Origin of the sequence: Lactococcus cremoris subsp. cremoris KW2, assembly GCF_000468955.1 — a bacterium.
Classification (GTDB): domain Bacteria; phylum Bacillota; class Bacilli; order Lactobacillales; family Streptococcaceae; genus Lactococcus; species Lactococcus cremoris.
In genome coordinates, this window is sequence record NC_022369.1 from 1499455 (window position 1) to 1557125 (window position 57671).

48 protein-coding genes (2 of these 48 only partly in view) are annotated in these 57671 nt (G+C 36.9%); 6 read left to right on the forward strand and 42 right to left on the reverse strand.

Going from position 1 to position 57671, the window contains the following annotated elements:
• The 20 genes from KW2_RS07115 to KW2_RS07200 all read right to left on the reverse strand — a co-directional run.
• On the reverse strand, positions 1-342 hold the 5' portion of the coding sequence (locus tag KW2_RS07115; protein WP_244878731.1) for a glycosyl hydrolase 115 family protein. 1515 nt of this gene lie to the left of the window's left edge; only the first 342 of its 1857 coding nucleotides appear in the window; the start codon lies at positions 340-342; its stop codon lies off the left edge, out of view.
• Between the two features lie 45 nt (positions 343-387).
• Positions 388-900, reverse strand: a complete 513-nt coding sequence (locus KW2_RS12270) for an alpha-glucuronidase family glycosyl hydrolase (protein WP_021037456.1) — start codon at positions 898-900, stop codon at positions 388-390.
• Between the two features lie 22 nt (positions 901-922).
• Positions 923-1621, reverse strand: coding sequence for a DUF624 domain-containing protein (locus tag KW2_RS07120; protein ID WP_021037457.1), 699 nt, complete (start codon positions 1619-1621; stop codon positions 923-925).
• Positions 1622-1740: 119 nt separating this feature from the next.
• On the reverse strand, positions 1741-3375 hold the full coding sequence (locus KW2_RS07125) for an ABC transporter substrate-binding protein (RefSeq protein ID WP_021037458.1): 1635 nt from the start codon (positions 3373-3375) through the stop codon (positions 1741-1743).
• A 71-nt stretch (positions 3376-3446) separates the two neighbouring features.
• Complete coding sequence (locus tag KW2_RS07130; RefSeq protein ID WP_011834941.1) at positions 3447-4310, reverse strand: carbohydrate ABC transporter permease; 864 nt, start codon at positions 4308-4310, stop codon at positions 3447-3449.
• 10 nt (positions 4311-4320) lie between these two features.
• Positions 4321-5211, reverse strand: a complete 891-nt coding sequence (locus KW2_RS07135) for an ABC transporter permease (protein ID WP_021037459.1) — start codon at positions 5209-5211, stop codon at positions 4321-4323.
• A gap of 333 nt (positions 5212-5544) precedes the next feature.
• Positions 5545-7086 carry a glutamine-hydrolyzing GMP synthase gene (gene guaA / locus KW2_RS07140; RefSeq protein WP_011834939.1) on the reverse strand — a complete coding sequence of 514 codons (1542 nt, stop codon included), beginning with the start codon at positions 7084-7086 and terminating at the stop codon, positions 5545-5547.
• 209 nt (positions 7087-7295) lie between these two features.
• The gene (gene scrK, locus KW2_RS07145) at positions 7296-8171 is read right to left on the reverse strand and encodes a fructokinase ScrK (protein ID WP_021037460.1); all 876 of its coding nucleotides are present in this window, start codon (positions 8169-8171) and stop codon (positions 7296-7298) included.
• A gap of 73 nt (positions 8172-8244) precedes the next feature.
• Complete coding sequence (locus KW2_RS07150) at positions 8245-9114, reverse strand: ROK family protein (RefSeq protein ID WP_011676447.1); 870 nt, start codon at positions 9112-9114, stop codon at positions 8245-8247.
• 41 nt (positions 9115-9155) lie between these two features.
• Positions 9156-10595: a glycoside hydrolase family 1 protein gene (locus tag KW2_RS07155; RefSeq protein ID WP_021037461.1), complete on the reverse strand. Its 1440-nt coding sequence runs from the start codon at positions 10593-10595 to the stop codon at positions 9156-9158.
• Between the two features lie 32 nt (positions 10596-10627).
• The gene (locus KW2_RS07160) at positions 10628-11236 is read right to left on the reverse strand and encodes a YesL family protein (protein ID WP_021037462.1); all 609 of its coding nucleotides are present in this window, start codon (positions 11234-11236) and stop codon (positions 10628-10630) included.
• 102 nt (positions 11237-11338) lie between these two features.
• Positions 11339-11845, reverse strand: coding sequence for a discoidin domain-containing protein (locus KW2_RS12275; protein ID WP_021037463.1), 507 nt, complete (start codon positions 11843-11845; stop codon positions 11339-11341).
• 15 nt (positions 11846-11860) lie between these two features.
• Entirely contained in the window at positions 11861-14110 is a 2250-nt protein-coding gene (locus tag KW2_RS07165) for an endo-beta-N-acetylglucosaminidase (protein WP_021037464.1), read from the reverse strand.
• Between the two features lie 21 nt (positions 14111-14131).
• On the reverse strand, positions 14132-15724 hold the full coding sequence (locus KW2_RS07170) for a glycoside hydrolase family 13 protein (RefSeq protein ID WP_041168645.1): 1593 nt from the start codon (positions 15722-15724) through the stop codon (positions 14132-14134).
• The gene (locus tag KW2_RS07175) at positions 15721-16692 is read right to left on the reverse strand and encodes a family 20 glycosylhydrolase (protein ID WP_021037466.1); all 972 of its coding nucleotides are present in this window, start codon (positions 16690-16692) and stop codon (positions 15721-15723) included. The genes KW2_RS07170 and KW2_RS07175 overlap by 4 nt, the downstream gene beginning before the upstream one ends.
• A 78-nt stretch (positions 16693-16770) precedes the next feature.
• Positions 16771-18222: an ABC transporter substrate-binding protein gene (locus KW2_RS07180; protein WP_021037467.1), complete on the reverse strand. Its 1452-nt coding sequence runs from the start codon at positions 18220-18222 to the stop codon at positions 16771-16773.
• A 103-nt stretch (positions 18223-18325) separates the two neighbouring features.
• A complete protein-coding gene (locus tag KW2_RS07185; RefSeq protein ID WP_021037468.1) occupies positions 18326-19246 on the reverse strand; it encodes a carbohydrate ABC transporter permease in 921 nt (306 codons plus the stop codon).
• 54 nt (positions 19247-19300) lie between these two features.
• Complete coding sequence (locus KW2_RS07190; protein WP_021037469.1) at positions 19301-20233, reverse strand: ABC transporter permease; 933 nt, start codon at positions 20231-20233, stop codon at positions 19301-19303.
• Positions 20230-22908, reverse strand: coding sequence for an alpha-mannosidase (locus KW2_RS07195; protein ID WP_021037470.1), 2679 nt, complete (start codon positions 22906-22908; stop codon positions 20230-20232). The genes KW2_RS07190 and KW2_RS07195 overlap by 4 nt, the downstream gene beginning before the upstream one ends.
• A gap of 34 nt (positions 22909-22942) precedes the next feature.
• On the reverse strand, positions 22943-24259 hold the full coding sequence (locus tag KW2_RS07200) for a glycoside hydrolase family 125 protein (RefSeq protein WP_041168647.1): 1317 nt from the start codon (positions 24257-24259) through the stop codon (positions 22943-22945).
• 216 nt (positions 24260-24475) lie between these two features.
• Here KW2_RS07200 and KW2_RS07205 point away from each other — a divergent pair, with 216 nt between their 5' ends.
• Together KW2_RS07205 and KW2_RS07210 are read left to right on the forward strand one after the other, a co-directional pair.
• Entirely contained in the window at positions 24476-25513 is a 1038-nt protein-coding gene (locus KW2_RS07205; RefSeq protein ID WP_021037472.1) for a GntR family transcriptional regulator, read from the forward strand.
• Entirely contained in the window at positions 25510-27663 is a 2154-nt protein-coding gene (locus KW2_RS07210; protein WP_021037473.1) for a GH92 family glycosyl hydrolase, read from the forward strand. Before KW2_RS07205 ends, KW2_RS07210 begins: the two co-directional genes overlap by 4 nt.
• 87 nt (positions 27664-27750) lie before the next feature.
• On the opposite strand, the gene KW2_RS07215 is transcribed toward KW2_RS07210, so the two are convergent.
• From KW2_RS07215 to xylA, 13 genes are all read right to left on the reverse strand, one after another.
• Positions 27751-30219: a phosphoketolase family protein gene (locus tag KW2_RS07215; protein WP_021037474.1), complete on the reverse strand. Its 2469-nt coding sequence runs from the start codon at positions 30217-30219 to the stop codon at positions 27751-27753.
• An 84-nt stretch (positions 30220-30303) separates the two neighbouring features.
• Positions 30304-31677: a sugar porter family MFS transporter gene (locus KW2_RS07220; protein ID WP_021037475.1), complete on the reverse strand. Its 1374-nt coding sequence runs from the start codon at positions 31675-31677 to the stop codon at positions 30304-30306.
• A gap of 196 nt (positions 31678-31873) precedes the next feature.
• A complete protein-coding gene (locus KW2_RS07225) occupies positions 31874-33127 on the reverse strand; it encodes a trypsin-like peptidase domain-containing protein (RefSeq protein WP_021037476.1) in 1254 nt (417 codons plus the stop codon).
• Positions 33128-33147: 20 nt separating this feature from the next.
• A complete protein-coding gene (locus KW2_RS07230; RefSeq protein ID WP_021037477.1) occupies positions 33148-33735 on the reverse strand; it encodes a hypothetical protein in 588 nt (195 codons plus the stop codon).
• Between the two features lie 36 nt (positions 33736-33771).
• On the reverse strand, positions 33772-34362 hold the full coding sequence (locus KW2_RS07235) for a hypothetical protein (protein WP_021037478.1): 591 nt from the start codon (positions 34360-34362) through the stop codon (positions 33772-33774).
• A gap of 157 nt (positions 34363-34519) precedes the next feature.
• Complete coding sequence (locus KW2_RS07240; RefSeq protein WP_021037479.1) at positions 34520-35122, reverse strand: sugar O-acetyltransferase; 603 nt, start codon at positions 35120-35122, stop codon at positions 34520-34522.
• A gap of 27 nt (positions 35123-35149) precedes the next feature.
• Positions 35150-35980 (reverse strand): aldo/keto reductase, encoded by an 831-nt coding sequence (locus KW2_RS07245; protein WP_021037480.1) that lies wholly within the window; start codon positions 35978-35980, stop codon positions 35150-35152.
• A 50-nt stretch (positions 35981-36030) separates the two neighbouring features.
• The gene (locus KW2_RS07250; protein WP_021037481.1) at positions 36031-37710 is read right to left on the reverse strand and encodes a glycoside hydrolase family 43 protein; all 1680 of its coding nucleotides are present in this window, start codon (positions 37708-37710) and stop codon (positions 36031-36033) included.
• Positions 37711-37735: 25 nt separating this feature from the next.
• Positions 37736-39211, reverse strand: a complete 1476-nt coding sequence (locus KW2_RS07255; protein WP_021037482.1) for an MFS transporter — start codon at positions 39209-39211, stop codon at positions 37736-37738.
• A gap of 69 nt (positions 39212-39280) precedes the next feature.
• Positions 39281-40285: an aldose epimerase family protein gene (locus KW2_RS07260; protein WP_021037483.1), complete on the reverse strand. Its 1005-nt coding sequence runs from the start codon at positions 40283-40285 to the stop codon at positions 39281-39283.
• 2 nt (positions 40286-40287) lie between these two features.
• A complete protein-coding gene (gene xylB, locus KW2_RS07265; protein WP_021037484.1) occupies positions 40288-41793 on the reverse strand; it encodes a xylulokinase in 1506 nt (501 codons plus the stop codon).
• Positions 41794-41868: 75 nt separating this feature from the next.
• On the reverse strand, positions 41869-42693 hold the full coding sequence (locus KW2_RS07270) for a glycoside hydrolase family 11 protein (RefSeq protein ID WP_021037485.1): 825 nt from the start codon (positions 42691-42693) through the stop codon (positions 41869-41871).
• 106 nt (positions 42694-42799) lie between these two features.
• Positions 42800-44119: a xylose isomerase gene (gene xylA, locus KW2_RS07275; protein ID WP_021037486.1), complete on the reverse strand. Its 1320-nt coding sequence runs from the start codon at positions 44117-44119 to the stop codon at positions 42800-42802.
• A gap of 110 nt (positions 44120-44229) precedes the next feature.
• Here xylA and KW2_RS07280 point away from each other — a divergent pair, with 110 nt between their 5' ends.
• Complete coding sequence (locus KW2_RS07280) at positions 44230-45162, forward strand: AraC family transcriptional regulator (protein ID WP_021037487.1); 933 nt, start codon at positions 44230-44232, stop codon at positions 45160-45162.
• A 157-nt stretch (positions 45163-45319) separates the two neighbouring features.
• Here KW2_RS07280 and purK read toward each other — a convergent pair whose 3' ends face one another.
• From purK to purD, 4 genes are all read right to left on the reverse strand, one after another.
• Positions 45320-46426 carry a 5-(carboxyamino)imidazole ribonucleotide synthase gene (gene purK / locus KW2_RS07285; RefSeq protein WP_021037488.1) on the reverse strand — a complete coding sequence of 369 codons (1107 nt, stop codon included), beginning with the start codon at positions 46424-46426 and terminating at the stop codon, positions 45320-45322.
• 55 nt (positions 46427-46481) lie between these two features.
• Entirely contained in the window at positions 46482-46967 is a 486-nt protein-coding gene (gene purE / locus KW2_RS07290) for a 5-(carboxyamino)imidazole ribonucleotide mutase (protein WP_021037489.1), read from the reverse strand.
• Positions 46964-47692 (reverse strand): HAD-IIB family hydrolase, encoded by a 729-nt coding sequence (locus KW2_RS07295; RefSeq protein ID WP_021037490.1) that lies wholly within the window; start codon positions 47690-47692, stop codon positions 46964-46966. The genes purE and KW2_RS07295 overlap by 4 nt, the downstream gene beginning before the upstream one ends.
• 71 nt (positions 47693-47763) lie before the next feature.
• Positions 47764-49005, reverse strand: a complete 1242-nt coding sequence (gene purD, locus KW2_RS07300; protein WP_021037491.1) for a phosphoribosylamine--glycine ligase — start codon at positions 49003-49005, stop codon at positions 47764-47766.
• A gap of 393 nt (positions 49006-49398) precedes the next feature.
• Here purD and KW2_RS07305 point away from each other — a divergent pair, with 393 nt between their 5' ends.
• Together KW2_RS07305 and KW2_RS07310 are read left to right on the forward strand one after the other, a co-directional pair.
• On the forward strand, positions 49399-50025 hold the full coding sequence (locus tag KW2_RS07305; RefSeq protein WP_021037492.1) for a TetR/AcrR family transcriptional regulator: 627 nt from the start codon (positions 49399-49401) through the stop codon (positions 50023-50025).
• Between the two features lie 103 nt (positions 50026-50128).
• Complete coding sequence (locus KW2_RS07310; protein ID WP_021037493.1) at positions 50129-51526, forward strand: MDR family MFS transporter; 1398 nt, start codon at positions 50129-50131, stop codon at positions 51524-51526.
• Between the two features lie 36 nt (positions 51527-51562).
• Here KW2_RS07310 and KW2_RS07315 read toward each other — a convergent pair whose 3' ends face one another.
• From KW2_RS07315 to KW2_RS07330, 4 genes are all read right to left on the reverse strand, one after another.
• Positions 51563-52255, reverse strand: coding sequence for a YjjG family noncanonical pyrimidine nucleotidase (locus KW2_RS07315; protein ID WP_011834928.1), 693 nt, complete (start codon positions 52253-52255; stop codon positions 51563-51565).
• A gap of 118 nt (positions 52256-52373) precedes the next feature.
• Complete coding sequence (gene purH, locus KW2_RS07320; protein WP_021037494.1) at positions 52374-53930, reverse strand: bifunctional phosphoribosylaminoimidazolecarboxamide formyltransferase/IMP cyclohydrolase; 1557 nt, start codon at positions 53928-53930, stop codon at positions 52374-52376.
• Between the two features lie 176 nt (positions 53931-54106).
• Positions 54107-54649: a hypoxanthine phosphoribosyltransferase gene (hpt, locus tag KW2_RS07325; protein WP_021037495.1), complete on the reverse strand. Its 543-nt coding sequence runs from the start codon at positions 54647-54649 to the stop codon at positions 54107-54109.
• Between the two features lie 134 nt (positions 54650-54783).
• Complete coding sequence (locus KW2_RS07330; protein ID WP_021037496.1) at positions 54784-55821, reverse strand: NAD-dependent epimerase/dehydratase family protein; 1038 nt, start codon at positions 55819-55821, stop codon at positions 54784-54786.
• A gap of 126 nt (positions 55822-55947) precedes the next feature.
• Between KW2_RS07330 and KW2_RS07335 the strand changes: the two genes are divergently transcribed.
• Entirely contained in the window at positions 55948-56478 is a 531-nt protein-coding gene (locus KW2_RS07335) for a TetR/AcrR family transcriptional regulator (RefSeq protein ID WP_011834925.1), read from the forward strand.
• A 51-nt stretch (positions 56479-56529) separates the two neighbouring features.
• Here KW2_RS07335 and KW2_RS07340 read toward each other — a convergent pair whose 3' ends face one another.
• Positions 56530-57671: the 3' portion of an ATP-binding cassette domain-containing protein gene (locus KW2_RS07340; protein ID WP_021037497.1), read on the reverse strand. It continues 448 nt past the right edge of the window; only the last 1142 of its 1590 coding nucleotides appear in the window; its start codon lies off the right edge, out of view; its stop codon occupies positions 56530-56532.

A 57671-nucleotide genomic window follows, 5' to 3' on the forward strand; every position in this document is an offset into this window, starting at 1 on the left:
GTCCCCATTACCACGCATTCCAAGAGTAAAAATATCTTCAGTCTGATAAGAACGCTCAATTCCTTGTCGAAAATATTTATCTAATCCCTCCTGATTACTCTCGTAATCCCATTCTCCATCACCATATTGTTCATGATTACGAATCCATTCTTGGTGATTACGGCCCATTGGTTCATGGTGTGATGTTCCAATAACGACTCCCATCTTTTGGGCTAATTTAGAATTCTCTGGGTCATCAGCATAAAAGGTTGAACCCCACATGGCAGGCCAAATGAAATTTCCTTTTAAACGAAGTAGCAAATCAAATAATTTTTCATAATAAAGGTGATTAAAAGGATTCATTTTTTCGCCTTTTTCATTCATTAAATGTCCAAAATGCTTAGTCGCTCAATTTCCTGCAGCTGGCCACTCATCATTGATAAAAAAACCACGCATTTCTACTTTTGGGCCATCAATCAAAAAGAAAGGCTCATTTAGGTAAAGCTCCGCTTGCTTTTTAATTGGCACATCCATCCAGTAATGCCACGGTGAAACACCAATCTGACTTAAAAATTCATAAATCGCATAAATCGTTCCTCTTCTATCATTACCAATCAATTGAAGTTGCCCTTCAAAAACGGTGATAATATATTGTTCTTTTTTATTTAGAGCCTCTCTTAAGATCTCATAATTTTTTTGCGATTTTGCTAATGAAGTATCGATTGTTGCAACAATAATCTTAGAATTTTTGCTCTCAGTTGCAAGAATTGCTTCTTCGCCTAAAACATTCGTTAAATCATTTTTTAGATTTATTAAAGCATACTTAGTTATTGCTTCATCATCTTTTTTATCATAAGTAATCTTTACAACTCCGCTAATAAGCATTGAAGTTTTTGTTTGACTAACAATTTGGCTTTTCATAGATAATAATTTCTCCTATTTTTTATACTTCTGTACTACTTTTACCTTCCTGCGTATAATTTTTCCAGACCCAATCTAGCATTTTAGTTGATTCGTAGCAGATAAGATAAAGATAAGTGCTGCTTAAGACGAAAATCAAAAAACCACTCACAAAAAACATGATTCCTAATAATCCTAGGCTTAATATAATAACTTTAATGATCGAACTTGGAAAAGCCATTGTCCAAACCAGACTGATTTTAAACATATCTCGTATTCTAAATCTGAACTTAATATTAATCAATCCAACAAAAACTGTGAAGACTAATAAAACAAGGAGTAATAAGATAAAGAACCACGAAAATATCGGAGTCGAAGATTTTTGCATCGAGGCAATATCAATCAGAATGATTGAAGCAGCTAGAATCACTGGAATTCCAATTTTTAGAGCATCTAAAAATAATTTTCTATATTGTTTCCAAAAATATATCCCTAAATGCTTTACATCTTCACTTTCTAAAACATAAAGAGTCGCCGAGCTTAAAGCCGCTAATGCCGGAGCCATTAGAAAAAATAAAGGAGTCATGAAAATAAAATTTCCAATCTCATATTTAACAAACAAAAATGAGAGAGGAATTGGAAAAATAGAAATTATAAACATTAATTGTAAAAATATGATATGCCCAATTTGTCCAGCTAGCTTATAATAAACCGATTCGGTAACATCTTTTTTAGGATTCATCTTACTTTCCTTTATATACAGAATATTTTTTAAGACAGTCTTTAATCAAGAATTATTAAAGACTGTCCTAAAAAATTAAGCCATTGAAGTTTCCTTCTGGCTTAATTGTCTAATGATACTTATTTTGCCGCCTTATAGGCTTTATTAACCATATCAATAAGTTTTGCCGAATTCTTAGCTTGTACGTCTTTCACGTAAGAACTCCATTGGGACATTGGACGTTGCCCACTTACAAAAGCTTGTGTTTGAGCGGTAACGAAGTCTTTCAAAGGCGTATCAAGTAAAGAAAATTGTTCAAGGTCTGTTGAACTCATTGGATAAACAGGTGCAGTTGCAACAATTTTTGCATTCTTATCCATTGCTTGTGAAAATTCTTTAGTTACATCATTATATTGAGAGTAAATCAAAGCTTTTGAACCAGAGCCAACAGCATAGAAGACACCATTACGGAAACCAAAATCTTTTTGCAGGTCTTTTGTACCACTTGGGTTCAAGCCTAAGGTATTAACATCTTTTGCCAAAGTGTAAGTGTCTCCAGATTTAGTATAAGTTGTACCTTCAACTCCCCAGCGCGCAAAGGTTTGTCCAGAGTCTGAATAAAGTAACCAGTCAATAAATTGGAGGGTGGCAAGGAAGTGGTCGCTATCTTTCAATTTAGAAGATAACATCATACCAGCAACGGCTGCAATCCGGTTATCTTGAACCATCAAACCATTTTGTCCAGCAGGAACTGTCATCATTGCTACTTTTTCATCTGGGTGTTTTGCTTGTAGGTTCTTTTGTAAAGTTGTAAATTCAGAACCATTTGTACCAATGACGAAGGATTGCCCATTGATGAATTTTGCTGTTGCTGTATCATCTGTTTGGGTTAATGATTCTTTATCTATCAAGCCCTTTTGGACTAAATTACTATAGTAACTTACAAATTTTTTATAATCTGGTGTTGTACCAGTAAAGACAAACTTGTCAGCTCCTTTGTCATAAGTGGCATTTGAATAACCCCAACCAGCACTAGTATTAAACTGCGGTGCAACAATATTTGGAATGGCATTAAACTGCCAACGGTCTGAATATGGTGTTACACTTGGATATTTTTCTTTGAGTGTTTCAAGCGCTTTAGTGAATTCATCCAAAGTTGTTGGGGCTTTGATACCAGCTTTTTCAAAAATGTCTGAACGATAGGCAAAAGTATAATCGTAAGTTGGAACTTCACCAATTTGAGGTAAGATATAAACTTTGCCATCTTTTTGCTTATGAGAATTAAATAGGTCTGTTAATTTCCACTCTTTTAGGCGTGCAGAAAGATTGGGCATATATTTTAGATAATCTGAAACAGGGAGAATTTGTCCACCTGCGACAAATTGTGTTTCTTCACCAGGGGCTACTGCTGTTACGATGTCTGGCGTTTGACCAGCTGCAATCAAAGTTGAGCGTTTTTGTGGATAATCAGATAAAGGAATGTCTGTTCTTTTAAAAGTAACGTTCTGATTTTTCTCTAGTTCAGACCACAACATCCAACTGTTTTTAACTGGATAATTAGGGGAATCACGATACATCATTGAAAGATTTAATGCCGAAGTTGCTTTAAAAGTTTCATCAGCTTTGAAATTTTTCATATAGCCTTTTTGGCTTGACATATTAATCACACCAGCTTTTGCATTTGATGTTGATTTGCTGTTCGATGAACAAGCGACCAACATCACTGAAGCGCCAATCACTGCCGCTCCAACCAATAAATTTTTCCAAGATTTCATTCTTGTGCTCCTTATGTATTTATATAATCTGAACTAAAACGTATCAGTTTTAATTCAAGAAACTGACTAACTTAACCCTTAACAGAACCAATCATGATTCCATTAACAAAGTATTTTTGACAAAATGGATAAACGATTAGTACAGGTAATACTGTTAAGACCATGGTTACTGCCTTAATGTTTGAACTCACCTGACTCTGTTCATCAGCACTTTGTGCCTCGGCACCCGTTGCTCCTTTGACTAGATTTCGTAGATATACTGAAACCGGAAAGAGATTCTTGTTATCCATGTAGAGGAAAGCTCCAAACCAAGCATTCCATGCTCCAACCGCATAGAATAAGACCATGGTTGCTAATATTGGTTTAGATAATGGCAAGATGATTCGCATCAAAATTTGAAATGGAGTTGCTCCATCAATAATCGCTGCTTCTTCTAATGCATCTGGCATGGATTCAAAGAAAGACTTCATAATCAACATATTGAAAATAGAAAGTGCTCCAGGTACTGTGACTGCCCACATCGTATTCATCCAACCTAATGATTTAATCAACAAGTAGTTTGGAATCAATCCTCCAGCAAAGAACATAGTGAAAACAGAAAGTCCAATGAAAAATTTACGCCCTGGAAGATATTTTTTTGAGGTGACATAAGCAAGTGTCGTCGTCAAAAATAAAGAAATTGCTGTTCCAACAACTGTATAAATAATGGTGTTTTTATAATTAATCCAGAAAATAGGGTCGCTCATAACGTATTTATAGGTTTCTAAATTAAAACCAACGGGTGTTAGAACAACATTTCCTGCTGTGATTGCATTTTCACTTGAAAATGACTGAACGACAACATTCCAAAAGGGATAGACTGTTGCAATGACAATCAAAATCAAAATAATTGCATTGATCACTTTGAAAATTTTATAACCGATACTATCTTTCATTTTATCCTCCTTACCATAATGAAGTCTTGGTAATCTTCGCAGAAATTCTGTTAGAACCCAGTACTAGAACTAAACCAATAATCGCTTCAAAAATACCAATCGCTGTCGCATAAGAAAAGTTTGACGAAAGTATCCCTACTCGATAGAGGTAAGTTGAAACAACATCTCCTGTTGAGTAAACCAACGGATTTTGAAGGAGGAGAACTTTTTCAAAACCAACTCCTAAAATAGAACCAACATTTAGAACGAGCATCGTGATAATTGTAGGTAAAATTCCGGGTAAGGTGACATGGAGCATTTGTTGCCAACGATTGGCTCCATCCATCTTAGCAGCTTCATAAAGCGTATCATCAATATTTGTCAATGCTGCCAAATACAGAATTGAACCCCAACCTAAGGTTTGCCATACTTGCGAAATGACATAAATCGGTTGGAACCATTTCGGGTCTTGCATAAAAAGAATACGAGTTCCACCAAAGAAATGAATGGCGTTATTAATAAAACCATTGCTTGAGGTAAAATCTAAAATCATTCCCGCAATAATGACAATTGATAAAAAATAGGGAAGATAAGAGGCTGTTTGAATGAATTTTTTAAAGATCCTGTTTTTAACTTCATTCAGTAAAAGAGCGAAGATAATAGGTAAGGGGAAGGTAAAAATCAATGTCCAAATCCCAATAGAAAGTGTGTTAAGAAAAACTTGCCAAAAGGTCGCATCTCCAATAAACATCTGGAAATACCGAAGTCCAACCCAATCCTGTCCAAAGACAGAACCTCCCGGTAAATAAGTTCTAAAAGCAATCACATTCCCAAGCATCGGAATATAGCGAAAAACTAAAAGATAGACTGTTGGGATAGCCACAATTAAATATAGCTGCCAATATTTTTTAATAGATTTCATATTAAAAATTTTCCTTCTAAGGAGATGAAGCATCTCTAGGTTAGTTCAAAACTTTCATTTTCTAAAGATAAATTATTTTTTCATCCCTATATTTATTACAAAACTAATATATTAGTATTTGCGTTAATAGAATTATAGCGCTTTCATTTTTACTTTTTTACCTAATATTATGATATTCATTAGGAAATGTTGTCTATGTTACTTCTAATGTACTTACCTACCTCTTAATATCTTGCATGTTCTTGATAGCAAAAAACGCCAGTTTAAACTAACGCTTCTTATTTTTAATAACAAAAAAACTGATAACAATAAGTTGCTATCAGTTTTTTTATTCTATTGCCACTCAACAGTTGCTGGTGGTTTGCTCGTAATATCGTAGACGATGCGATTGACGTGGTCAACCTCATTGACGATACGTTTTGAGATTTTTTGGAGAAGATCCCAAGGAAGTTGGGCAAAGTCAGCTGTCATTCCATCAATTGAAGTGATGGCACGGATGGCTAATGTATAGTCATATGTCCGTTGGTCTCCCATGACACCGACTGATTTCACGTCTGTATTTACTGTGAAATATTGCCAAACATCACGTTCAAGTCCTGAAGCAGCAATTTCTTCGCGAAGAATTGCATCTGATTCACGAACAGTTTCTAGTTTTTCTTCTGTTAAATCACCAAGGACACGAATGGCAAGTCCTGGACCTGGGAAAGGTTGACGCCAAACGATTTCATCAGGCATTCCAAGTTGTGTTCCAAGCGCACGAACTTCATCTTTGAAAAGTGTGTTCAATGGTTCAATCAATTGGAATTGCATGTCTTCTGGAAGTCCACCAACATTATGGTGTGACTTAATTGTTTGAGCTGTATCTGTTCCTGATTCGATGACATCGGTGTAAAGTGTTCCTTGAGCCAGGAAGTCAACACCTTCTAATTTGTTTGCTTCATCATCAAAAACATAAACAAATTCGTTACCGATAATTTTGCGTTTTGTTTCTGGGTCTGAAAGGCCAACAAGTTTGTCCATGAAACGTTTTTGAGCATCTACTTTGATGATATTAAGACCAAATTTTCCGCCCAATGTTTCCATGACTTGGTCAGCTTCGCCTTTACGAAGGAAACCGTGGTCAACAAAGATTGATGTCAATTGGTCACCAATGGCACGTTGTAAAAGAACACCCACAACTGATGAATCTACACCGCCTGAAAGTCCAAGGAGTACTTTTTTGTCGCCAACTTTTTCACGAATATCTTTGATTTGCATATCAATGAAGTTTTCCATTGACCAGTTCCCTTTGGCTCCACAGATGTTAAGCGCAAAGTTTCTGAGCATTTCTGTTCCGTGAACTGAATGACGAACTTCTGGGTGAAATTGGATGCCGTACAAGTTGCGTTCTGTATTTTCAACAGCAGCAAATGGACTGTTTGGTGAAGTTCCGACAACGTGGAAACCTTCAGGAATAGCTGTTACACGGTCACCATGGCTCATCAAAACATCTTGAACTTCTGGAGTTCCTGCAAACAATGCTGATTTTTCAGTGAGTTGAAGTGGTGCAACGCCGTATTCGCGTTCGCCTGCTGCTTCTACCATACCGCCAAGTTTGTAGCTCATCAATTGCATGCCGTAGCAAATACCAAGAACTGGCAAACCAAGTTCGAAGATTTCAGGGTCAATATCGAATGAACCTTCATCATAAACTGAATTTGGACCGCCTGAAAGAATAATACCGATTGGATTAATCTCACGAATTTCTTTGGCTGTGACTTTGTGACTCATGAGTTCTGAGAAAACACCGATTTCTCGGATACGACGCGCAATAAGTTGATTGTATTGTGAACCATAGTCGAGTACAATGATTTTTTCAAGTGTAGTGTCGGACAAGGGACCCTCCTCTTATAAGGTGCAAAAGTCCGAATTCCTATTGGAAAGTTCGAACTTTTGTTCAAATATTTTATTAGACTTATTCTAACATATTTTCTTCTATTTTGCAGAGATATTTATGAATAAATAAAATAATTTTTGGGAAAATCGTATGATAGTGATTACATTTATTTTTTACTGACGAAAATGAAAAACTACTGACAGAGCTGTCAGTAATTTTTTTCATCTAATTCTTTTGCCAAAGCAAAATTGCCTACTGTCGCTGAACCATTATTAGCAACTGACGGAGTCATAATATAATCTGTCAGTAAATAGGGAACATGGACATAACCGGCCATTAGTTTTGTGAATTCTTTGCGCACCCGCTCAATCATGTGCGTTTGAGTCATGACACCACCCCCAAAAACAATTTTCTCAGGCGCAAGTGCTAAGGTTGTATTAACAGCGATTTGGGCAATGTAGAAAGCTTGAATCTCCCAAACTTTGCTGTCAGTTGGAATATCTTCTCCACGAATACCTAAACGGGCTTCAAGTGATGGGCCAGCTGCAACTCCTTCTAGACAATCGCCGTGAAATGGACAAACTCCTGCAAACTCGAGGTCATCTGGATGACGTTTCACATACTGATGACCCATTTCTGCATGAGAAAATCCACCAATAAATTTCCCATCTTGCACAGCTCCTCCGCCAATTCCTGTTCCGATTGTGAAGTAAACCAATGATTTTCCGCCAGTCACAATCATTTCACCGTAAGCTGAACTATTAACGTCAGTAGTGAAAACCATGGGAATATCAAGTGCGGCTTTGAGTTTTCCTAAGAGGTCAACATTAGCCCAACCAGCTTTTGGCGTGGTTGTTATATAGCCATAGGTCGGGCTTTCGGGTTTGATATCAATCGGTCCAAAAGAACCAACTGACAAAGAACTGACAGGATTTTCTTTGAAAAATTCAATTGTTTTAGAAATTGTTTCTTCAGGTGTCGTTGTTGGAATTTGGTTTGTTTTTAAAATGTTAAAATGCTCATCGCCAATCGCAAGAACAAATTTTGTTCCGCCTGCTTCAATTGAGCCATAATGTTTTGTCATAATATTTTCCTATATTTTGGTTACTTTTTAGATTTTATTTCCTATATTTTAGTGAAAGACTTTCTGTCAGTGATTATTTATTATAAGTTTGTGAAAAATCTACTGCTGCACCAATTAAATTGGCAGAGTTTCTAAATTCACAGGTTACAATTTCTGGCATAAAAGTGGCGACTTCAATAATTTCCATAATTTTTTTCAATTGTTTTTGAAGTTCTGGAATTAGCCATTCTGCTTGGGATACCCCTCCCCCGATAATAACTCGTTCAGGGTCAAAAGAATAGGTCAGGTTGAAGATTCCTTTGGCGACATTGTATAGAAAAATATCTTTTTCTTCATTCGCAATTTTATCGCCATTAAAGGCTTTTTCAAAGATTTCAATAGCATCAAGCTCTTCTCCTGTGCGTTTATTATAGCGCTCAGCCATCCGTATGGTTGTTCCTAAATCTGAAAACGAATGTTCATCATCCATGAGCATAAAACCAAATTCACCACCAAAGAGATGTTTCCCATGATGAACCTTCCCGTTCATTACAACAGAGCCTCCAACGCCCGTACCAAGAACAAGTAAAAGGACATCTGAAAGACCTTTTGCCGCGCCAAATTTCACCTCAGCGAGGGCCGCGCAATTGGCATCATTTTCAATCGATACGGGTAGACCAAAGCGTTTTTCAAGTTCAGCATGAATTTCAAAATCATGAATATAAGGTAGAGCACTTGCTCCTTCAATCACGCCAGAAGCCTTGTTAACTGCTCCAGGAGAGCTAATTGCTACTCCACAAACATCAGAATTTTCTTTAAATTGCTCAACTACTGCCGTTAGAGACTGATAAAACTGTTCTAAATTATCAGGAGTACCAAAAGCACCTTCTTCTCCTAATTTTCCGTCAGCAAATCTTGCATATTTAATGCTGGTTCCACCAATATCGATTGTTAATAATGACATTTTTTTCCTCCTAAAGTTCTTCTATGAATTTTTGCCTCTACTTAATTTTTTAAAACTTCATCATACTTTTCTAAAATCGAATTGGGAACTTGTAAAAGTGATGAATCAGTTAAATTTTTATACCAATAAGCAGATTTTTTTAAAGTTTTGACTTGAGTATGAACATTTAAGCTAATCAAGCCATAGCGGTTTTTATAAGAATTTCGCCAACTCCAACAGTCAATTGGTGTCCACACATGATATCCAAAACAATTTGAACCTTCTTGAATTGCCTTATGTAGCCAATAAAGATGTTCTGTCGTAAAAGTAATTCGATAATCATCTTGAATTTGACCCTCTTCATTTTTAAAACGTTCTTCATTTTCCACGCCCATCCCATTTTCAGAAATAAACCAAGGAATATTTCCATAATCTTCTTGGATTCGCTTGGCAATTTCATAAATGGTTTGAGGATGAATTTCCCATCCCCTGTCAGCATTCATGCGCACCCCTCGTTTATTGTAAGTGGCATAATATTTATCTGGACGCCAATCTTGTGCTAGACTATCACTGGAATATTCAGGTCCTTGCAGACGACTTGGATGATAATAATTGACTCCTAATAGGTCAATTTTATTTTCTTTTATACATTTTATATCTGCTGATTCTGCTGACCATAAAACATTTTCTTCTGACAGAATTTTGACTAATTCCTCAGGAAATTCTCCTGTTACTGACGCATCTAAAAAGAGTCGATTCTGCCAGAGGTCCGCCATTTCTGCTGCTTTTAAATCTTCTATTTTTTCAGTGGCTGGATAAGCAGGAGTTAGATTTAAAATAATCCCAATTCGTCCTTCAGGATTTTGATTGATTTTTCGGTATTGCTCTATTGCAAGAGCTGAAGCCAGTTGCAAATGATAAGCTACCTGAACAGCCTTTTCCCCATCCACAATATCAGGATAATGAAAACCTAAGAGATAACCACATTCAACGACGACCATTGGCTCATTAAAAGTAAACCAATCAACCACTCGGTCACTAAATTCCGCAAAGCATTTTGCAGCAAAGCCAACATATAAATCAACGACATGACGACTTTCCCAACCTCCATAACGATGTAATAATTCGACAGGTAAGTCAAAATGATTCAAATTTATCATCGGACGAATGCCTTGAGCTATAAATTCATTGATCACAGCATTGTAAAAATCGACTGCTTTCTCATTTAAGGCATTTTTTTCTAAGTCATCAATCAAGCGAGACCACTGGATACTTGTTCTTATAGACTTTAGACCAGCAGCTTTCATTAATTTTATATCTTCACGAAAGTCATTAAAAAAATTACTGGCAGTGTCTGGACCTATTGCTCCCCAGAAGCGCTCTTGATAATGGTCAAAATCATAATCAAAAACATTGTCATGCTGTTTTTTAAATCGTCCCTCAGTTTGAGGGCCACTTGTCGCAGCTCCCCAAAGGAAATTTTCTTGGAATTTCAATTCCATTGTTAATCGTCCTCTCAAATATTTCTTAATTTTTATTCTGCTAATTGTTCTTCTATTTTCAAGCGCCAATCTTTTGTGACACTTAAAGAATAAACTTGTAGTAGGCCGATTAATCCAAATAAAATTAAGCCTTTAAAACGCCAAGTTAAAACACAAATTACCACTATTCCAAATAAGAGTTTTAGGTAGGTTTTAAAACTAATAAAATTAGAAATAAAACTCATTTTTAATAAATTGCCAAAACTGATATCAAACTGACTATCAAAAATCATTGAATATTCAAAAGCGGTCATCAGATAAGTTATGCCAAAAAATAATATAAAGTCAATCACTATAAACATCAATCCTTGAATTTGAACGGAAAGATAAAGATTATAGGCTAATAGCAAACTCAATGCTGTATAAAACCAGAAGATTAAATTTGCCCGTAAAAAATCTCGCTTAAAGATCTGATAAGCCTGTTTAACTGAGATTGACTTATATTCAAAGCCATGCTCTAAATAGAGCTCTGTTACTACTTTAAAGGCTGGACCAATCCCTAGGACAAGGAGTCCTGAAAGAGCTAAGAGCCAAAATATCAAGGTCAATTTGACAACGACCCAAATTCGAATGAAGAATTCTTCTAGTGCTTTTCCAATCATTTTTCTATAACTTTCTAACTTTTATTACTTCATTATAACACTTTTCCAATGAAATGTTAGGGTTTTCATGATAGCCTTTTCATTATTTATCTAATTGCATTTTTAGCTATTTTTTAATCCTAAAACTTGTATTTCATAAAGACGAACAGCGCTATCTGCTCCTTGTGTTGGTTTAATGGCTGTGATTCTAACATAGCGGGCTTCTGTTTGTTTGAAAGAATCTTTTGTTTCGCCAAGTTTATTTTTCTTCACATTGACTACTTCTGTCCAATTCTGATTATCATTTGAAAGCTCAATGGTGTAATCAGAAGTATTCATATCTGGCGATTCTCCCCCTTTTTGGGCATGGTCAATCAGGACTTGATTGATTTTTTCAGATTTTCCAAGATCAATCGTAATATTATGTTTACTTGGACCGACGGCACACCACTTGGTATCTAATTTTCCATCTACCGCCTTGGGACCTGATTCAGATTCATTCGTAAAGCTGTCTACTTTTACTGATTGATTCAAAGCAAAATTAGTCAATTCTACTGGCTGATCGAGTACGGTAATCAGGGCGGTTTGGCTTATTGTATTTTCTTGTCCTTTTTCATTAATCGCGGTCAATTTGACTGAGTAAGTTCATGCTTTAGCAAAACTTACTTGAGGATTTTTTTCAGTTGAAGTAGCTGGACTTGCCCCTTCAATTTCCCATTTGTACTTAGTCGTAGCCAGATTAGACTGATTAAGTAATGTCACTTGTTCACCCACTTTTACAACTGTTTTATCTGCCACAAAAGCTGCTTTTGGTAGTGAATTATCTGGCCACTTAATAGAAGTAGTCACTGAATGACCAGCCTCTCCAGATTTGTTAATTGAGACAATTTCAAATTTTGTCGAATTGATGTTTTTCCCCCGTTTTAAAGCATTCACAAAGAAAGCATTAATATTACTTGCTCCTAAAAATTCCTTACTTCCATCATCATTTAATTGATAAATCTCATATCCATAAAGATTATTTTTATTTGCATCTGATTGCCAAGAAAGTCTAAAACCACCTACAGTTCCTTCTTCTTCAAAAGCTTCATCGGTTACTTTCGCATCAGAGAGCGAAATTTGTTTCACTTTTTGACCATTAGTTAAGGTCATTTCGCCCAAATTAATGGCCTTGAAATCCATTGATTTTTCAGCGGTCAGTTTTAAAGCAATTTTCTCAATCTTTTGGTCTTCATATTTTTTAATATCAAAATTCACTTCTGACCATTTATCAGTCAGCTCCTTATCACCTGCAATGCTCACTTTTTTCCCATTTGCTAGTTCTAAGATTGTCGATACTTTTACAGCTTGGTCTGAACGCATATTGACGGAAAATTTTGCTCCTTTAGCGATATGTAAATCGCTAGCAAACAGGGTCACTGTTGAAGCTTTTCCAGCAGCTAAGTGTTCAGCCATAAATTTAAGTGAATTGCCCCCATTATAAGCATTTGCAAAATCAAAGCTTGGAGTGATTTTATTATCTCCCTCATTATCAATCGTCCAACGATAAGAAGGTAAAATTCCTGCTAAGCTTCGATCGTTCCAGTCCATTTCGGAAATTTTTTGACCATCTTTAAAATAGTTATAACCATTTCCGAGGTTAAAATTCGTTTTGAATTCATCACCGTTTATTGCTGATTTTTCCAGTACATATTTGGAAAGCCCTGTCCACGATTCGTTGACGGAGGTATCAACTTGACGAGGGTCTGCTTTTTGATTCACCCAGAAGGCTGACTCTCGATTTTGAAAATCATCCCAACTGCTTGCGTTAGTATAGGTCGCACTCGCTGCATATAGACCAATTGACGTTTGGGTTTCCTGACTTCCTTTTTCTAAAAGGTTCCATTTAACTGGCGTTTGAACATCTTTTGCTTGCACATCTATTCCGGCATAAATATTATATGGGTCAATATTGTGACTTTTAGCATAGAGATTTGATTTTTCAAGTAGCTTTTGGTCAGCCAAATTATTTTCAGTCCACCAGAAATTTAAAAACATTGCATCTGCTGCTTTATCCTGAACAAAAGTTGCATTTTGGTCATTCAATTGATTTTGCCAATCAACTTTACCGTCTTTAGTCATGGCATCATACCACATAATTTGCAGGTTTGGGTCTGCTTTTTTAACTTGTTGAATCAAGGCTTTCATATTAGCCGCATCTTCAGCATTTAATCCTTGAGTCTCTTCATTGATAAACCAACCTTCAAAACCATAAGTTTTCGCAATGTTTACCATCTGCTTGGCAAATGGATATTGACCATTTGCATCTTTTTTGAGCATTGTTTTGACCCAATCCACTTTTCCACCGTATTCTTTAGGTGGCAGGAAAATTGTTCCAAGAACTGGGACGCCATTTCTATGTGCTTCGTCAATAACATCCGCTGATGGTGTCACAATAATACCTTCTCCAGCAGAACCGCCCCAGTAAACCAAGGTATCAATATATTGCCAATAATCAAATGTATAAGAGTCAAATTTTGTTGAGCCACGTGAAGGATTTCCTGAAGTTTGCGAGTTCATCATTGACAAAGCGACAATTTTTGTTTTCTTATTTTGATTTTGATTAGAGGGACTTAATTTTTCAGAGGAAATTCGCTTAGCCAGCGGAACAGTGGATTTATTGTAAAGTAAATCTTTATCATTTTCTGCTGACCATGCTAAAAATTTATCCGGCATCCAATAGGAAGAAATTGGGGCATTTTTACTCTGGAAATCGGGTATAGCCTCGGCCGTGACTTTATAATTTGCTTTGACATGAGTTGCTGAACCACCGCTACAAGCTGATAGAAGGGTGATAGAAGCTAGAAGCCCTGTGGAAAGGCACAATTTAATAAAAGTTTTTCTCGACATTTTCATGGAATCCTCCAATAAAATTTATTAATCAACATTTTCAATTTCCAGAGCAAAAGCTTGCCAAGGTTTAATTTCTAAGTCTGTCAGTAAATTTGGAAAATTGTCATTACTGATAATCTCATTTTTTTTGACATAAGAACTTTGAAAATGCTGTGGTGATTTTGATAAATTTGCCAGAACAAGAAAACTTCTTGTCCCTGTTTTTCTTAAGTAAGCAAAGATTTTGTCAGTAGTTTCAATTAATTCAAAGTCTGCTTCTACTAACCAATCTTCTTTGTGACGAAGTTCAATTAACTTTTGATAAGTGTAAAAAATAGAGTCAGAATCACTGACAGCTTGATCAGCATTGATTTCTGCGGCATTGGGATTAACAGTCAGCCAAGGTTTACCATTTGTAAAACCAGCCTTTTGCTCACTTGTCCATTGCATGGGCGTCCTCGCATTGTCCCGACTCATTTCTCGTAAAATTTTTATGATTTCTGCTTCTGTTTTTCCTTCATTTTTCTTGTCAGTAAAATATTCATGGGATTCAAGGTCGTTAATTTCTGACAGGTTTTCAAATGGAAAATTGGTCATGCCTAACTCTTCTCCTTGATAAATAAATGGTGTCCCACGCATCAAATGAAAAAGAATTGCAAAGGCTTTGGCTGATTTTTCTCTATTTTCTCCTTCATCTCCCCAAAATGATACAATTCGTGGTAAATCATGATTTCCTAAAAAGAGAGAGTTCCAAGCCTCATTCGGATTCAGTTTTTGCCAAGCCGCCATCGCTTCTTTAAATTTTGAAACGTTCAAAGGTAATTTTTCCCACTTATTGCCATTTCCTGCCGAAGTCAATAAATGCCAAAATCCAAATACCATTGAAAGTTCCTGACGATTAGGACTACTGTATAATTTTGCTAATTCTGGTGAACTTGACCAAGCTTCGCCAACGGTCAAACAATCTTTAGCTCCAAAAGTTGCTAAATTCATCTCTTTTAAATACTCATGAAGTTTAGGACCATTAACCGTAATTCCCTGATCTGGTTGTTTCCCAATCAGATCAATCACATCTAATCTAAAACCGCTTATTCCCTTATCCAACCAAAAATTCATCATCTTATAAATTTCTTTGCGAAGCTCCTCATTTTCCCAATTTAAATCTGGTTGTTGAGGGCTAAAAAGATGAAAATAATATTGCTGAGTGCTTGAATCATAGGTCCAATTTCTGCGCTCACCCACAGGCTGATCACGCCATATATAAAAATCTCTTTTGGAATTATCTTTGGATTTTCTGGCTTCTTTAAACCACAAATGCTGGTTAGAAGTATGATTCACCACCAAATCCATGATAAGTCGAATCCCAATATTTTTAGCTTTTTCTAAAAGTTCATCAAAATCACTCATTTTTCCAAATAATGGGTCTATTTTATAGTAATCACTGATATCATAGCCATTATCGACCATAGGAGATTGGTAGAGCGGCGAAAGCCAAATGGCATCTATTCCTAGCTTTTTAAGATAATCTAGTTGCTCAGTAATTCCATTGATATCGCCCACCCCGTCATCATTTGAATCTTTGAAAGAGCGAGGGTAAACTTGATAAATGACAGCCTTTTTCCACCAATTTTTCATTATTTTTCTCCATAAATTTTCGTAAATATTGGAAGTATTTTTGTGAGTTCATCTAATATTTCACTGACAGACTTAGCATTAGGCTCATCTGCCCAAATTGAAAAGTAAGTTCCTCTGACAGACTTCATTTCGTTTTTATTTAACCATTGCTGACCAGAAAATTTTTGAATATTTCCCTCATTTTCTAGTTTTTTTGCAGTTGGATAAGAATATCCTGCTTGTTCTCCCAAAACGTAATAAAGGTCATTGTCACAAAAATTAATCAGGGAGTATCCCGCAGATAGCCATTCTTTGATATCAGCCATTCCCTTTTCCCAGTTTGTCCAATAACAAACTTCAACTTCTTTGGTCAATGGAATTAAACTTTGCTTATCTTTTCGCAAAAAACCATCATTCCAAATACGGACTCTTTTTCCTTTTTGATCTAAATGTCTTGCCAACCGGTTAATATATTCATAATAATACTCTAAACCTCTTGCCTCAGAACCATATTTTTGACGCGCTTTTTCAAGCAAATAAGGATAGTTTTCAATCTGACGGAAATCAATAAATTCATCGCCACCAATATGAAAAATCTTTGAATCTGGAAAAAAATCAATTATCTCATCAATAATTTTCAAAAGCCAATCAATAGCTGCTTGATTAGTGACATCAACGGCTTGTTGATTAGTGTCAGGTAAAGCAAATTCCGGTTTTGATTTTAGTAAATGGCTCATGTGACCTGGGCTATCAAAATCAGGAATTAGTGTAATTTCATGCTGCTTTGCAAAAGCTCTAAGCTCCTTTATTTCACTGTATGAATAGCTTTTACTGACCAAACTGTCAGTAAAATTTAAAGCAAAACCTTCATTTTCATTCAGATGAAGTTGTAAATGAGTCAATTTGTGTTCTTGGAGTAAAAGTATTAAGTTTTTTAATTCTTTTAATGACCAATACTTCCGTCCAAGATCTACTAATAGTCCTTTTTCCATAATAATTTCAAATAAAATAAGACCTCCAAACTAGTTTCAAAATGAATTTAGAAAGGAGATCTTGGATTAGTTTACCTCTTATTTATTCTTAAGATAAGTATCATATTGACTTTGCATTTCTTTTTCTACTTTGTCATAACCTGCTTTTTTCAATTCAGCTTTGAGTTTAGGTAAAGTTTGAACAGGGTCAACAGAACCTGTATTCAATTGGTCTAAATATTGGCTCATCACGTTTGACAAGTTAGAAATTTCAGATTTCACTTTTGATTGGTCAAAAGTAAAGCCGAGCAATGGTGAAACTTTGGCATCTTTAATTGATTGGTCACGTTTCGTAATCATATCATTTGTCACTGCATCTGTAGTGTAAAGAATAGCATTGTTTCCTGTATTCCAAGCCGCCATGTGTTTTACTCCTTCACTGTATGAAGGGAGTAATTTAATTTTCTTATCGCCTGTTTTTTCCCATTGTTGTCCTTCAACACCATAAACTAAGCCATTTAAAAGTTCAGCATCACTATTGATTAGACCCAATACTTTAACGGCATCTTCTTTATGTTTAGAGGTATTAGAAACAACGAAGTTAGCCACACGCGCTTGGTCAGTTGTAATCAAAGGTTCAGTAACTGCTTTAGAAACAAGCGTTTGTCCAGCTGCTTGCGTTAAAATAGTATCGCCATAATCGTAAGGACCTTGTGTTTCAACACGAGCGAACCAGTTATTTGAGTTCAAGTCAAAAGCAGTATTTGAAGTTGCGGCATCGGCTGGAATCAGACCTTTAGTATAGTAATCATGCATTTTCTTCAAATTGTCAATGTACGATGGGATATCATAAACATTTTGGATTTTTTTACCATCTCCTGTTGTATCTACAGCAAATGGCAATCCATTTCCAAGAACATAGTCAACATTACCTGGTGTTTTGAATCCTTGACCAATAGCAAAGGCTGCAACATTAGGTTCTTTTTTATGGAATTCCTCAATTACTTTTTCGGCTGAAGCAAATGAGTTAACTCCGTCAATAGAGAGGTTATATTTATCCAAATATTGCTTATTAAATGTAATGACTTGTTGAGCATAAATATTACCATTTACAGGGTAACCATAGAGCTTACCATTAATTTTATTCCCTTTAATATAAGCTGGATTTAACTCATTATAAGCCGTTTTAGCATATTTAGGAGCCAAATCAGTCAAATCAGCAAATGCTCCCTTAGCTGCATTCGTAGCGTAATCTTGAGCAAAGGCAATATCATAAGCTTCACCAGAGGAAACGATAACGTTCATTTTTTGCGCGTAATCCCCCCAGCCAATATAGCTAATGTCCAATTTTACTCCAGCTTTTTTCTCGAGAATTTTGTTAGCGTTAGCCATTAATTCCGTGTAATTGTCTGGTTTATCACCAATTTGGTACATATGCAAAGTGGTGTTACCAGAACCGCTTTTTGACTTTGCAGATGAACCACAAGCCACAAGTGTAAAGGCTGCAAGCACTGATACGGTACCAAGTGCAACTTTTTGATAATTTTTCATTAGATTATGCTCCTTTAGGGTTTCCCCAATTTTTTTAACTTTATTAATGTTTGCGCTTTCTTTAAGCGTCTAAATTTACTCTGCTAACTAAGCAGAGCTTTAATTATTCCTTAACACCACCAATGGTCAAACCTTTGACGAAATAACGTTGGAAGAATGGATAACTAATTGCAATTGGTAAAGTTGAAATAATAACAATTGCCATACGGGCTGATTCTCCAGGAAGAGCCGCTAATCCTCCGGCTATCTGTGAACCTGCTCCTGCATTTTGCGTTAAAAATTGTAGATTGTTTTGAACTTTCATCAATAGATATTGCAATGGAATTAATTTATCATTTGAAATATAAAGTAAAGCATTAAACCAGTCATTCCAGTAGCCTAAGGCTGCGAAAAGCGAAATAGTCGCAATTCCAGGTACTGCTAAAGGAAGAACAATTTGCATGAAAATTCTAAGTTCACTTGCTCCGTCAATTCGCGCAGATTCAATGATTGAATCTGGAACCGAACGTTTGAAGAAAGTCCGCATAACGATGATATTAAATGGCGAAACGGCCATTGGTAAAATTAATGCCCAAATTGTATCTTTTAATTGTAAAAGGTTAGTCATTACCAAATAGTTAGCAATCATCCCTGGAGAAAATAACATGGTGATCAAACAAAAGATGGTAAAGAAACGACGGTAAGGAAAGTTGTTTCTGGAAATTGCATAAGCATAAAGTGAAGTTGCTGTTGAGTTTATCGCAGTTCCTAAAACTGTTACAAGTACCGTTACAAAGAGTGATTGCAACATCTTGTCTTTCATTTGGTCAAATAAGAACCGATAAGCATAAAAGCTCCATTCTCTTGGCCAAAAACTATAACCAAATTGTTGTAGTGAAGATTCTTTTGTCAGAGAAATCGCTAAGACAAAGAGGAAAGGCAAGACACATGAGATGGCAAAGATTGCAATCACAATATTGAAGATAAAGTTCACCGGACGATTAAATCCCCGAACAGATAATGAGGCTATTTTTTTCTTTTTCATATTTATTAGCTTTCAAGTTTAGTAAAAGGCTCGACCTACTAGCTTCCCCCTTTCTTAGAATAAGGCTGAATCATTATCAAGTCTGCGAGCAAAGAAGTTTGTAATCATTAAGAGAATAAATCCTACAACAGATTGATAAAGGGCCGCCGCCGTTGCCATTCCTAAGTCACCAGTATTCGCTAATCCATTATAGATATAGGTATCAAGAACTTGTGTGACTGGTGTTAAAGCACCGGATTGACGCGGAACATTATAGAAAAGACCGAAGTCGGCACGGAAGATATTTCCGACCGCCAAGATTGTCAAAATTGTCATAAGTGGAACAACTTGGGGAATAGTAATATTCTTGATTTGTTGCCACTTAGTGGCCCCATCAACCATCGCTGCTTCATAATATGTTGGATTGATTCCCATTACTGTTGCAAAGTAGATAATTGAGTTATAGCCAATTCCTTTCCAAACACCAATGAAGAGGATAATGAAGACCCAGTATTTTGGTTCTTGATACCAATTGACTGGCATCCCTCCATTATGCATAATCATTTGGTTGAAAATTCCTTTATTTCCTGGTGCCAAGAAGGCATAAACAAAGTAGGAAATAACAACCCATGAAAGGAAATAAGGAAGAAGTGACATGGTTTGGTAAATTTTTACTAATTTCTTGTTTCTTAACTCACTCATGATAATGGCAAAAGCAATGGAGATAATCAAGTTAAGACTGATGAACCCAACATTGTAAAGCACCGTATTTCTTGTGATATCAAAAGCTGCACCGGAAGAAAAGAGGAATTCAAAGTTTTTAAATCCGACCCAAGGACTATTGGTTAAACTGGCCAAAAATCCATCTGGGTCAATGTGAAAATCTTTGAAGGCCACAATATTTGCAAAAACTGGAATGTAGAAAAAGAATATCATCCAAATTGCACCTGGAATAGCCATGAGTATCAGTGCCTTATAGCGCCAAATATTCCGAAAAAATTTATTCATTGATTTTTCTCCTTAATCAATAAAGTCCGAATTTCGTGAGCTGCAATTTCTTTTTGCATGTCTGCTTCTTTCATTTCATCTTCAAGCAGATTTAGGATTCTTGTTTCTTCTTCAAGATGTAAATTTAATGGTTGACCAGACATATTGTAGCCTCGTAAAACTAGACCATTATCTGATTCGCGACGTTTCAATGCCGTGATAGCAAATTTATCATTATTAATTTCTAATATTTTACCTGCTGACGGCAATTTTTTTACTGACGAGTCTGTTAACTCCACGGTTGAAAATGGAACCTGAGCAACATAAGCATGTTGGTAAGTTTCATAACGTTCGCAAGGCTGACCGTGAAATTCTAAACTGTAGTTAAAAGTATGTTGTCCCAAAGTTTGAGCTTCTGGTGTTGGGAAATAACCCCAATCTCCTAGCTCACCAACTCCTCTAAGTAAAGTTAAGGCAATATTTGTGCTGTCAGTAACTTCATATTCATTTAAACCAAAATTACCAATTGTCAGCCCGTATTCTTCATTATGAAGATTAACAAAGGCTTGCTGATGTTGCGGATTGGTTGGATTTTCCCACGTTTCAGGCATTTGGTTTGGTCGTGTAACCACCTCATAAATACTGTCAGCTTCATGAGTCTCAGCCGTCAATCCTGCTGGGAATAAGACCCGAAGACGATGGTCTTTCATTTGATTATCAATGCTTGTTTCAAAATCAACTTTTTTAGAATCTTTGCGGACTGTAATTTTTGTGTTTACTTCTAAAGGCAAAAGTTTGTCAGAACGTCCAGCATGACGATAACGGAATTCCAAGACCTTTTTTTGTTCCTCATCAAGCAAATCGTCAGCAGATTCAGGAATCATCAGTATTTGTTTAATCTGAACTTCGGCAATTTCTGCTCTGTCAGTAATAATTGAGAATTCAGCTTGGCTGTCAGTAGAAAGAATGGCTTGTGTATTTTTAGGTTGGAAATAAATATATTCATTTCCGATATCACCCGTATCCTCAAAAACTAATAAATCTTTAAAGACTTTATTAAGTGACTTATCAAAAATACTCAAGCTTCCATTATGATTAACTGTCAGTTTTAAACGATCATTTTCAATGGTTTGACCTGAAATCATGCTCTCATGATTACTGACAGAACTTTCAGCAAGTACTAAATCAAAGCTTTCCCAAGATAAAGGACTCATTTCATGTAAGAACAATTTCACCTTAACAAATCGTTTCATATAAGGAACGCGGAAACGGTCTTTGGGTAAATCATAATCAAATAGCACTTCTTCTTCACTGATTTCAGCCGGAATTTCTTGACCTTCACGATTAATTACTTTATAGGTTGCTTTTGGTTTGCCCTTTAGTTCATCGTAAAGTTTCTCAGGAATTCCATCTTTAAAGAATTTACGCTCTAAGACCACTTCAATTTCGGCCTCGCCTGTTTTAGAATGACCTGCTGTATTAAAGACTACAAAAGGATGTTCCCCTTCAAAATCAATAACTTTAGCCAGTTCAAATAAAGCATCATTGGCAAGGTATTTACCCACTTCATTTGCTTTTTCAAAACGTGTCATCATCTCACGATGCACTTCATCAACAGAGCAGCCACAGATACTGTCATGTGGATGATTTTGCATCAAGGTTTTCCACGCATAAGTCAATTTATCATGCGGATAATCACCAGTTACTCGATATGCTAAGCTTGCAAGAGGTTCTGTGATGTTTTCTAGTTGACGCTCAACCTTTGTATTCCATTGTTTGAGATATACTCGACTTGAAGCCGTATTTGCTAAAGTATACCAACCATCCGTTTCTTGCGAAGTCAACTCACCAGTTACTGTCGATAAGTTTTCAGGCAAATCTGACCTTACAGCTTCCAGATAATTTGGCCAATTAGAATGAACAAACTCATAATCTGGGAAAAGTTCATTTGCTAAGCGAATGGCTTGACTCAAATCTTTTTGAACTGGCTGATGGTCTACACCATTCATCATTAAAAGGTGTGAGGTTGACGCAAATTTTTCAACATCTGCTAGTTTTTGATTCCAAAAGTCAAGAGCTGCTGCTTTTTCAGCAGGAATTTCATTCCCATTTGAGTACCAATTGGCAAACAAAATTCCAAGAATTTTTGTCCCATCAGGACCTTCCCACCACATTTCTGAAAATTGTGAGCTATAAGCTTCTTCTGATTGTTCCAAAACTTGGTTATCAAAACCAATTGGTTTCACCCCGCGGCCAAAGGCTGCAGCATTAAGGCCTGCTCCTTTCATCATCTGAGGCGTTTGACCCATATTTCCAAAAGTATCAGGGAAATAACCTAGTTCAACGGGAGCCCCCCAGCGCTCAGATTCTTTACGTCCAACAAGCATATTACGGACATTTGATTCAGAGCTAATAAGGAAGTCATCTTGCAAAATGTAAAATGGCCCAATTCTCAATTTTCCTGCTGAAATAGCAGCTTGTACTGCTTCACGACGTTCGGGACGGACTTGCAAATAGTCATCTAAAATAATCGTTTGACCATCCAAGTGAAAACTGTCAAAATCAGGGTCTTTTTCAAACAAGTCAAGCAAATCATCTACCAAGTTAACCAAACGCATATGATGTTCTTCATAAGCCATATACCATTCTCGGTCCCAGTGGCTATGGGAGATGATATGTACTGTTTTCTTTTTCATAAAGTTCTATCTTTCCAAGTTCTATCTTACTAACTTATTTTTTAATTCGGATATCGAAATAATCCATCACTAATTCGCAAAACATCATATTCGCCCAGCTAAACCATTCTCTCGTGTAGTTTTTGGGATTATTAACATCAAAACCTTCATGCATCAAATGTGTTCCAGCGTCTGTTTCAACCAAATGATTCAAGATTCTTTCTTTTTCTGCCTTATCATTTGTGGTCATCCCTTCCATTGCTAAGGCAATTGGCCAAACGTAATTTTCTGGAGTATGACTAGAGCCAATTCCCCTAGCATATTTTCCTTCGTAGTAATAAGGATTTTCTTTGCTCAATAAAGTTTGTCTTGTTTTGAGATAAGCTTCATCTTCAACGTCGCAAAATCCTAAATAAGGAGCTGCAATCAAATTAGGAACATTACTATCATCCATTAAGGTCGAATTTCCTAAACCATCAACATCATAAGCCCAAATTTCTTCGCCTTCTTTATTTTTAACTTTGGCAAATTTTTCTAATCCCTCTTGAATTTCATTTCTAAGAGTTTCTGCTTCTTTTGCAATTTCTTCATTAGAAAGAAGATCAGTAAATATTTCTTTGATATAATCCAAAACAACAAGAGCAAACATATTGGATGGGACCAAATAACCATACTCACAAGCATCATCACTCGGTCTAAAACCAGACCAAGTCATTCCAGTATAAGCCGTCTTAGCTCCTCGTCCATTTCTTATCAAAGTGTCTTCCTTGCGGTCGGTATCTCGAACGAAATTATAGGGAGAAGTTTCATGATTTTGTTCCGTTTTAAAAACAGTCAATGTATTTTCGACTGCTTTGATAAATGCTTCATCAAAATGAGCCGTGTAACCTGTGTTTTTATAAAGTAAGTAAGCCAGTTGAATTGGATAACAAAGGGAATCAATCTCATATTTTCTTTCCCAAATCCAACCTTTATGTTCATTAAAGTTGGTATGATCTCCTTGATGTCCTGCAAAATTTTCACTTTCATTAAAAGCATTAGCATAAGGATCCAAATTAATATATATCATTTGTTTTTTTATTAAACCAACAATCAAATCTCGAATTTCTTCATCTTCACGCGCAAGAACCAAATAAGGTCGCATTTGAGCCGTTGAATCACGTAACCACATTGCTGGAATATCACCCGTTAAAAGAAAGGTTGTCCCGTCATCATGCACTCTCAAAGTAGTTTCGAGTGTATTTGAGAAAGAATGATTAAAGTTTAGAGCCCACTCTTTATGTTCTTCTCCACAAAGCTCTCTTATCTCATCCATAAACTTTTCAACGGATTTTGGAATATTTGCTTTCACTGCATCTCCTTTAAAATTCATTTGATATATCATTTAAGGTTATTTTAATATATTTTTTTCTATTTTGCAAGCGCTTTTTTATTAAAATAAGGTTAATTATGTTATTTATTTTTATTTTTTCTGAATATTACTCGCCAACTTCTTGTTTTTTTAGTGATTTTCATAGTAAAAGACTTGTTTTTTCCGTAAAAAAGAGTAAAATATGGTATATCAAATAAAATACAAAGGGATATTTCTATGAGCTTACCACTCTATCAGCAGATTTCCGATGATTTGAAGCAAAAAATTATCACAAAAACATTCAAATCTGGAGACCAGCTCCCCACTGAAAAAGAACTCTCAGAGACTTATTCAGTCAGTCGCATTACTGCTAAAAGAGCTTTGACTGATTTAGAACAATTAGGACTTGTCAGTAGAACCCGAGGAAAGGGAACTTTTGTTCAAGAGCTTAACAAAAATCACACAAAACTCCTTAAACGTGTCCTCTTTATCATTCCTTTTGAAGGAATGTCATTTGGAGATTTCACACATGGTTTAGTTCCTGCTTTAAAAGTTGAAGATACAACTGTTTTTATTACTTATGCTAGCTACCTCAAGGAAAATACCGCAGATGATATTAAAGAAAACTTTGATGGTTTGATTTATTATCCAATGTATACAGAAGATTATTTAGATATCTTATTAGAACTTTCCTTGCAAAATTTTCCTGTCGTTCTATTAGATAAACAAATCTATGACCTCGGTTTTCCATGTGTTTCCTCAGATAACTTCAATGGAGGTGAACAAGCGGCTCAAGCCCTGTTAGAACTTGGTCATAAGCGAATCGCTTTTGTGGCCAGCAATGATAGTCACCACCCGCAAACAACAAGAAATCGCTATTTGGGATATGTCAAAGTCCTTAAAGAACAGGGAATTAGATTTCACACAACTCTTGATGATTCTCTTTATACCGAAAGCTCTGTCTTAGAACTTATTCAAAATGAAGAGGTTACTGGACTTATTTGTGAAAATGATTTAGTTGCCCTTCAAACAATGAAGACTTTACAAAATAATCATTTTGATATTCCAAATGATATATCAATTATTGGCTTCGATGATATTCAAGCAGCAAGTCTCTCAAATCCACCTTTAACAACCATTGCCCAAGATTTCATTGGCATGGGAAGAATCGCTGGCGAATTACTTTTAGACTGGATTAAAAATGGAGAGACACCTAAAGATGTTAAAGTTCCGATCAATTTAATTAAAAGAAATACAACTGAGGAGTTGAAATGAAAATAAACAAAATTGATACCCGTCACGGCACTGCCAACCAATCCACTTTTTCACACGGAAATTGTCTTCCATATACTGGATTTCCTTGGGGAATGAATTATTTTGCCCCTTCAACTGGTGCCGCACGTGGTGCCTGGTGGTTCCACCCAGAAGACAGAACATTTGAAGGCTACCGGATTACTCACCAGCCTAGTCCTTGGATGGGGGATTTCTCCCATCTCACGATGACCCCTGTGGCCGGACCTTTACTTGAAACCTCACTTTGGCATACGGTAAGTTCCTATCGCCCTGAAGAAGCAACTTTTAATCCAACTCAACTTAAAGTTACCCAATTACGTTATCAAATCACTTCTGAATTGCTTCCTTCAATGTATGGTGGTCTCTTATCAATCAATTACCAAAATTTAAGAGTAAAAGATAATGGGTTGATGCTTCATTTACCAGGGTCATATGAGCTTCAACAGCTTGATGATTATAGCCTAGAGCTTTCTGTCATTAATTTTGCTGGCTGCGAGGATGAAAATTTCACTTTTTATCTCAAATTTACTGCTGACCAAGCCTTTGTTTTGAATGGTGATTTGTCTGGTAAGGACGGGGAAGTTCGCCTAGATTTTAAAGGAGCTGACCAAGTTAAATTACACTTTGCTACTTCTTTTATTTCTAAGGAACAAGCGGCTCTCAATCTCAAACGTGAGCAAAATAATTCAGCAGAAATTTATTTAGAAAATGCTGAATCTGCTTGGAATGAACTTTTTTCACGTATTGAAATCGAACATGGCAACAAACAAGAAGTTTCTACTTTCTATCACAACCTTTATCGAACTTTTCTTTTCCCACAAACTTTTTATGAATTTGATTTAGATCATCAAAAAATTCATTATGATACAACTGCAAAATCTATTAAATCGGGCCCGCTCTATACAAATAATGGTTTCTGGGATACTTTCCGAACCGTTTATCCTTTGTATAGTCTAATTGCGGTTGACCATTATGGCGACATGCTTGAAGGTTTTCTAAACTCTTATCGTGAAACTGGCTTCCTTCCAAAATGGCTTTCTCCTGATGAACGTGGTCTCATGCCCGGTACCTTGATTGATGCCGTTATTGCTGATGCGGCAAGCAAAAATATCCGTCCTGACTTGATGCCTGAATTTCTGGAAGCAATGAAAAAAGGGGCAACCTCTCAATCTGAAAACTCTAATTACGGTCGCCGTGGCACCAAAGACTATCTTAAACTTGGTTATGTTCCACTGACTCATCATGAATCCGTCAACCATACTTTAGATTACGCTTTTTCTGACTATTGTATTTCCCAAGTCGCTAATGTTACTGGTGACAAAGAAATTTCGGATTTTTATGCTCAACAAGCTAAGAATTATCAAAATATTTTTGACCCTGAAACAGGCTTTATGCGTGCAAAAGATGCTGACGGAAATTTCAGACCTGACTTTTTAGATATTCGTTGGGGGCGTGATTATGCAGAAGGTTCTGCTTGGCAAACTTCATGGTCAGTTCTTCATGATTTTGCTGGATTGATTAAATTATACGGTTCTGCCGAAAAATTTGAAGAAAAACTAATTGAACTTTGTAATCAACGTCCGAATTTCAATGTTGAGGGCTATGGTTTTGAAATTCACGAAATGAGTGAGATGGCTGCCATCGAATTTGGTCAAGTCGCTATCTCAAATCAACCAAGTTTCCATTACCCTTATCTCTTTAGTTACATTGGAAAACCTTGGATGGCTACTCCTTTAATCAAAAATTTACTGACAGAAACTTTTAACGACAGCCCTAAAGGTTATCCTGGAGATGAAGACAATGGCACGATGGCTGCTTGGTATGTCTTTTCAAGTTTAGGATTCTATCCTGTCACTGCTGGTTCTGGACAGTATGTGCTTGGAATGCCACTCTGGGACAAGGCCACACTTAATCTTTCATCTGGCCAGCAACTTACTATTCTTGCAGGACCTAATGCTCCCCAACAACTTTTCGTCAACAAACTTACTTTTAATGACAATAAAGTCAAGGATACTTTTATCAAGCATGAAACACTGATGAAAGGTGGAAATCTTAAATTTGATTTAGGAATTGTACCAAATCCACAAAATTATACAAATGAACAATTGCCCTATTCACTGACAGAAAATTAATGACTGACAAGTCTGAAATAATCATTCTATCAGTAAAAAAAACAGACTGATTAATTAAAATCAGTCTGTTTTTATTTTATATCATTCTTATTTTTTCAAGTCAGACCAAACCCACTCCGTAAATTCGGGAATATCAACTCCTTCATTTCTTGTCACTTCAAAATGTTTAACCAATGTCCGCTCCATTCGGTCAATGAAAGCTTTTGCTAACCCTTGGTTAACTTTACGATTGACATAAAGCACTTGCATGGCATCAATCGCTTGGTGGAAACGGTCAAGTTCAGAATAAACCCGCATATCATAAGTAGTTGTAATGTCGCCATCTTCACGATAGCCATGAACAATCAAACCTTCATGACCTCTTTGATAGAAAATAGATTCGATTAAATCTTCATAGCCGTGGAATCCAAAAATTACCGGAGTACCTGAAGGCCCGAAGTATTTTTCGAATTCTTCATCTGAGAGTTCACGTTCTTGATTGAGTGCTCCTTTTTTCTTTTGCAACCGACCTAATTCAACCACATTCACATAACGGAATTTTGCTTGTGGGAAGACCTCATTGACAAGATGTAAAGCCGCCAGTGTTTCAATGGTTGGCTCAGCTCCTACAGAAGCAAAGACTAAATCAACCGCTTCTCCTTCTTTTACAGTTGAAGCCCAGTCAATGGTTGCAATTCCATCAGTCGCCAATTTTTCAGCTTCTTCTTTAGTAAACCATTGTTGACGAGGTTGTTTAGAGGCTACAATATGATTAATTTTACTTCTATCTTGAAAAGCACGGTCAAATACGGCAAGCAAAGTATTCCCATCAGCCGGCAAGTATTGTCTGATAAAATCAGATTTCTTTTCAGCCAAATGAGTCAACATTCCTGGGTCTTGGTGAGTATAACCGTTATGGTCTTGTTGGAAAACAGTTGAAGTCGAAATAACATTAAGTGATGGATAATCATGGCGCCATTTTTGATCTGCTGCTTGACGAATCCATTTGAAATGTTGAGTTAACATTGAATCTACGACGCGCAAGAATGATTCATAACTTGCAAACACACCTGTACGTCCAGTCAAAGTATAGCCTTCGAGCCAACCTTCTGCTTGGTGTTCTGAGAGTTGAGAATCGATAATTCGACCTTCTGGCGAGATAAATTCATCATTTGGATTTTTAATGACTTGCATCCATTGACGATTTGTCACTTTAAACATTTCCCAGAAACGGTTGGACATGGTTTCGTCAGGACCAAACAAACGGAAACGTGTCGGATTAAGTTTGACGATTTCGGCAAAATATTTTGACAAAACATTCATATCCATATTGTCATTGGTTTCAGGGAGTAATTTTCCACGATTATTTTTGGAAATTGGATTTGCAAACTCTTGCCAATCGGGTAAGACCAAGTTTGAACCATCTACACCACCATTAGTTACAGGGTTTGCAGCCATACGCATGTCACCTTTTGGTGCAAAATCGCGCAATTCTTCTTTCAAACTTCCATCAGTATTAAATAAGGTTTCTGGTTGATAAGAAGTCATCCATTCTTCAAACTCGGGCAATGTTTCCATATTTTTTGATGACAATGGCAGCGGCACTTGGTGGGCACGGAAACTATGCTCAATCGGCATACCTTTACCGTCAAATTTTGGTCCTGACCAGTCATTATAACGTGGACCACCCCAACCTTTTGGTAAACGAGCGATAATAATGGGCCAAGCTGGGATTTCACCATTTTGATAACGACCATGCTCACGCGCATCTTCTTGAATTTGATGAATGTCTTCAATGGCTTTATCAAAAACTTCGGCTGCTAACTTATGATAAGCCATGTAATCATGAATATCATCATTTTCAATATAACGAGGAGAGTAACCAAGTCCTTCAAAGAATTTGCGAATATCCACATCTGAAGTTCGAGCAAACAAAGTAGGATTTGAAATTTTAAAACCATTTAAATCAAGAATCGGTAAAATTGCCCCGTCATTCTTAGGATTAATGAATTTGATTGAGTGCCAACTGGTCATTAGTGGGCCAGTTTCTGCTTCTCCGTCCCCAACAACAGCAAAAGCGATTTGTTCAGGTTGGTCAAGAATCGCACCCGTTGCATGAGAAAGAACATAGCCCAGTTCCCCACCTTCATGGAGTGAACCAGGTGTTTGTGCGGTCATGTGTGAGCCAATTCCTCCGGGAAATGAGAAACGTTTGAACAAACGTGACATACCGTCCAAATCTTGCGTAATCTCTGGATAGGCTTCTGTATAAGAACCATCAAGATAAGATGGAACCACCATGGCTTGTCCACCATGACCGGGACCACCCATATAAAACATCTTTTGATTATACTTGTTAATCAGACGATTAGCATGAGCGTAGAGGAAAGTTTGTCCTGAAACTGTTCCCCAGTGCCCAATAGGATTCGCTTTAAGATTTTCTGCTTTAATTGGCGTTCCTGTCACAGAGAATAAAGGATTTTCTTTCAAGAAAATCATTCCTGCTCCAAGATAAGTGGCTGCACGCCACCATTTGTCAAGCTTTTGTAAATAAGCTTCTGAATTATATTCTGTCATTTTTTCCTCCTGATTTTCCTTCATTATAGGTCAATTGTGCTTGATATTCTAATTATTTGTTCATATATCCACTGGGAAACATTGCTACTCTTTTTCTAAATGATGGACCCGATGCAATAATTCTGCTTCGATTTGTTCCAGCGTTTTACCTTTTGTTTCGATGACTTTTTTACTGGTAAACCAAATCGAAAGAAAACAGCAAGCGGCATAAATCAGGAAGATTTTTCCTGTCCCAAAGAATGAAAGTAATGGTAAGAAAGTCAATGACACCAACCAATTAGCCGCCCAATTGACCGCAGCACCAAATGAATTCCCTAAACCACGGATTTTAAGAGGGAAAGATTCACCAATCATGACCCACATGACTGGACCCCATGTTGCTGAGAAGAAAGCAATATAAACCGTTAAAGCAATAACCGCCAAATATTTACCAAAACCAATATGAGCATTTTCTGCTAAAATCATGCCGACAGACATCAAAACAAGTGAAATTCCCATTCCCCAAGCCCCAAAATTGAGCATCCAACGGCGATTGACTTTATCCATGACTCGCATAGCAATATAGGTCACAATTACATTGAAAATCCCAATCCCGATATGGGCTAAGAGTGCTGCGCTCGCTCCGAAACCGACTGAAACGAAGATTGATGGGGCAAAATATAATACTGTATTACAACCCATGACTTGTTGGAAAACTGCAAGTCCGATTGCCATAATCAAAACCGGACGTGACATTTTACCAAAAAGCTCTTGCAAGCCTCCTTGTTTTTCTTCTTTGGCCATCAGTTGAATATCAGAAATTTCGGCTTCAATTGAAGTTGGATCATCATTAATCATTCCCAAGACTTCACGAGCGCCTTTTTCATCATCATGACGCAGAAGAAATCTTGGAGATTCTGGTAAAAATAGGCCGCCAATAAATAATAAAGCCGCTGGAACAGTCGCTAAACCAAGCATCCAATGCCAATTTCCTGAAACACCTTTTAAAGCATAATTTGAGATATAAGCGAGCAAAATCCCAGTCATAATCATCAATTGGAACATGGTTGATACGCCACCACGAATTTTTGCTGGCGAAAGTTCTGACAGATAAGTTGGAACTAAGGCCGAAGCTGACCCAACGGCCATCCCCAAAATAATACGTGAAATGATAAGAAATTCGGCACTGTTTGAAAGTCCAGAACCTAAAGCTCCGATGAAAAAGATAATTGCTGACAAGAGCAAGAGTCGTTTCCGACCGAAACGGTCACTCATTGGGCCAATGACCACGGCACCGATTACCGCACCAATCAAAACGGCTGCTGTAATCCAACCTTCCATCCAAGCCCAAGAGCTGACCTGCCAGCTCTCTTTTTCAATGAAAAGCAAAGCACCTGAGATGACCCCAGTGTCATAGCCAAATAATAATCCACCTAAAGCACCAAAAAAGTAGATGAAAGTGGGAGAAAGTTTTCTCATGATAGTAACTCCTTAATTTTTATTTGCAAGTTATCCTTGCTTGTTATTACCTATAAATGATAGCGCTTCCCGACTTCTTTTTCTTGTAATGCTTGATATTTTAAAAAGGAAATGTTGCTTATTTTACACAATAAAAAAATACTCTCAATAAAGGGCATTTTTTCTTACTAGCGCACCAAAGAAAATAATATAGAGTTTATAAACCATACCAACTAATCTGTTCATATCTCCAACCGATCTTCACAAGTGAATCTCGTTCTGCGCTACTTGATGTATAAAAATGACTGATTTGTTTACCTTTGGCATTAGGATTAAAAAGCCGATAAATTGGCGTGTGTTTTGCTGTGTCCGAATAAAAAGCGATTTGTTCAAAACGCCAACCTGCTTTGACAAGTGAATCACGCTCAAAGGAAGACGTCGTATAAAAATGTTCCCCTGAATTAGGGTTATAAAGTCGGTAAACTGCATTACCTGTCGCTGGTTGTTGCGAATTGACACCCTCATAATTCCAGCCTGTTTTTGATAAAGTCGTCGTTTCATACAAACTTTTTGTATAGAGATGTTCGCCATTGTTTGGGTTATAAACACGATATAATGCTGTTGATTTTAGTGCTGGTACATTATTTTGAATCCAATTAATGTTGCTTGCGGTGAGTTGAACACCGTAGTTGGGATATTGCGAAGCAAGAGATGAGGGGACATAGTGAGTAGGGTTAGTATTATTAGGATAGTTCGCGTCAGCAACATTAATCCCTACAATATTATTACTTGTATTGAATATAGGACCACCACTTTGACCGGGATATTCACTGATGTTAGAATAGCTTAACAAAGGATTGCTTATTTGGGATACATTTCCCGACATTCCCCACATTTGATAAAGATGGTCTCCTGGAAAACCTACTAAAGAAATCGCTTGATTTTTTGAAAGAGTTGAAGTCATTCCCATCCACCCCGTACTCAATCCTATATTGTTAGAAAGATAGATCAGACCCAAGTCGTCTGCTCCCAAAGGATAACCACTGGATATAGTATTATCTTTAGATACCCAGTCTGAGTTTGGTAGCAAGCTTATTGAGGAAGTAAAAGATGAAGCGATGGAACCGTTAGCATTTGCTTGATATATTTGTACCTTAGAGAGATATCCTCCTTGCGTTTTGTCGTAAATAACGTGCCCAGCCGTTAAAACAACGTTTGGTGCAATGATAACCCCTGTACCGCCCGCAACCCAACCCGCTTTTGTTTTTGGAAACACTCCTTGGATATTCACAACTGTGTTATATGGAAACTGCTTTGCATTTGAAATCAATCTGCGCTGATCCGGCGAATAGACATTATTAGCACTTGTTCCACCACTAGGTAAAAAACCTTGTGTATCTGCAAAAGCAGAACTACATACTAGAACTGAAATTGCAAAAAGTATTATAGAAATATATTTTAAATTTTTCATATCTTTATCTTCCTTATTAATTAAAGTGGAGTTACTTTGCCTTCCCACTGATGTGGATAATTGAATTGAAAAGCCAAACCTTCATATTTCCAACCATTGGTTACCAAATAATTTGATTCATTAAAGTCATTTGTGAAAAAATGCTGACCACTATTGGGATTATATAGTCTATAAACTGGGGTTGTGCTTGCCATAGGACAATTTGATGAATCATAAAATACAATTCCTTCATTTGACCATCCTTTAGTTCTTAAGGAAGAAACTTCATAAGTATTTTTTGTATAGAGGTGCTGTCCACTTTGAGAATTATAGAGGCGGTATACTGGAATTTTTGTATAATTTACCCCAGGATAATTGTAGTATGAGTCAGCCAACACCCCCTCGTAGCCCCAGCCTAACTGAGTCAGGTTAACCTTTTCTGCCAAATTCATTGTATAGACATGTTCACCCGAATTAGGATTGTAAAGACGGAAAATCGGACCATTGAAGTTTGCCGTAACAGCTTTTGCTGGTGTCGCCTCTTTAAACGAGAAAGCTAATCCAAGTAAAAGCGCCCCAAATAAGAGTCCATTTTTGAAAAGTTTTTGATGCGTTCTATGTGTGTTCATAACAAACACCTCCTTATTGTTTATATTATTTCTATATTAATCTGGACTAAGTGGACCAGATTGTGGAGGTTCTGGTGACGTAAATGAAAAAGCCTCTCCTTCATCTTTCCAACCAATTTTTTTCAAGTAGTCTCTTTCATCCCAGTTAGCGGTATAAAAATGCTGACCACTATTTGGATTATAAAGTCTTTCAACTGTTGTTGCTTGATTCCATGGCAATATAGTAGCATCATAGAAAACAATCCCCTCATTAACCCAACCATAATTTTTGAGCTGATTTACTTCATTGGTATTTATGGTGTAAAGATGTTCCCCACTATTTTTACTGTACAAACGATAAACAGGGACTTTGCCATAAGTTTGACCAGGCATTGTGTAATAGGAAGTACCTAAAACTCCTTCATAGCCCCAACCCAAATGGACAAGATTATTTTTCTCTGCCACTCCCATTGTATAGACATGTTCGCCTGAATTAGGATTGTAAAGGCGATAAACTGGTCCATTGAAGTTTGCTGTGACGGCTTTTGCTGGTGTCGCCTCTTTGACAGATAAACCTATGCCGAGCAAGAGTGCTCCAAGTAAAAGACCATTTTTGAAAAGTTTTTGATGTGTTCTTTGTGTGTTCATAAAAACACCTCCTTATTTTTTATTCTTACTTATTATTCACAAAATGATAACGCTTTCTAATTTGCTTTTCTTGTAAATTATTGCTATTTTAAAAAGGAAATGTTGCTTATTTTAAAAAGAAAAATACTCCTGATTAGGAGTATTTTCACTGACAGATTTATTTTTTCAAAAGACGTGCTGGGTTACCAGCAATCGTGCAATGACTGGGAAATGATTTGGTCACAACGCTGCCAGCGCCAACGACAACATCATCTCCCAAAGTAACGCCGGCCAAAATAATCACTGACCCACCTAACCAACAATCGTCACCGATTGTGATTGGAGCATCATATTGCCAACCTGCCCGCCTGAGCAACTTGTCTGTGCTGTGATGATTGGCTGTAAATAATTGACAGTTCGGCCCAATAAAGCAATGCTTGCCAATCGTGATTTTTCCAGCACTGATGACCTGTAAGCCAGAATTAACAAAGCTGTCAGTACCAATTGAAAAATATTCTGGATATTCTAAACTCGTGATTGGAAAATAAATTTCTGTACTTGCTGACAGATTTGGTAAAAATTCTGTCAGTAATTTTCTGGCCTCATCAAAATTTTCTTTTGCTTTGTCATTAATTTCAGAGATTTTTTGACTACTTCTTTTAACAATTTCTTGTAATTGTTTTTCTTTGCCAAATTGGTACCAATCGCCATTTTTCACTTTGTCAAAAATAGACAATTGGCCAAGTATTGAAATTTCTTCGTCAGTTAATTCTTTGTTCATTTTCCCTCCAAAAATTTGTTGTCGTTTTTACCATCTGTCAGCAGAATAATTTTCATCAGGCGCACCCATGACGCGCTCGCCTCTTTGTAATAAGTCAATCAGCTGCTCATCTCTTGGCGTCAGCGCCCAATCAAATAGATTAATATTTTGCTTTTGCCGATTAGTATTCGTCGATTTGGGAATCGTTGCCACTCCTTTTTGATAGAGCCAGCGCAGAATGATTTGCCCTGTTGATTTATCATATTTTTCTGCCAAACTTTTGACGACTGAATCAGTCAATTCTTGACCACCATGACCGAGCGGGCTCCAAGCTTGGTGCTGAATTCCCAATTTTTCAAGATAATCATGTGTGACGTGATTTGAAAAATAGGGGTGTGTTTCCAATTGGTCGACTGCTGGCATGATTTTTGCTTTCGTCAGTAAACGGTCCAGATGATTGGCCTCAAAATTTGATAGACCAATGGCTCGTACCAAGCCCTCATCATATAAGTGTTCCAAGGCTTTCCAAGTTTCAAAAAACGGCTTTTCCTTTGGCCAATGGATTAAGTACAAATCCAAATAATCCGTTTGTAATTCTGTCAGTGTTTTTTGAAATGCTGACAGCGTTTCTCCGTAGCCTTGTTCAGATTGGGCCACTTTTCCAGTCAGAAAATATTCTTTTCGAGCATGGTCAGAATTTTTCAGCCATTTTCCAAGAGCTATTTGGTTGCCATAACTGGCGGCCGTATCAAAAAGTCGGTAGCCTGCAGACCATGCATTTTCATAGACTTCCTCAAAATTTGCCACATCACTTTCAAGCACTGAGCCAAATCCAACCGCAGGAATTTCCAGTCCATTGTTCAATGTAAAATAATTCATCATTCCTCCTAAAAATCCTGTCATGGCAGTCATAACAGGATTTATATTATTTAGTCAAATCTTGATTCGCTGGCTTTCCAAGTGTAAGAACCGTCTGGCAAAAGTTTGTCACCCAATTCTTTGTAATCAAAATCATAAAATTCAGCTTGTCTGTCATATCCAGAATAATCTACGGCAGCAAGTCCCACAAACGCGCCAGTGAAGAATCCGCCATAAGTTTGTAGCACATAATCATCTGAAAGGACTGCGGCATCTAAAACAACAGGAATTTCTGTAAAACTCTTACCGTCAAAACTGTATTCATAAGAATATGATTCCTTACGCACTTTCGTGCGGAACCAGACATATTCAGTCCCGTCAGGGATTTTAATGGCCTTATCTTTCAAATAAGACGTGTAATTGCCGCGATTGTTTTCGCCCACTTCAATGACTGCGCCATTGATTTCATTCCAAGTGATAAAGGCAAAGCTCCAATGACGGTCATTATAATAGTTGGTCAAACCAGCCATTTGTTGATAAGAAAATGGGTCAAATTTGACTTTGACTTGAGCATCAAAGTAGAAGGCTTGCCAGCGTCGAGCAATCAATGATAAATCAAAATTATTTGCCAATGAACCTTGACCAATCAATGTTAATTTGCCATTTCCAACTGAACCCATTTTTTCAGTAAATGGCACACGTAAGGTATTCCAGTTGATATCCAAAGTCGAACTTGCAAAATCATCTTTTTGACTGTGATCAGCAGGTGCATGAGTTTTAATCGCGTCTTTTGGTCCTTCAACAAAAGTTGTTCCACCATGACCACCAAGGATACGAGGCCAGCCAGCTTCGTCCCATTCCACTTTTTGGATAGAGGTTTCACGTCCTAAAGAACTCCAACCACGAGGGTCTGTGCTTGATTCATTTTCATGATTCCAAGGGCGGGCACACAATGAAGCATAATACCATTCACCATGAGGTGTTGATACTAGACCACCATGGCCTTGTTTTTGAATGTAATTATCAGGCGTGTCGAAGTTTGTAATAAATGGGTCACCGGGTTCAGTTTCAAAGGACAAAGTATCCAACGTTTTCGAGCGAGCCACAACTTCTTGGTGGGTAAAGACTGTCCCGCCTTGTGCGGCAAAAAGATAATAATAATCATTAATTTGATAAAGATGTGGTCCTTCAACCAATTTGACATTCGTGCCATTGTAAATCGTGTGAGCCGTTTTCGGTTGTAACTTCATTGTTGTCACATCAAACTCAGTCAATGTGATCCCGTCAAATGGGTGTTTGTATTCACGGTGATCCCATGTTTGTTGAACCAAATATTTACGACCATCTTTATCATGGAAAAGCGAGGCATCAAATCCGACACCGTTGAGTTTAAGTGGGTCTGACCAAGGTCCATTGATATCAGTTGCTGTAGTCAGATAATTGGTCATATCCTTGAAAGCACCATTGACCACCTTAACATCTGTATAAACGAGCCAAAATTTACCGTCAGCATAAGATAAATCTGGCGCCCAGATTCCACCTGAAGCTGAGTTTCCTCTCATATCCAACAAAGTGGTTGTTGACAACGGACTTGGAAGTAGGTTCCAATGTTCTAAATCTTTTGATTCATGTAAGCGAACACCGGGGAACCATTCAAAAGTTGAATTTGCAATGTAATAAGTATCATCTACGCGAATAATACTTGGGTCGGCATTAAAGCCGGGTAAGACAGGATTTTGAATTTTTGACATTTTATTTTTTCTCCTTATTTATAAATTATTGAGCTTCTTTAAGTTGAACACGTTTTTCATCAAGTTGGCGATTAATATCATTAACATCTTTATCAGAAATTGGATAAAGTTGCATGATAATCATTGAGATAATGGCAAGAACTGCAGGAATCCAGATGGCTGTGAGATTAATTCCAGATAAAGCACTGGCGCCTTGAGTTGTTGCTTTTTCGTTGAAGCCGTAAAGTGCAAGGAAAAGTGCGGGTACAGCTCCACCAATAGTAAAACCAATTTTGAAGAATAGTCCCATGATAGCATTGATAATAGCTGCATTACGGCGGCCAGATTTCAACTCACCCCATGAAACGACTTCGGGAACAAGCGCCCACATGAATCCTGTTGCAGAGGTCAAGCCCCATTGTTTAAGGAAAGTGGCAATGTAAGCAAGCGCCAAATTATCATGCATGCCATTCATTGACCAAATCCAAGTCAAAAGTTCGCCCACAACAAACATTCCCAGAAAGAAATGGAAGAAGCCTTTTTTACCAAAAATTTTCTTTAAACGAGGCCAAAAGATTGGAAAGACAATCCCAGGAATTGAGGATACAAGACCGATAGCACCCATCCAAGGCGAATGTTGAACAACAAATTGGTTGAAGAAACCATTAACTGTATTCATGAAGAACATAAATGTAAAAGCCAACATGAAAAAGAGTCCTAAAATAACCAATGGGCGGTTATTTTTAAGTTCTACAAAGATATCTGTTGTCTTAACTTGTGCTGTTTGTTCGGCCGTGGCTACCACACGTTCTTTGGTAAATCGATAACAAAGAAAGAAGGCAATCGCACCTAAAACAGCATAGACAAGATAGACAGAAAACCAAGCATTTCGTGCTGATGAGTCTGTATAAGTTCCCAAACTCAACTTCAAACCGAAAAGTCCAGTGTCTTGCAGATGATTGTCTTTTGGTGAAGCCATTTGGACAAACATTGGAAAGAGGGTATAGACAAGTAAGTTTGCCCCATTAGCAAGCATCATACGCGTTGAAGTTAATTTATCAACAGATTCTGCATCGCGGGTCAATGAAGCGTTGAGAGAGCCATAAGGAATATTGACCACTGAGTAAGTCAAGTCCATGACGAAATAAATGATAAAGGCCCAAGCCACATTTCCTTTAACAAATGGGAAAGGAGCAAAGAGTAAAAGGGCAAAAATCATGAGCGGAATTCCTGCTCGCAGTATCCAAGGACGATATTTACCAGATTTTGATGTATGTTTATCGATAAATGTTCCAACCATAGGGTCCCAAATGACGTTGATAATCCGAACAACAGCAAAAATGACAGAGGCAATTCCAAGACTGATAGCATTGACCGTGGTCATATAAAGAAGTAAAAATCCTCCTACGGTTCCAAAAGTCAGGTTATTGGCAAAATCGCCAAAACCGTAAGAAACTCGCTCCCATAAGGTCAGTTTGTGATACTCCTCTTGCTGGAGCGCGTGTTGTGTATTGTCATTCATTGAGAATTACCTCCGTTTTATTTTTATAAAAATAAATACATTTTTACTGACAAATCTGTCAGTAAATTTTTAATCAATTGTAAACAAATAATCTGTCTTGAAAACTTTTTTCTGACCAGCTCTAAGCTCAATTGTTCCCCATTCAGGATGATGAAGAATGTCAGGAATTTCTTGAAATTCAATGGCAATTCCACGATTTTTCGACATGGTTTTGCCGTTGATAATGGATGCTCTTTCGGGATTTGTCGCCGTATAAATGACCACGGCTTGTCGGTCAGTTTTTGCGATTAATTTGCGACCTGACAGCGGATCAAAAAGCGTCAGACTCTTTTGACCCTCAGGATTGAAAACAAAACAGTCGTCCAATCCTTGCGGATATTGCTTGAGCAAATCGCCAATCAAAATGTTTTCTTTGAGCGGATAAAAGTCATCATCAACACTAAGCAGACGACCAGTTGGAATATTTTCTAGATTGGTTTCGACAATCTGTTCAACATCAGCTTGTAAAATATGACCTTCAGTTGTTGTCATTTCTGCTGACAGATTAAAATAAGGATGCCAAGCAGGATTGAAAACTGTATCAGTTGCTGACAGGCCTGATATCGTTACTTCTAGCTTGCTGTCAGTCAATTTATAAGTGACTTCTGCTTGAATTTGACCCGGAAATCCTGATTTTCTGTCAGTCAGACTCAAACTTATGCCGACAGATGATTCATTTTCAAAAGTTTCGTAATCCCAAAATTGTCTTTCCCAACCATGACTTCCTGAATGTAAAGTGTTCTTTCCTTCATTTGCCTCTAAGCTGACAGAATCATAAGTAGCGCCTGAAATACGCCCGGCTACTGGGCCACAAATTACACCGTAATATCCTCCGTCATTTACATAGGTTTCGGAATTGTCTTTAGATAAAAGGATATTTTCAAACTTTCCATTTTTATCAGGAGCGTAAAGTTGATGGACACGCGCCCCAAAATCATGGACAACGATGGTGAGTCGTTCATTTGATAATGTAATCTGACTGATTGATTTGTCAGCGCTAAAAGGCAAAGATTTTTTGGAAATAGTAAATGTCATTATCAGCCTTCGTCATTGAATTCTACTAATTGATGAGAAAGTCCTGCTGTCGTTTGATAGGCTTCTTTCCAAATTTGATAAATTTGCTCATAACGTGCTACATTTTTCGGATTGGGTAAGAAAGTCGCTTCTTTATAATGAACAAAAGCCTTAGTGACGGCTTCTAAACTATCATAAAGTCCACAGCCAAAAGCAGCAATCATACAAGCGCCAAGTCCCGGTCCTTGCTCAACAGTCAAACGAATCATTTCTGAATTAAAAACATCTGCTTGCATTTGCATAATGTCGGGATTTTGAGCACCACCGCCTACGGAAATTAAACGTTTAAACTTCTTGTTTTTCGTTTTTTCCATGATATCTTTAGAATCACGCAATGAAAAAGTAATTCCTTCAAGAACCGCTCTTGAAAAATGTTTTTGTTCATGATGAGCAGAAATCCCTAAGAAACTCCCGCGAATTTTTGAGTCAAAATGCGGCGTTCTTTCGCCCACAATATATGGTGTAAAGAGCAGTCCTTCTGAACCAGGAGAAACCGTGTAAACTTCTGACAAAAGTTCATTAAAACTCAAGCCTTTTCCAAAAGTTTCCTTGTACCAGTTCAAAGAATTTCCGGCGGCCAAGGTCACACCCATTGAGTAATAAGCGCCCGGAACCGTGTGATTAAAGAAATGGAGTTTTCCTTTGTAATCCGCAATCTTTGGCTCGAAAGCTGACACGACTCCTGAGGTTCCCATTGAAATCAAGCCGACTTCTTCATTAATCAAGCCGACACCCAGAGCCGCTGCTGCATTATCGGCTCCACCAGCAAATACTTTTACTTGATTTGCCAGTTTGTAGCGTTCGGCTATTTCTGCTTTGACCAATCCTGTTTGAGCAGTTGATTCAAGTAAGTCAGGTAAGATAGCCATGTCAATATCGAAAGTTTGAGCAATTTCTTTTGACCATTGTTTTTTCTCAATGTCCAAAAGCAAAGTTCCTGCTGCGTCAGAAAATTCGGTATAAATATTTCCTGTCAACCAGAGACTCAAGTAATCTTTTGGCAACATGATTTTTTTAACTCGTGACCATACTTCTGGTTCGTTTTCTTGGAGCCAAAGAATTTTTGGTAAAGTAAATCCTTCAAGAGCAATGTTTTTTGTAATCTCTAAGAGACGATTCCCAAGTCTGTCTGTGATTTCTTGACACTGTTTACTTGTTCTAACATCATTCCAAAGAATGGCTGGATAAACTGGCGTATTATTTTCATCTAAAACAACTAATGAATGCATCTGACCAGAAAAACTGATGCCTATAAGTTGCTGACCAAAATCCGAAACTTCTACTGACAAACCTGTCAGTACTGATTCAAGGGCCACAACCCAATATTCTGGACGTTGTTCAGAATAGCCTTGTTTTGGCGTATCAATTTGGTATTCAGCAGATTTTGTCGTAATTAAATTACCAGCTTCGTCCATCAAAATTCCTTTAAGGCTTGATGTTCCTAAGTCAATTCCTAACACATAAGTCATATCTTTTTCCTATTTCTTATATTTTTTAATCAATGGTGAACTTCTATAATATAATTTTAGAGTTACCTGTCATTTTTAATTTTTCGTAAATTTTAGATAAGTACAATCCAACCAACCAGATTCACCACTGCTTTCAACTAGAAAACTACTTTCTGTAACCTTTCCAATTGCTAGACCCATTTTTTGCCACTGAGCAAAATGCTCTGAAATAGAAATGGTTCCTTTTTGTCTTGGACTTTGTCTAATCGCAAAATATTGAGTAAAAGTTTGATTTCCGTCAATAGAGGGCTGGTCTTCTCTAACATTCTTAATGACTTGATAAGTCGCTCCGTCAAGTTGATATGTCCCAAGCACATTACCTTGCGTTGTAGCGGTTGTAATCGGAGTTTTTTCAGATTGTCCACCATTACCAAACCAATCATCGACAATATAATACTCGACAAGCTTTTCATTAGGGTCAGTCGCAGTTTCATTACGAATCCAGCCGTAAATTCCTATATAGTTATAATTCCCTGCTGTTCCTTCTCCAGATTTTTTATAACTAAACTGACAAGAAATATTTCCAATATTTTTAATGTCTTCTCCAGCATTCGTCCAACTATAGCCAACACGTGCTAAAAAATCATCCGAATCTGACCAAGTCGCCTTAAAAGCTGCACCACCTCTTTGTGATGCCCCATACCAAGAAAGCGTATGTTTTACCCCTCCTTGATACCATAAAGTATAGTCATAGGGGCTTGTGCCTAATGCTTGCGGACCATTACTTTGTGCTTGAAAAGTTTGCACCGCTGGATTTTTTTCATTTTTATCTAGTAATTTTTTATTTTTACAAGCTTGCAAGCCTAATAGAGTAAAGATGATTAGACTTATTAGAGTGAGTTTTTTAGTTCCTCTTCTCATTGTTTTTCCTCAAACTTTACGGATTTTGTAAAGCTATTTCATAACAACAAAAAAATAAGTTATCTCGCAAGTTTGATAAAACCTCACGAGATAACTTTATCAAAGTTTAAACAAGATAGTCATTCAATACTGATTTGATATATTCTAAGTGGTTAGAATCAAGTTCGATGTCATCCCCATGCTCAAGAGCATAAGCAGCAAGACTTTCAAAAGTTGCTGTTCCATTTTCGATAGATTGACCAACTTCTGTCTTCTTGTATGAACTATAACGTTCTTCAACGATATCAGACAAGAATTTGTCTTCAATGATGGCTGATGCACCTTTAAGCGCACGTGCATAAGTATCCATCCCTGCAATATGAGCCAAAATCAAATCTTCTGCTTTGAAGCTTGTACGACGGACTTTGGCATCAAAGTTAATTCCGCCTTTACCAAGCCCACCGTTCAAAAGAATTTGGTGCATAGCAAGCGTGATATCAATGACAAGTGTTGGAAATTCATCAGTATCCCAGCCGAGCAAATAATTTCCTTGATTGGCATCGATTGAACCTAAGGCACCAAAAGTACGTGCAGTATTTAATTCGTGTTCAAAAGTATGACCAGCCAACCAAGCATGGTTTGTTTCAAGATTGAGTTTGAAATATTTGTCCAAATCATATTTTTGCAAGAAAGCAAGAGCTGTCGCTGCATCAAAGTCATATTGGTGAGTCATTGGTTCTTTTGGTTTTGGTTCAATCAAGAAAATAGGCAAATGGTTAATTGATTTTGCATAATCAATGGCCAAATGGAAGAATTTTGCCATGTGATCCATTTCAAGACCCATGTCTGTGTTCAAAAGTGATTCATAACCTTCACGACCACCCCAGAAGACATAGTTTTCGCCACCAAGTTTTTTAGAAAGTTCAAGTCCTTTTTTGACTTGAGCAGCACCATAAGCAAAAACTTCAGCACGATTTGATGTCGAAACCCCATTCATATAACGTGGGTTTGAGAACATATTTGCCGTATTCCAGAGGAGTTTAATGCCTGTTTCTTTTTGTTTTTCAAGAAGATGGTCAGTAATTTCATCTAAGTTTGCATAAAATTCTTTCAAAGAATTTCCTGTAGGCGCGATGTCAATATCATGGAAACAATAATATTTAACACCCAATTTTTCGGCAATTTCAAAGAAAGCATCTACTCGACGATGAGCACGGTCAAGTTCAGAGCCACCTTCCAAGTCCCAAGGACGTTCCATTGTGGCACTACCAAATGGGTCAGCCCCGTCCATCGTAATTGTATGCCAAAAAGCAAGGGCGAAATGAAGCTGTTCTTCCATTGTTTTCCCAGCAACCACTTCTTCTGGGTTATAATGGCGGAAGGCAAACATGTTTTTAGTTTTTGTACCTTCGTATTTGATAGGTGCGATGTCGTTAAAGTAAGCCATTTTTATAGCTCCTCCTCTTTATGATATTAATATTATTTTCAAACTCGAAATTACTACTATACATTTGTTGTAATGTATGTCATAATAATAGTGATTAGGAGAGAATGAACATGAAAAACGAATTAGAGAATATTTATCACTCAAAAATAAATAATCTTAATTTTTTACTTGTTGATATTACTTACCGTAAACCTCATCTTCATTTTGACATTGAATTAGCATTTGTCTTAGAAGGGCTCGGTACTGTAACCACTCAAGAAAATTTCTTTGAAATCACTGCTGGACAAGCTATTATTTTTAATAGTTGTCAGGTTCATGAGCTTTCATCAAGTGACTCTATGAAACTGTTAATTCTGCAATTTTCATCAGAAATTTTTAAAATTATCTTCCCTCAACTTGATAAAATTTATTTTGAAAGTCACCCTTTCAATCTAGAAAATCAACCTGAAACCTTGAAATTACTCTTGCAAGCAGCCTTAAGTTATTTTGCTGATGATCAGAATAATTCTTTACGAACTCACGGCTATACTTCACTTTTACTAGACCGTTTGTTAAGTATTTCTGAGTACAGTATTTTAAGCAGCTCTGAACAAAATAAATTGATGGACCTGCAAGAGCGAATGGAGCGAATTTCTTCCTACATTCATGAGAACTACGACCACAAAATTTCTCTGGAAATGATTGCCTCACATGAAGGATTGTCCCGAACTTATTTTTCTCATTTCTTTAAAAGTAATTTTGGGATAAATTTTAACGAATATTTAAATAAAATCCGTTCAGAAAAAGCAAGAACACTCCTTTCTTCTTCCAAAGATAATTTACTAAACATCGCTTATATGTGTGGCTTTTCGGATATCCGAACACTCAATACTGCTTTTGTCAAATCCTATGGCGTTTTGCCAAAAGATTTTCGGAAAAACAATGTTCTCTTCCCCAATCTGAACTATATGACCTTCAATCAAGATAAAATTGATAATCAAGTTTTTTATTCTGATAGGGGTTCTCTTGATATTTTGCAATACTATCTCGAAAAACAATTTTGAAAAACAATTAATTTTAGCTCAATGTTTTTACTTGTTAATGATACCGCTTTCCAAAGAGTTTATCTTACTGATTTGTTCTTTTTTTTAGGGGAAATGTTGTCATTTTACCCTATCCAAAGTAAATAAAAAAAAATACTTGATACTAATCAAGTATTTTTTAATCCCAAATTTTTGTGGCTTTAATTTCATTAATTGTTTTGTCAAAATCATTCGTTAAGATAGTAACATGTCCCATTTTTCGGTTATGTTTAGCATCAGGCTTTCCGTAATCATGTTGATGCCAATCCGCATGATTATGATTGAGCACCTTAACGGCTTCCACATGTTGTCCTAAAACATTTAACATGATAGCCGCATTTAAGAGTTTGGGTTCTGGTAAATCTTCTCCTAAAATTCCTTTGATATGCAAGTCAAATTGATTGAAATCACAGGCTTCAATGGTAAAATGACCACTATTATGCGGTCTTGGCGCAAGTTCATTGACATAGATTTGACCCTCAGCTGTTAAAAACATCTCAACACAAAGCGTTCCAGAAAGTTTCAATTTCTCTGCAATTGATTTCGCAATTTTATTAGCTTCGTCAGTGATTTTGTCAGTCACACGGGCTGGTGAAATCGTCTGATGCAAAATATTTTCGCGGTGCTCATTTTCGGCCAAAGGAAAAGTAACATACTCATGACCATTTCCACTAATAATGACTGAAATTTCACGGTCAAAGGAAATAAAATCTTCTAAAACACATTCGGAAATTTCTGTCAGTGATTGAGCAGCTGACAAGTCTTGGTCCGTCTTTAAAACTACTTGTCCATGTCCATCATAACCTCCCGTCGTCGTCTTCAAAACTTGTTTTTTAGTGACGACTTGCGGAAGTTTTTCTTTTGAATCAATCAATTGCCATGGAGCAACTTTGACTTTTGCTTCATTTGTCAAAAATTCTTTTTCAAAGCGTCGATTTTGTGTAATCTCTAGCAAACGAATTCCTTGAGGAATCTTGACGCAAGCTTCAATCTCATGTAGTGCTTCTGCTGAAACATTTTCAAACTCATAAGTAATAACATCGCAAGCATAGGCAAGTCGCAATAAATTTTCTACATCATCATAAGGAGCAACAATGAGTTCATCAGATACTTTTGCCGCTGAGCAATTTGGATTAGGGTCCAGAGTAATCACCTTATGCCCCATATATTGAGCGGCAATTGCCATCATCTGCCCAAGCTGACCTCCACCAATGATTCCAATCGTTTGCTTTGTATTCTTTATCACAAGTTTTCCTACCCTTCATTTTTAGAAATCTAACCGCTTTTGTATTTTTATTAAATCATTTCAATTCATTGTTTGATTGCTCAACCATTTCTTGAGCGGCTGCCCGATAGTTCACTAATTTATTGTATAAATCATCATCATTATTTGCCAAAAGTTGCAAGGCAAATAATGCCGCATTTTTTGCCCCAGCCTCTCCAATTGCCATTGTCGCTACAGGAACGCCTGCTGGCATTTGAACAATTGAATAAAGAGAGTCAAGACCGGATAAAGCCCGTGATTTGATTGGCACACCAATCACCGGAACAAGCGTCTGAGCAGCAACCATTCCTGGTAAGTGTGCAGCTCCACCAGCGCCAGCAATGATAACCTTATAGCCTTGGTCATGGGCCTGATTGGAAAATTCAGCCATTAAAGCCGGTGTCCGATGAGCTGAGACAACTTTTTTCTCATAAGCTAATCCAAAATCATCTAAAATCTTCGCTGTTTCTTTCATTGTGGCCCAGTCTGAACTTGAACCCATGATAATTGCAACTTCTGTCATTTTATTTTCTCCAAATATCTTAAAATTTCTTTTTCATTTAAATGAATATCTGCAAAATCTAATGCTTGATTACTTCCAACTGCAATTGAGAGCTCTGCATGGCGAAGTAATTGGACATCATTATCATCATTTCCAAAAGCAATATATTCTTCTTTAGGAAAATACTGACGCAATGTGGTGTATTTATTTACTCCTTTAGCGGTTAAATCAATACTTTTCACTTCTTCATGCCTAACAATTTCAAGATTTAGTTTTTTCAATTCATGCAAGATTATTTCTGATTGAGGGTTGAGTAGGTTGCATTTGATTGCTCTGTCAATTTCTGATAGAGAAACATTTTTGGCTAAGTGACACTGGTCAACCTTGTCATTAATTTGCGCTCTTTCTTCATTCCTATTTAAGAGCGCATAGTTCCAATCAGAATCAATTAGATAGTCCAAATCTTGGTCAGTAATTATTTTTTTTATTAACAAAAAATCATGCGCTGAAATAGGTTGTACTATCTCAATTTGTTGCTGCTTATTTCTGACAATTGAGCCATTTCCACCTATCAACAGCTCTTTTGGAAAGGCTGATAAAAGTGGTAACATATCTCGAATGGGCCTAGCCGAAGCAAAAATCAGTTGATTTTTTAATGATAGTTCTGTCAGAGATTCTAAAAGTTCTAAGGAAATGCTTTTGCCATCAAAAGATATTGTACCATCAAGGTCAAAAACAAAAATCATGTCATCTCCATTTCTAAACTACTTTTCAAGAGTAAAAATTCTATCAGCAATCTTTCAAAATTTTGATTAAGTTATTTAACGGCTTTTGAACCAATGTCATGCCGATAAAAGAGCCCTTGATTATCTAATTTATCAAGTTTATCATAGAGTGATTTCTGCGTACTTTCGATATCTTTTCCACTTTCAGAAAGAAGATATACACGTCCACCACTACTTACGAGTTGATTGGCTTCATTCTCTGTTACACCTGCATAATAGACATTCAGCTCTTTAGGAATATCAGGAAGAATGCTTCCTGTTTTTGCTTGAGCTGGATAACCCTCTGAGGCAATAACTACTCCCAAAGTTACGCCTGTTTCGAGCCATTCTAATGTTGGCACATCTCCAGCTAAAATATCAATGATTGCCTGTGCCAAATCACTTTTAAGCCTAGGCAGAACAACTTGGGTTTCAGGATCACCAAACCTTGCATTAAATTCGATTGTCTTTATCCCATCTGTTGTCAAAATCAATCCAGCATAAAGAACACCAGTAAACGAATTTCCCTCGTTAATCAATCCCGCAACCGTGGGTTTCACAACTTTTTCTAAAGCTTCATTTATCACTTCTTTAGGAAGGTGAGGGACTGGGGAGTAGGCCCCCATACCACCTGTATTTGGTCCTTTATCACCATCAAAAGCACGTTTATGGTCTTGAGCAATAGGCATTGGATAAATCTTTCCTTGATGAACAAAACTAAATAAAGAAAACTCCTCCCCATCAAGAAACTCTTCAATCACAACTTTCCCTTGGCTTCCAGAAAATATATCTGCTAATGCCGCTTGCGCACTTGCAATATCCAAAGCAACTGTTACTCCTTTTCCGGCCGCTAATCCATCTGCTTTAATCACAATGGGAACCCCATGTTGTTTAAGATGTGAGAGCGCTGGTTCTAAAGAATCAAAAGTTGCATAATCTGCCGTAGGAACACCATATTTTTTCATGATTGACTTTGCAAAATCTTTAGAGCCTTCAAGTTCGGCAGCTTTTTTTCTTGGTCCAAAGATAATTAGATTTTTCTCTTCAAAAGCATCGACTACACCATTCATAAGCGCTGTTTCTGGTCCGACAAAACTTAAGTCAATGTTCTCTTTTTGAGCAAATTCAACCAATTCATCATTTGAAAGTTCGGAAATACCAACTATTTGAATTCCATCTTTTTTCATTCCTGAATTGCCTGGAGCAACAAATACTTTTTCAACTTGAGGGCTTTCCATAAATTTTTTTGCCAGAGCGTGTTCACGGCCACCTGAGCCAATTACCAAAATTTTCATCATTTCTCCGATATTTTCGATTCTTCCAAATTCTTATGATTGCGATTAATACAGCAATTCATTTAAATGTTTTATTGTTTTTTCACTTCTCTATTTGCTCTTTCTAAATTGTTAAAGCAGCAAGTTGATACCCTTTTTTTAACGAAGAGTTATCGTCCTCGTTTTGTTCAGTCATAAATCTTATATTTCTATCTTAAAAGAATTACTAGAAAAGAAAAAGCCTGAGCAAAAATTTCAGAAAATAAGAGGTTAGATTGTTCGGAATTTACTTGGATTTCAATTCTCGTTTTTATAAAAATTTATAGATTACCTTTTATTTATTTTTTCTTCCTATCGCATTTTTCTTTAAAAACATGTAAAATAAATTTAAGTAGAAATAGAAAGTAGAATATCATGGCGACTCAACCAACAAAAGACAAAATTATTAGCAGTAGCTGGGAACTTCTACAAGAGCTTCCACTCACAGAATTTTCAATGCGCAAATTAGCTAGTCGGCTAGGAATGACCGTCTCTTCTCTTTACTATCATTTTTCAAGTAAAGAGGCACTTTTTGCTGAACTGATTGATAAAGCCAGCCTTGAAATCATTTTTCCAGCAAACGAAAAAACTTGGCAAAATCGCCTTTTGGTTTATGGAAAAAATATTTATGCTGTTTTAGAATCTTATCCAAATCTTGCTCAATTGATGATGGATTATCCACCAGAATCCGAAAATTATCTGCGACTTTTTGACAAACTTTTGATGATTGTAGATGATCTTAATCTCACTGATGACCGTAAATTTTATACCGTTAACCTTTATCTAAATTTTATCTACAGCAGTAAAATAGATAGTGATCGCTTAGTAGAACAGCCCGAAAAACCTCTTTCGACTGTCAAAATTCCTCTTGTTCAACTTGCTCCTTTTCTCGATAAATATTGGCAGACAGAAAGTCTTACCAGCTTAAGTTCGTCTGAAAGTTTTGAATTTGGACTAGAACTTATCATTTCGGGCATCGAAAAAATGGTTCAAACTGATTAATTCATAAAAAACTTCTAAAAGGAAGTTTTTTTCTTGACTTTGTTTTAGAACAATGGTATTATTTTTACCGAACAGTGTTCTAAAACAAAAAAAGAAGGTTCTTATGAATAATACAAGTGATTTTAATTTAAAAAAAGTCTTACCCGCAGTTTTAACAATTGCGATTGGGATGCTTTTAGTTATGATGGATACCACCATCATGAATGTGACACTTCCGCATATCCAAACTGCTTTTCATCAAAATTTATCTAATAGTCAGTGGGTCATTACTGCTTATACTCTGGCTATGGCAACGGTTATCCCTTTTGCAGGTTTTCTGGGGGACCGCTTTTCAGATAAACGCATTTTCGCTCTGGCAATCATTTTTTTCACCATTGCTTCACTCTTGGCAGCAAATGCGCATTCTCTTCAGAGTTTAATTATTTGGCGAATTGCCCAAGGCTTGACTGGTGGCGTCGTTGCTCCAATAGGAATTGGGATGTCCTTTAAAGTTATTCCAATGGAAAAAAGAGGCTCTATGATGGGAATTTTGGGCTTACCCATGCTACTTGCACCGACAATTGGTCCAGCACTTTCTGGTTTTTTAGTAAAATATTTTAATTGGTCAACTGTTTTTTTGATTAATCTTCCTGTAGGAATATTGGCTCTTATTTTCATCCTCTTATTTCTTCCTAACTTTCCAGCAAATAAAGCAAGTAAAATTGATTTAAAAGGCGCTCTTCTTTCTCCCTTTGCTTTTCCGATTTTAATTTATGGTGTGCATATTGGTGCAGATAAAGGTTGGTCAAATCCAAGCGCTATCGCTTTTATGTCCGTTGGTTTACTGATGCTCCTTTTGTTTATCCTCGTTGAATTACGTGTCGAAAACCCACTTTTACATTTGCGAGCTTTCACGATTCCTGAATTTACAAAAGGTATTTCACTCATGTGGCTCAATCAAATTGTTGTGTTTGGAGCCATGCTTCTTGTTCCTCTCTACTTGCAAAATATTGTGGGACTTTCCTCTGTTAATACCGGATTAATGATGGTTCCACAGGCGATTGCAAGCTTTTTAGGAATGACAATTGGTGGTCGAGTTTTTGATAAATTTGGTACGAAAGCCGCGGTTCTTCCTGGCTTTACACTTGGCGGAATCAGCCTCATCTTATTCGCGCAAATTAGTCCGCACTCTTCATTGACTTTTACGCTTTGTGCGATTATTTTACTTGGTTTAAGCCAAGGTCTGGTCAATATGCAAGTCAATAATCACGCACTACAAGCCGTTCCAATGAAAAACATTAGCCGAGTGACACCTTTAACCAACGAAATGATGCAAGTGGTCAACTCATTTGCAATTGCCTTTCTGACAGCATTTTTAAGTAGTCAAATCAAAAATCAAAGTAGTCTTTCTCCATTACAAGCTAATTTAACAGCCTTCCATCATACTTTCTGGCTTCTTCTTATCTTCGTATCCGTAGGATTTATCTCAAGTCTCTTTTTAAGAAAAAAAGTAAAAGTATAAATAAAAAAACACTGTTAAACAAACAGTGTTTTTTTATTACCAATTTTTAACCAATGATGGAATTTCCAGTAAATCTTGAATTTGTACATCTGGTTGTGCTTCGCCAGTCACTTCCAATTGTTTGGGGTTGTACCAGATTGTTTTGATTCCAGCTCTATTCCCACCTAAAATGTCGGTTGCTAGAGAATCACCAACAATTGTAAATTCCTTTTTGTTCGCTGCTTCAATGTGGTCAAAAACGTAATCAAAGAAGGCAAGAGAAGGTTTATGATGACCAACTTCTTCGCTGATAAAGATTTCTCGAAAATGATCAGAAATTCCAGATTCAAATATTCGTGGGCGTGAAACACGTGAAGTTCCATTGCTGACCACATACATTTCTGCTTCTTTTGCTGACAGTTCTGTCAGTAACTCATTTGCGTGATTGATTAGCTCGTGACCTTGTGATAAGTAAAGTTGGTATTCATCATCAACCGCTACTGGATTATAGTTTACTGACACATTTAAAGCTCGAAAAGCATGGTCAAATCGCGTGCTCAATAATTCTTCTCGAGAAAGCTTTTCCGATTCATGTAGGCGCCACAAGGCTTTATTTTCGCGTGAATAAGTCGCTCGGTTTTCTTGATTATCTTCAATTTGATAATGGGCAAAAATTTTCCCCAAAGCATCATATTCTGCTTTATCAAAATCAAGTAGAGTGTTATCGATATCAAAAAGTAGTACAGTCATTTCTATTTCCTTTGCTAAATGTATTCTTTGCATTCCTTACATTATAGCAGAAAAAAGTATCGAAAATTATTTTTTAGATTGTAGATGACAAAAAATCTACCCTAAGGCAGATTTTTAATTAATGTCTAAAATGGCGGAGTCCAGTAAAGACCATCGCAATACCATATTTATCACATGCTTCAATCACTTCTTGATCACGAACAGAGCCACCCGGTTGAACGATTGCCTTAATTCCCGCTTTGGCAATTTCATCAATATTGTCCGCAAATGGAAAAAAGGCATCTGAGCCAAGTACGGCATTTTCTTGAAGAAGGGCGTCCTTATCAGCAGTCGCTTCCAAGGCAATTTTTACCGAGCCGACACGATTAGTTTGCCCAGGGCCAACGCCAAGCGTTTGGTGGTCATTTGTTACAATGATTCCATTTGATTTGACAAATTTTACTGCTTTCCATGCAAATTTAAGGGCCGCCATTTGTTTGTCAGTTGGTTGAACTTTAGTCGCCACTGTCCATTCCTTCGGATTTTCAAGTATAACATCTTGATTTTGAACGAGAAGACCCCCAAGTACCCCTGTCACGAGCGCTTCTTTTTCTGATTGCACTTTTTTAGAAAAATCAACGGTCAAAAGACGAATATTTTTCTTTTTACTCAAAATATCCAAAGCCTCTTTACTATATGATGGAGCAATAATAATCTCAAGGAAAATCTTGCTCATTTTTTGAGCCGTTTCCTCATTGACTTCTCTATTTAAAACGATAATTCCACCAAAAATCGAAACAGGGTCCGCTTCATAAGCATAATCCCAAGCTTGTTCAATATTTTTGGCTGTTCCAATCCCACAAGGGTTCATATGTTTGAGAGCCACAACGGTTGGCTCATCAAAATCTCTTGCAATTTGCAAAGCTGCATCAGCATCACGAACATTGTTATAACTTAATTCTTTACCATGAAGTTGATGACTTTGCGCAATAGAGTAAGTTGTTGGTAATCCTGATTCATAAAAATCAGCACTTTGTTGTGGATTTTCACCATAACGCATCCCTTGTTTAAGGTCATAAGTCAAGGTTAATTTTTCGGGTTTTGTATCTTCTACTGGAAATTCTTCTGTCAAATATTGCGCAATGAGGGCATCATAACTTGCAGTATGACGAAAAACTTTTGCTGCAAGTTGCTGACGAAGTTCTAAACTTGTTTCCCCGTCTGCTGAAAGCTCTTTTTCTACTTTTTCATAATCCATCGGGTCACAGACAACTGTGACTGCCGCATGGTTTTTAGCTGCTGAGCGCAACATTGACGGCCCACCAATATCAATTTTTTCAATCATTTCTGCTTGACTACCACCAGCAAGCAAGGTTTCTTTGAAAGGATATAAATTTACAACAACCAAGTCAATCGGAGAAATATGATGTTCAACCATTGATTTCATGTGACTGTCCAAATCTCTACGTCCAAGGAGTGCACCATGAATCAGCGGATGTAATGTTTTAACTCGACCATCCATCATTTCTGGAAAGCCAGTCACTTCATCAATTGCAATATTCGGAATTCCTTCTTGGTCCAGAACTGCTTTTGTCCCTCCAGTTGAGATAATTTCCCAACCTAACTCCTGAATTTTATTTGCAAATTCTACAATACCTTCTTTGTCTGAAACACTGATAAGTGCACGTTTTGACATGATTTCCTCCAAGTTTTCTACTTACCGTTCTGTAAGTCAAGATTTTTCTGCTAAAAGTACTGATAAGTCTGTCAGTAACTATTTATCATGTCTTTATTTTACATTTATCGTTTGGAAATAAAAAGCGCTAGTTTAAAAACTAGGCTTTTTTTAATTTTATTGTTCGGAAATAACTTTCATTCTTTAATCAAGAATTCTTCATTGAAAATTCCAATATAAGGCAATTGACGATAACGTTCTGCATAATCAATTCCATAACCTACGATAAAAGCATCTGGTACTTCAAAACCGACATAATCAGCGTCAATATCTACTTTACGACCACTTGGTTTGTCTAACAAAGAGATGATTTTTACAGATTTGGCTTGACGTCCTGTCAGTAATTTTTTAAGATAAAGCAAAGTATTTCCAGTATCGATAATATCTTCAACAATCAAAATATCACGTCCATGAGCCACGGTTGATAAATCTTTCAAAATTCGAACTTCACCAGATGATGAGATTCCGTATCCATAGCTGGTGACGTCCATAAAATCAACTTCAGCATCAATTGATAATTCCTTGAGCAAGTCAACCGTAAACATGATTGACCCCTTCAAAATCCCGACAACGAGGGGATTCTTTCCCTCATAATCTCGTGAAACAACTTCAGCAAGCTCTTTGACACGTTCAGCAATTTGTTCTCTTGTAAATAAGACTTCTTTTAAATGTGGATGCATTTTTCTCTCCAATTTTTTCACAATATGCTTCCATTTTAGACTTTTTTTCAGAGAATCAAAAGGGCAAAGGCAGAGATTTGGTCTTTTTTAGCTTACAACGTTCGGAAATAGTAAAATTTATAATTCACATTTTCTTAATCAACTTTAATCACAGCCAAATCTAACATCGTTTGCGCTGTTTGAATAATGGCTGCTTCTCCCGAACGGGGTTGCCAACCTAAAAGTCTTGTTGATTTCTCATTTGAACATGCCGTATTTTGCCCCAAAAATGTGGCTGGCATCGCCAAGCTTTTATCAAAACGTGCCAAGATCTTCACTAAAAAGTCTGGAATAACTTGAGTAGAAACTTTCTTGGCTTTTGAACCAAATTCTTTTTTCAAAAATTTTGCTTGTTCCTGATAAGTAATATTTTGCCCTGATGTCGCGATAAAACGCTGACCAATGGCTTCTTCTTTTTCAAGAGCTAACAAATGTAAATCAGCAACATCACGAACATCAACATAGTCAAATGCCAAATTTAAAAGTCTAGGCATTTTTCCTTCAAACATATTTTTAATTGCCGCGCTAGAATGTGAAAAATCATTCCCAAGAATCGGTCCCATAACAGCTGTAGGTAGAACCGATGCTCCTTCAATACCATAAGCTTCTGCAAGTTTCCAAAACTCCATTTCAGCCATTGTTTTAGAACGTTGATATGCATTAATCGGAGCATCAAGCTTTGTCCAGTCTTTTTCTGTGAAGATTTCTGGATGATGCTTATGTCCCGCTAAAACAGCACCAGATGCTGAGGTCAAAACCACTCGTTTAACTCGTGCTTCCTTAGCTGCTTTCATCACAAACTTCACTCCATCTACAGCCATTTTCACCATTAAATCATCAGCATCAGGACGTTGCAAGGGTGTTGGAGAAGCGACGTGGATGACAGAATCCACTCCAATCATTGCTTTACTCCATCCTTCTTCTTTAGTTAAATCCGTTTGAACAAAGTCTAGGTCAGTAAAATCAACAATCCCTCCTTGCTTCATCATTTTCTTCACTTCTTCTTGTCTAGACATCGTCCGCAAGGTCGCCCGTACTCGATAGCCTTTTTTTAATAAAGCAATCATGATGAACATAGCAATATAACCTGAACCACCAGTTACTAGTATTAATTTTTTATTTGTATTTGTCATTTTTTCTCCTTTTTCTGTCTCCACAACATCCGTTACACTTGAAACTCATGTGGAATTATTGTACGATAGAAGTAGTAAAAATACAAGCTTAAAATCCGCTTGTGTGACAGCCTAAGGAGATGTGTAATGGCAGCGACGAACTATTCCCAAACCATCAAAAATGATACAAAAGATTTTATTACTACAGCTATTCTACAGCTTTTGGGCATTCAAAAAACATCTGAAAAGCCAAAGACTCTTGCTCAACTGACCGTTTCAAACGTTTGTCAGCGAGCCGGAGTCAGTCGAATGGCATTTTATCGTAATTTTGATTCAATCAATCAAGTCATCTATCAATACTATCAACCGCGAATTTCCGAAAGCTTTGAAATCATTCGCCAGAATGTGTCCGCAACAATAAAAATTGAGAATCAATTAAAATTTTTTGAAGACTTCAAAAATGACCTCTACCTTTCTGAAAGTCAAGGCTATGAGCCCATCATTCGTCAGATTTATATTGAAGAAATTGAAAAATTTTACGAAGAAACAAATGACGAATATTTCATTACTTTTGTGGCAACTGGAGTTTATGCTGTTTGGCGAAAATGGTTAATGAATGGTCAAGATAAACCAATTGAAGAAATTCATGAACTCATCAGAAAAATTGTCACGATTTAAGTAATAAAAAAAGACACAAAAGGTGTCTTTTTTTGACATAAAATTTATAGTCTAAGCAATTCCCTGACCTAAATGAATGATTTCATCCAAATAATTTTGAGTTTCATCATACAAATGGTGAGTAATCATAATCACAGTCAAATCGGGATTTTCTAAAATATTTTTTTCCACAGCTAGAGCGGTTTTCTTATCAACACTAGCAGTGCTTTCATCCATCACTAAAATCGGTTTTGTCCCCATTAATTCCCGCGCAACAGATAATCTTTCTTGCTGACCTCCTGATAAATTTTTATCATAAATCGTATCAAGTTTATTAAACACAAAATCATCAGCACAGGCAATTCTAATCGACTTATCAAAAATATCTGGCGAAATCTTACGACCCAAAGTCAAATTTTCCTCTATCGTTTCCCTAAAAAGGTAAGGAAATTGCATAATTACGCTCATGACATGTGGTAAAGATTTTCGGTTAATTCCCTTATAATCTTTTCCATCAAGTAAAATTTCTCCTTCATAATCTTGCTTATTGCCGACTAGCAAATTAATTAAGGTTGATTTACCACTACCACTATCCCCGATAATCGCATATTTCTTCCCTTTTTCAATGACAATTTCTGGATATTCAATTTTTGGGCCATCAGGAAAAGCGACAGACAGATTTTTTAACTCCAGTTTACTTTCAAAGTCTGTCACTTCTTCTCCGTCAGTAACTTTTGATTCGTCAGCAATTTTTCCATATTTTTCTAGCAATTTCCCAGTAGCATTGAGCAAAATCAAGCTATTTGCTACACTTTTTGAGTAATTAGTAACTGTTCCTGACAGATTTCCCACACTCATGACAACACCGATGCCTATCTGACCATTCATGATGAGAAAACCAGCAACAGCTAAAATGAAAAATTGTCCCAACATACTGGCCCCTAATAAAGAATATTGCATCCAAGCCCGAGTAAAAATTAATTTTACATTTGCCATAGCCAATTGATTAAATTTACCCATGGTTCGCTCTTGCATCAGCCCCAGTTGTTTATTGTGATAGAGCACTTCATAGCCACGTAAGTAATCTGTAGATGTCGCTAAAGCATCATTGGCAACATCTGAAACCTGTTCTGTGTCTCGTTCCACTGATTTCTTAAAGACTTTTGGAAAATAGAACAAAATGGCTCCAACTAGAAGTGTTGTCAAAAGCAATA

Bases quoted from the DNA above. Each gene is read 5' to 3' on its own strand.
- KW2_RS07245 (WP_021037480.1), bottom strand. From the start codon at position 35,980: ATGAATTATTTTACATTGAACAATGGACTGGAAATTCCTGCGGTTGGA.
- KW2_RS07330 (WP_021037496.1), bottom strand. From the start codon at position 55,821: ATGACAAATACAAATAAAAAATTAATACTAGTAACTGGTGGTTCAGGT.
- KW2_RS07190 (WP_021037469.1), bottom strand. From the start codon at position 20,233: ATGAATAAATTTTTTCGGAATATTTGGCGCTATAAGGCACTGATACTC.
- KW2_RS07180 (WP_021037467.1), bottom strand. From the start codon at position 18,222: ATGAAAAATTATCAAAAAGTTGCACTTGGTACCGTATCAGTGCTTGCA.
- KW2_RS07165 (WP_021037464.1), bottom strand. From the start codon at position 14,110: ATGAAAATGTCGAGAAAAACTTTTATTAAATTGTGCCTTTCCACAGGG.
- KW2_RS07250 (WP_021037481.1), bottom strand. From the start codon at position 37,710: ATGTCAAAAATTCAAAATCCTGTCTTACCCGGCTTTAATGCCGACCCA.
- KW2_RS07200 (WP_041168647.1), bottom strand. From the start codon at position 24,259: ATGAATTTTAAAGGAGATGCAGTGAAAGCAAATATTCCAAAATCCGTT.
- KW2_RS07255 (WP_021037482.1), bottom strand. From the start codon at position 39,211: ATGAATGACAATACACAACACGCGCTCCAGCAAGAGGAGTATCACAAA.
- KW2_RS07195 (WP_021037470.1), bottom strand. From the start codon at position 22,908: ATGAAAAAGAAAACAGTACATATCATCTCCCATAGCCACTGGGACCGA.
- KW2_RS07120 (WP_021037457.1), bottom strand. From the start codon at position 1,621: ATGAATCCTAAAAAAGATGTTACCGAATCGGTTTATTATAAGCTAGCT.
- KW2_RS07335 (WP_011834925.1), top strand. From the start codon at position 55,948: ATGGCAGCGACGAACTATTCCCAAACCATCAAAAATGATACAAAAGAT.
- KW2_RS07295 (WP_021037490.1), bottom strand. From the start codon at position 47,692: ATGATTTTTGTTTTTGACCTTGATGGTACAATATCTTTTGATGGCAAA.
- KW2_RS07235 (WP_021037478.1), bottom strand. From the start codon at position 34,362: ATGAACACACAAAGAACACATCAAAAACTTTTCAAAAATGGTCTTTTA.
- KW2_RS07310 (WP_021037493.1), top strand. From the start codon at position 50,129: ATGAATAATACAAGTGATTTTAATTTAAAAAAAGTCTTACCCGCAGTT.
- KW2_RS07240 (WP_021037479.1), bottom strand. From the start codon at position 35,122: ATGAACAAAGAATTAACTGACGAAGAAATTTCAATACTTGGCCAATTG.
- KW2_RS07125 (WP_021037458.1), bottom strand. From the start codon at position 3,375: ATGAAATCTTGGAAAAATTTATTGGTTGGAGCGGCAGTGATTGGCGCT.
- KW2_RS07305 (WP_021037492.1), top strand. From the start codon at position 49,399: ATGGCGACTCAACCAACAAAAGACAAAATTATTAGCAGTAGCTGGGAA.
- KW2_RS07220 (WP_021037475.1), bottom strand. From the start codon at position 31,677: ATGAGAAAACTTTCTCCCACTTTCATCTACTTTTTTGGTGCTTTAGGT.
- KW2_RS07225 (WP_021037476.1), bottom strand. From the start codon at position 33,127: ATGAAAAATTTAAAATATATTTCTATAATACTTTTTGCAATTTCAGTT.
- KW2_RS07150 (WP_011676447.1), bottom strand. From the start codon at position 9,114: ATGTCATTATTAACAATCGATATTGGTGGAACCAGCATTAAATATGCA.
- KW2_RS07160 (WP_021037462.1), bottom strand. From the start codon at position 11,236: ATGATTGGAAAAGCACTAGAAGAATTCTTCATTCGAATTTGGGTCGTT.
- purE (WP_021037489.1), bottom strand. From the start codon at position 46,967: ATGACAGAAGTTGCAATTATCATGGGTTCAAGTTCAGACTGGGCCACA.
- KW2_RS07230 (WP_021037477.1), bottom strand. From the start codon at position 33,735: ATGAACACACATAGAACGCATCAAAAACTTTTCAAAAATGGACTCTTA.
- KW2_RS12270 (WP_021037456.1), bottom strand. From the start codon at position 900: ATGAAAAGCCAAATTGTTAGTCAAACAAAAACTTCAATGCTTATTAGC.
- KW2_RS07215 (WP_021037474.1), bottom strand. From the start codon at position 30,219: ATGACAGAATATAATTCAGAAGCTTATTTACAAAAGCTTGACAAATGG.
- KW2_RS07280 (WP_021037487.1), top strand. From the start codon at position 44,230: ATGAAAAACGAATTAGAGAATATTTATCACTCAAAAATAAATAATCTT.
- KW2_RS07175 (WP_021037466.1), bottom strand. From the start codon at position 16,692: ATGGAAAAAGGACTATTAGTAGATCTTGGACGGAAGTATTGGTCATTA.
- KW2_RS07315 (WP_011834928.1), bottom strand. From the start codon at position 52,255: ATGACTGTACTACTTTTTGATATCGATAACACTCTACTTGATTTTGAT.
- KW2_RS07260 (WP_021037483.1), bottom strand. From the start codon at position 40,285: ATGACATTTACTATTTCCAAAAAATCTTTGCCTTTTAGCGCTGACAAA.
- scrK (WP_021037460.1), bottom strand. From the start codon at position 8,171: ATGACAAAACATTATGGCTCAATTGAAGCAGGCGGAACAAAATTTGTT.
- hpt (WP_021037495.1), bottom strand. From the start codon at position 54,649: ATGCATCCACATTTAAAAGAAGTCTTATTTACAAGAGAACAAATTGCT.
- KW2_RS07130 (WP_011834941.1), bottom strand. From the start codon at position 4,310: ATGAAAGATAGTATCGGTTATAAAATTTTCAAAGTGATCAATGCAATT.
- KW2_RS07210 (WP_021037473.1), top strand. From the start codon at position 25,510: ATGAAAATAAACAAAATTGATACCCGTCACGGCACTGCCAACCAATCC.
- KW2_RS07155 (WP_021037461.1), bottom strand. From the start codon at position 10,595: ATGGAATTGAAATTCCAAGAAAATTTCCTTTGGGGAGCTGCGACAAGT.
- KW2_RS07185 (WP_021037468.1), bottom strand. From the start codon at position 19,246: ATGAAAAAGAAAAAAATAGCCTCATTATCTGTTCGGGGATTTAATCGT.
- KW2_RS07270 (WP_021037485.1), bottom strand. From the start codon at position 42,693: ATGAGAAGAGGAACTAAAAAACTCACTCTAATAAGTCTAATCATCTTT.
- xylA (WP_021037486.1), bottom strand. From the start codon at position 44,119: ATGGCTTACTTTAACGACATCGCACCTATCAAATACGAAGGTACAAAA.
- KW2_RS07135 (WP_021037459.1), bottom strand. From the start codon at position 5,211: ATGAAATCTATTAAAAAATATTGGCAGCTATATTTAATTGTGGCTATC.
- purH (WP_021037494.1), bottom strand. From the start codon at position 53,930: ATGTCAAAACGTGCACTTATCAGTGTTTCAGACAAAGAAGGTATTGTA.
- purD (WP_021037491.1), bottom strand. From the start codon at position 49,005: ATGAAAATTTTGGTAATTGGCTCAGGTGGCCGTGAACACGCTCTGGCA.
- KW2_RS07205 (WP_021037472.1), top strand. From the start codon at position 24,476: ATGAGCTTACCACTCTATCAGCAGATTTCCGATGATTTGAAGCAAAAA.
- xylB (WP_021037484.1), bottom strand. From the start codon at position 41,793: ATGACTTATGTGTTAGGAATTGACTTAGGAACATCAAGCCTTAAAGGA.